General features: G+C 72.3%; 47 protein-coding genes (2 of these 47 only partly in view). 24 read left to right on the top strand and 23 right to left on the bottom strand.

Going from position 1 to position 57,481, the window contains the following annotated elements; all coding sequences use genetic code 11:
- The 4 genes from WMF31_RS16925 to WMF31_RS16910 all read left to right on the top strand — a co-directional run.
- Positions 1-561, top strand: the 3' end of a protein-coding gene (locus tag WMF31_RS16925; protein WP_436602935.1) for an NAD-dependent epimerase/dehydratase family protein. 627 nt of this gene lie to the left of the window's left edge; only the last 561 of its 1,188 coding nucleotides appear in the window; its start codon lies off the left edge, out of view; its stop codon occupies positions 559-561.
- Between the two features lie 20 nt (positions 562-581).
- Positions 582-1,844, top strand: a complete 1,263-nt coding sequence (locus WMF31_RS16920; RefSeq protein WP_436602934.1) for a lysophospholipid acyltransferase family protein — start codon at positions 582-584, stop codon at positions 1,842-1,844.
- A 113-nt stretch (positions 1,845-1,957) separates the two neighbouring features.
- On the top strand, positions 1,958-3,064 hold the full coding sequence (locus tag WMF31_RS16915) for a tRNA pseudouridine synthase B (protein ID WP_436602933.1): 1,107 nt from the start codon (positions 1,958-1,960) through the stop codon (positions 3,062-3,064).
- 226 nt (positions 3,065-3,290) lie between these two features.
- Positions 3,291-4,619, top strand: coding sequence for a hemolysin family protein (locus WMF31_RS16910; protein ID WP_436602932.1), 1,329 nt, complete (start codon positions 3,291-3,293; stop codon positions 4,617-4,619).
- 579 nt (positions 4,620-5,198) lie between these two features.
- Here WMF31_RS16910 and WMF31_RS16905 read toward each other — a convergent pair.
- Complete coding sequence (locus WMF31_RS16905; RefSeq protein ID WP_436602931.1) at positions 5,199-6,257, bottom strand: formin; 1,059 nt, start codon at positions 6,255-6,257, stop codon at positions 5,199-5,201.
- A 675-nt stretch (positions 6,258-6,932) separates the two neighbouring features.
- Here WMF31_RS16905 and WMF31_RS16900 point away from each other — a divergent pair.
- The gene (locus tag WMF31_RS16900) at positions 6,933-7,793 is read left to right on the top strand and encodes an alpha/beta fold hydrolase (RefSeq protein ID WP_436602930.1); all 861 of its coding nucleotides are present in this window, start codon (positions 6,933-6,935) and stop codon (positions 7,791-7,793) included.
- A 157-nt stretch (positions 7,794-7,950) separates the two neighbouring features.
- On the opposite strand, the gene WMF31_RS16895 is transcribed toward WMF31_RS16900, so the two are convergent.
- Positions 7,951-10,296, bottom strand: coding sequence for a Tex family protein (locus WMF31_RS16895; protein WP_436602929.1), 2,346 nt, complete (start codon positions 10,294-10,296; stop codon positions 7,951-7,953).
- A 399-nt stretch (positions 10,297-10,695) separates the two neighbouring features.
- Between WMF31_RS16895 and WMF31_RS16890 the strand changes: the two genes are divergently transcribed.
- On the top strand, positions 10,696-11,931 hold the full coding sequence (locus WMF31_RS16890) for a hypothetical protein (RefSeq protein ID WP_436602928.1): 1,236 nt from the start codon (positions 10,696-10,698) through the stop codon (positions 11,929-11,931).
- Here the strand turns inward: WMF31_RS16890 and WMF31_RS16885 are convergent.
- From WMF31_RS16885 to WMF31_RS16855, 7 genes are all read right to left on the bottom strand, one after another.
- Positions 11,879-12,211, bottom strand: coding sequence for a hypothetical protein (locus WMF31_RS16885; RefSeq protein ID WP_436602927.1), 333 nt, complete (start codon positions 12,209-12,211; stop codon positions 11,879-11,881). The genes WMF31_RS16890 and WMF31_RS16885 overlap by 53 nt on opposite strands.
- A complete protein-coding gene (locus WMF31_RS16880; protein WP_436602926.1) occupies positions 12,208-12,780 on the bottom strand; it encodes a hypothetical protein in 573 nt (190 codons plus the stop codon). The genes WMF31_RS16885 and WMF31_RS16880 overlap by 4 nt, the downstream gene beginning before the upstream one ends.
- An 81-nt stretch (positions 12,781-12,861) precedes the next feature.
- Positions 12,862-13,260 (bottom strand): hypothetical protein, encoded by a 399-nt coding sequence (locus WMF31_RS16875; protein WP_436602925.1) that lies wholly within the window; start codon positions 13,258-13,260, stop codon positions 12,862-12,864.
- Between the two features lie 84 nt (positions 13,261-13,344).
- Positions 13,345-14,628, bottom strand: a complete 1,284-nt coding sequence (gene hutI / locus WMF31_RS16870; protein ID WP_436602924.1) for an imidazolonepropionase — start codon at positions 14,626-14,628, stop codon at positions 13,345-13,347.
- Positions 14,625-15,740, bottom strand: coding sequence for a beta-N-acetylhexosaminidase (nagZ, locus tag WMF31_RS16865; protein ID WP_436602923.1), 1,116 nt, complete (start codon positions 15,738-15,740; stop codon positions 14,625-14,627). The genes hutI and nagZ overlap by 4 nt, the downstream gene beginning before the upstream one ends.
- 172 nt (positions 15,741-15,912) lie before the next feature.
- Complete coding sequence (locus tag WMF31_RS16860) at positions 15,913-16,923, bottom strand: zinc-dependent alcohol dehydrogenase family protein (RefSeq protein ID WP_436602922.1); 1,011 nt, start codon at positions 16,921-16,923, stop codon at positions 15,913-15,915.
- Positions 16,924-16,973: 50 nt separating this feature from the next.
- Entirely contained in the window at positions 16,974-17,957 is a 984-nt protein-coding gene (locus WMF31_RS16855; protein WP_436602921.1) for a DMT family transporter, read from the bottom strand.
- Positions 17,958-18,142: 185 nt separating this feature from the next.
- Here WMF31_RS16855 and WMF31_RS16850 point away from each other — a divergent pair, with 185 nt between their 5' ends.
- On the top strand, positions 18,143-19,171 hold the full coding sequence (locus tag WMF31_RS16850) for a CAP domain-containing protein (RefSeq protein ID WP_436602920.1): 1,029 nt from the start codon (positions 18,143-18,145) through the stop codon (positions 19,169-19,171).
- Positions 19,168-20,361, top strand: a complete 1,194-nt coding sequence (locus WMF31_RS16845; protein WP_436602919.1) for a GspE/PulE family protein — start codon at positions 19,168-19,170, stop codon at positions 20,359-20,361. Before WMF31_RS16850 ends, WMF31_RS16845 begins: the two co-directional genes overlap by 4 nt.
- A gap of 90 nt (positions 20,362-20,451) precedes the next feature.
- Here the strand turns inward: WMF31_RS16845 and WMF31_RS16840 are convergent, their stop codons facing one another.
- The 7 genes from WMF31_RS16840 to WMF31_RS16810 form a co-directional block, all read right to left on the bottom strand.
- Complete coding sequence (locus WMF31_RS16840; protein WP_436602918.1) at positions 20,452-21,843, bottom strand: GH1 family beta-glucosidase; 1,392 nt, start codon at positions 21,841-21,843, stop codon at positions 20,452-20,454.
- Positions 21,844-21,861: 18 nt separating this feature from the next.
- Positions 21,862-22,917: an ABC transporter ATP-binding protein gene (locus WMF31_RS16835; RefSeq protein ID WP_436602917.1), complete on the bottom strand. Its 1,056-nt coding sequence runs from the start codon at positions 22,915-22,917 to the stop codon at positions 21,862-21,864.
- A gap of 2 nt (positions 22,918-22,919) precedes the next feature.
- Positions 22,920-23,882 (bottom strand): ABC transporter ATP-binding protein, encoded by a 963-nt coding sequence (locus WMF31_RS16830; protein WP_436602916.1) that lies wholly within the window; start codon positions 23,880-23,882, stop codon positions 22,920-22,922.
- Positions 23,872-24,828, bottom strand: coding sequence for an ABC transporter permease (locus WMF31_RS16825; RefSeq protein WP_436602915.1), 957 nt, complete (start codon positions 24,826-24,828; stop codon positions 23,872-23,874). Before WMF31_RS16825 ends, WMF31_RS16830 begins: the two co-directional genes overlap by 11 nt.
- A 24-nt stretch (positions 24,829-24,852) precedes the next feature.
- Complete coding sequence (locus WMF31_RS16820; RefSeq protein WP_436602914.1) at positions 24,853-25,830, bottom strand: ABC transporter permease; 978 nt, start codon at positions 25,828-25,830, stop codon at positions 24,853-24,855.
- 48 nt (positions 25,831-25,878) lie between these two features.
- A complete protein-coding gene (locus WMF31_RS16815) occupies positions 25,879-27,588 on the bottom strand; it encodes an ABC transporter substrate-binding protein (RefSeq protein ID WP_436602913.1) in 1,710 nt (569 codons plus the stop codon).
- A 718-nt stretch (positions 27,589-28,306) separates the two neighbouring features.
- The gene (locus WMF31_RS16810) at positions 28,307-30,652 is read right to left on the bottom strand and encodes a right-handed parallel beta-helix repeat-containing protein (protein ID WP_436602912.1); all 2,346 of its coding nucleotides are present in this window, start codon (positions 30,650-30,652) and stop codon (positions 28,307-28,309) included.
- 1,003 nt (positions 30,653-31,655) lie between these two features.
- On the opposite strand from WMF31_RS16810, the gene WMF31_RS16805 reads away from it, so the two are divergent.
- Entirely contained in the window at positions 31,656-32,324 is a 669-nt protein-coding gene (locus tag WMF31_RS16805) for a hypothetical protein (RefSeq protein ID WP_436602911.1), read from the top strand.
- Positions 32,325-32,646: 322 nt separating this feature from the next.
- Positions 32,647-34,188, top strand: coding sequence for a Glu/Leu/Phe/Val family dehydrogenase (locus tag WMF31_RS16800; protein ID WP_436602910.1), 1,542 nt, complete (start codon positions 32,647-32,649; stop codon positions 34,186-34,188).
- 104 nt (positions 34,189-34,292) lie between these two features.
- On the opposite strand, the gene WMF31_RS16795 is transcribed toward WMF31_RS16800, so the two are convergent.
- Positions 34,293-36,266, bottom strand: a complete 1,974-nt coding sequence (locus tag WMF31_RS16795; RefSeq protein ID WP_436602909.1) for a sigma 54-interacting transcriptional regulator — start codon at positions 36,264-36,266, stop codon at positions 34,293-34,295.
- 205 nt (positions 36,267-36,471) lie between these two features.
- Here WMF31_RS16795 and WMF31_RS16790 point away from each other — a divergent pair, with 205 nt between their 5' ends.
- Both WMF31_RS16790 and WMF31_RS16785 read left to right on the top strand, forming a co-directional pair.
- Positions 36,472-36,786 (top strand): Mpo1-like protein, encoded by a 315-nt coding sequence (locus tag WMF31_RS16790; RefSeq protein ID WP_436602908.1) that lies wholly within the window; start codon positions 36,472-36,474, stop codon positions 36,784-36,786.
- A gap of 361 nt (positions 36,787-37,147) precedes the next feature.
- Positions 37,148-37,966, top strand: coding sequence for an SDR family NAD(P)-dependent oxidoreductase (locus WMF31_RS16785; RefSeq protein ID WP_436602907.1), 819 nt, complete (start codon positions 37,148-37,150; stop codon positions 37,964-37,966).
- A 96-nt stretch (positions 37,967-38,062) separates the two neighbouring features.
- On the opposite strand, the gene WMF31_RS16780 is transcribed toward WMF31_RS16785, so the two are convergent.
- On the bottom strand, positions 38,063-39,916 hold the full coding sequence (locus WMF31_RS16780; protein ID WP_436602906.1) for a response regulator: 1,854 nt from the start codon (positions 39,914-39,916) through the stop codon (positions 38,063-38,065).
- A gap of 137 nt (positions 39,917-40,053) precedes the next feature.
- On the bottom strand, positions 40,054-41,022 hold the full coding sequence (locus WMF31_RS16775; protein WP_436602905.1) for a ferritin-like domain-containing protein: 969 nt from the start codon (positions 41,020-41,022) through the stop codon (positions 40,054-40,056).
- A gap of 357 nt (positions 41,023-41,379) precedes the next feature.
- Here WMF31_RS16775 and WMF31_RS16770 point away from each other — a divergent pair, with 357 nt between their 5' ends.
- From WMF31_RS16770 to WMF31_RS16730, 9 genes are all read left to right on the top strand, one after another.
- Positions 41,380-42,936, top strand: coding sequence for an HAD-IG family 5'-nucleotidase (locus tag WMF31_RS16770; protein ID WP_436602904.1), 1,557 nt, complete (start codon positions 41,380-41,382; stop codon positions 42,934-42,936).
- Positions 42,937-43,041: 105 nt separating this feature from the next.
- On the top strand, positions 43,042-44,274 hold the full coding sequence (gene truD / locus WMF31_RS16765) for a tRNA pseudouridine(13) synthase TruD (RefSeq protein ID WP_436602903.1): 1,233 nt from the start codon (positions 43,042-43,044) through the stop codon (positions 44,272-44,274).
- Positions 44,275-44,335: 61 nt separating this feature from the next.
- Positions 44,336-45,097, top strand: a complete 762-nt coding sequence (locus WMF31_RS16760) for a MotA/TolQ/ExbB proton channel family protein (RefSeq protein ID WP_129348764.1) — start codon at positions 44,336-44,338, stop codon at positions 45,095-45,097.
- Positions 45,097-45,603 (top strand): ExbD/TolR family protein, encoded by a 507-nt coding sequence (locus tag WMF31_RS16755; RefSeq protein ID WP_129348766.1) that lies wholly within the window; start codon positions 45,097-45,099, stop codon positions 45,601-45,603. The genes WMF31_RS16760 and WMF31_RS16755 overlap by 1 nt, the downstream gene beginning before the upstream one ends.
- Positions 45,604-45,622: 19 nt before the next feature.
- Positions 45,623-46,651, top strand: coding sequence for an energy transducer TonB (locus WMF31_RS16750; RefSeq protein ID WP_129348768.1), 1,029 nt, complete (start codon positions 45,623-45,625; stop codon positions 46,649-46,651).
- A 101-nt stretch (positions 46,652-46,752) separates the two neighbouring features.
- The gene (locus tag WMF31_RS16745; protein ID WP_129348770.1) at positions 46,753-47,226 is read left to right on the top strand and encodes a cyclic nucleotide-binding domain-containing protein; all 474 of its coding nucleotides are present in this window, start codon (positions 46,753-46,755) and stop codon (positions 47,224-47,226) included.
- A 123-nt stretch (positions 47,227-47,349) separates the two neighbouring features.
- On the top strand, positions 47,350-48,036 hold the full coding sequence (locus WMF31_RS16740) for a hypothetical protein (protein ID WP_436602902.1): 687 nt from the start codon (positions 47,350-47,352) through the stop codon (positions 48,034-48,036).
- A gap of 251 nt (positions 48,037-48,287) precedes the next feature.
- Complete coding sequence (purF, locus tag WMF31_RS16735; protein ID WP_436602901.1) at positions 48,288-49,730, top strand: amidophosphoribosyltransferase; 1,443 nt, start codon at positions 48,288-48,290, stop codon at positions 49,728-49,730.
- 32 nt (positions 49,731-49,762) lie between these two features.
- On the top strand, positions 49,763-50,749 hold the full coding sequence (locus WMF31_RS16730; protein WP_436602900.1) for a hydroxymethylglutaryl-CoA lyase: 987 nt from the start codon (positions 49,763-49,765) through the stop codon (positions 50,747-50,749).
- A gap of 157 nt (positions 50,750-50,906) precedes the next feature.
- Here the strand turns inward: WMF31_RS16730 and WMF31_RS16725 are convergent, their stop codons facing one another.
- Together WMF31_RS16725 and WMF31_RS16720 are read right to left on the bottom strand one after the other, a co-directional pair.
- Positions 50,907-52,580, bottom strand: coding sequence for a MopE-related protein (locus WMF31_RS16725; RefSeq protein WP_436602899.1), 1,674 nt, complete (start codon positions 52,578-52,580; stop codon positions 50,907-50,909).
- Positions 52,571-53,122 carry a hypothetical protein gene (locus WMF31_RS16720; RefSeq protein WP_436602898.1) on the bottom strand — a complete coding sequence of 184 codons (552 nt, stop codon included), beginning with the start codon at positions 53,120-53,122 and terminating at the stop codon, positions 52,571-52,573. The genes WMF31_RS16725 and WMF31_RS16720 overlap by 10 nt, the downstream gene beginning before the upstream one ends.
- A gap of 146 nt (positions 53,123-53,268) precedes the next feature.
- On the opposite strand from WMF31_RS16720, the gene WMF31_RS16715 reads away from it, so the two are divergent.
- Entirely contained in the window at positions 53,269-54,273 is a 1,005-nt protein-coding gene (locus tag WMF31_RS16715; protein WP_436602897.1) for a lamin tail domain-containing protein, read from the top strand.
- A gap of 103 nt (positions 54,274-54,376) precedes the next feature.
- Here the strand turns inward: WMF31_RS16715 and WMF31_RS16710 are convergent, their stop codons facing one another.
- Positions 54,377-55,183 (bottom strand): peptidylprolyl isomerase, encoded by an 807-nt coding sequence (locus WMF31_RS16710; protein ID WP_436602896.1) that lies wholly within the window; start codon positions 55,181-55,183, stop codon positions 54,377-54,379.
- 66 nt (positions 55,184-55,249) lie between these two features.
- Here WMF31_RS16710 and WMF31_RS16705 point away from each other — a divergent pair, with 66 nt between their 5' ends.
- Entirely contained in the window at positions 55,250-55,933 is a 684-nt protein-coding gene (locus WMF31_RS16705; RefSeq protein WP_436602895.1) for a DUF192 domain-containing protein, read from the top strand.
- 112 nt (positions 55,934-56,045) lie between these two features.
- Here WMF31_RS16705 and WMF31_RS16700 read toward each other — a convergent pair whose 3' ends face one another.
- On the bottom strand, positions 56,046-56,894 hold the full coding sequence (locus WMF31_RS16700) for an MBL fold metallo-hydrolase (RefSeq protein ID WP_436602894.1): 849 nt from the start codon (positions 56,892-56,894) through the stop codon (positions 56,046-56,048).
- Between the two features lie 135 nt (positions 56,895-57,029).
- Between WMF31_RS16700 and WMF31_RS16695 the strand changes: the two genes are divergently transcribed.
- Positions 57,030-57,481 carry the 5' portion of a hypothetical protein gene (locus tag WMF31_RS16695; RefSeq protein WP_436602893.1) on the top strand. The gene runs 886 nt beyond the window's last position, so 452 of the gene's 1,338 nt are visible here — the first part of the coding sequence; the start codon lies at positions 57,030-57,032; its stop codon lies off the right edge, out of view.

The following is a 57,481-nucleotide window of genomic DNA, read 5'->3' as shown; positions in this document are numbered from 1 at the left end:
GAAGAGCGCTTCTTCGCCGACAAGATGGCCGCCGAGCGGGAGGTCAACGCCTTCGGCGCGCAGGCCAAGGGCACGATCGTCACGATCCTCCGCACCGCGCCCATCCTCGGCCCGACGGTCCAGAATTACCTGACCCGGTACCTGGCGCGGCGGCCGGTCATGACCCTGCTCGGCTTCGACCCGCTGTGGCAGTTCATCCACGAGGTCGACGCGATCGCCGCCTTCAAGCTCGCGATCGACGGCGATTTCCCGGGGACGTTCAACATCGTCGGCGACGGCGTGCTCCCGCTCTCCACGGTGGTGCGCCTCGCGGGCCGGACGCGCGTCCCGGTGCTGCACAGCGCCGCCGGCCCGCTCGTCTCGGCCCTCTGGGCCGCGCACGCGGCGCTCGCGCCCCCGAGCTTCCTCCAGTACCTGCGCTATCTCTGTGTGGCAGACGGCCAGAAGGCGGCGCGGGTCATGGGCTTCCGGCCGGTGTACACCACGCGCGAAGCGCTGCTCGATTACATCAGCGCGCAGCGGCTCCGGGACGTGCGGCTCCTTCAGGAGACACCGGCATGAGGTGGACGGGGGGTAGGGACATGGCGACGGAACAGGGTCGAGAGCGCAAGGGAGCAGCGAACGGACCGTCGGCGCCGGCGCGCGGGCGGCCTGATCTCTCGGGGGCGACGCAGCTCATGCCGAGCATCGACGTCGAGGAGGAGGAGGCCCGGTACCTGGCGCCGATCGGCCCGACGGAGCCCTCGGAGGCGCGGAAGACGCAGCCCCCCGGGCTGCACGCCCCGGCGATGCCGGTGACGGCCGAGGAGCTGGAGCGCCAGATCCGGGAGCTCGAGGCGCGGCTCAAGAGCATCCTCGCCGTGGATCGAGGGCAAGGGGCGGGCGGCGCGGCCGCCCTGGAGCCGACGGCGGCGCGGATCCCCATCGCCGGCGCCGGCGGCGCCGCCTCGGCCGCCCCGGCGAGCGAGCCCCCGCTGCCCCCCGGGAGCGGGACGGCGCGGGACGTCCTGTCGACCGACTTCTACCTGCGCCAGTGGGGGCGCGCCGGCCTGCGCAGCCGCTCGGAGGAGGTCGACGAGTTCGGCTTCGATCCCAAGTACGAGGCCCGGTACAAGGTGCTCTTCGACTTCCTGTACCGGCACTATTTCCGGGTCGATCTCGAGGGGATCGAGCACATCCCGCGCGAGGGGAGGTGCCTCGTGGTGTCCAACCACTCGGGCGGGCCGATCCCCTACGACGGGCTCATGCTGCGGACGGCGGTGCGGCGCGAGCACCCGGCGCAGCGCGAGCTCCGCTGGCTGGCGGAGGACTTCGTGTACTACCTGCCGTTCGCCGGCACGATCATGAACCGGCTCGGGGCCGTGCGGGCGTGCCAGGAGAACGCCGAGCGGCTGCTCGCGGGCGGGCGGCTCATCGCGGTGTTCCCGGAGGGGGTCAAGGGCATCGGCAAGCTGTACAAGGACCGGTACCGGCTCCAGCGGTTCGGTCGCGGCGGGTTCATCCGGCTCTGCCTGCGCACGCGCACGCCGCTCATCCCCTGCGCGATCGTGGGCGCGGAGGAGACGAACCCGCTCCTTTACCGCGTCGAGCACGTCACGCGCGCGCTCGGCATCCCCTACCTGCCGATCACCCCCACGTTCCCCGCCCTCGGGCCGCTCGGCCTGGTGCCCGCGCCCACCAAGTGGAAGATCCGCCTGGCCGAGCCGGTTCACTTCGACGCCTACGGCCCGGAGGCGGCGGACGACCAGCTCCTGGTGCGGCGCCTCGCCGAGCGCGTGCGCGCCACGATCCAGGGGCTCATCGACGAAACCCTGGCCACCCGGAAATCGATCTGGTTCGGATGAAGCGAGCTGCGCTGTCGGATCCTCCACCCAAGCCCGAGCCCCCCACGAGGCCGGGGCATCGCCCGGCGTCCGAGCGGCCGGCCGGTCCGGGCCCGCGTCGGGACGGCGTGCTGGTGATCGACAAGCCCAGCGGGCCGACGAGCCATGACGTCGTGGCCCGGCTGCGCCGCGCGCTCGGCGTGAAGCGCGTCGGGCACGCCGGGACGCTCGACCCGATGGCGTCCGGCGTCCTCGTCGTGCTCGTCGGGGAGGCCACCAAGCTCGCCCCGTACCTGACCGCGCAGGACAAGCGCTACACGGCGCGGGTCGTCCTCGGCGTGGGGACAGACACCCTCGACGCGGACGGCGAGGTCACCGCGACGCGGGCCCTGCCGCGGTGGCTCGACGAGGAGCTCGACGCGCTCGCGCGGGCCGGCGGCCCCCTCGGTGGCGACGCGGGCGAGGCGCTCGCGCGCGCGGCGCCGCGCCTCGCCGCGGCGCTCGACGCCGAGCGCGCGCGCCGGGCTCAGACGCCGCCGGCCTACTCGGCCATCAAGGTCGCGGGGCAGCGCAGCTACGCCCTGGCGCGCGCTGGCCAGGCGGTGGACCTGTCCGCCCGGGCGGTCGAGGTCCGGTCGCTCGGGCTCACCGGCGCGTCGCGCGGCGACCCCGCAGCGCTCGCCGGCGCGCCGGGCGGCGACCCCGCAGCGCTCGCCGGCGATCCTGCAGCGCTCGCCGGCGCGCCGGCCACGGGCTCCGCGACCGCCACCCTCGAGCTCGATCTCGCGGTCAGCAAGGGCTACTATGTCCGCTCGCTGGCGCGCGATCTCGGCGTGCACCTCGAGGTCCCCGCGCACCTGTCGGCGCTCCGCCGCACCGCGAGCGGCCGCTTCACCCTGGACCAGGCGGTGGCCCTCGACGCCGGCGTCGACGCGCTGCGCGCGGCGCTCCGCCCGCTCGCCGAGGCAGCGTCGTCCAGCCTGCCCGTCGCGTTCCTGACCGAGCACGGCGCCCGGCGCGCGCGCCTCGGTCAGGCTCTCACCGAATCCGACTTCACCGTCGTTCCTACGCATCCTGGCGCGTCGGTATGGCTTGCTCCGGACGGACAGGTCGTTGCGCTGGGCGCGCCCGAGCTCGGCGAGGACGTCGCCGAGAGGCCGCTTTCCCTGGCCACGGCTCGCTTTTCCGTCCTCCGTGGCTTCACCGGGGTAGCCAATGAGGGTGAAATTCCGGAGAGGTAGGAGAAAAACTGCAAAAGATGGCAAACCCCTGGACTTCGGCGGATCCAGGTCTCATGTCCCTGACGGAGCTCGATTTCCGGGTCGAGCCTTGGAGTGTGCGGCCCTGCAAGGGTCCAGGGGGCGTGAAGAGGACGCGCGGTTCCATTCTTTCGTGTGATTTCGCGCCGCGGTCCGGTTGCGCTCCCCTCGCCTGTTCCGTTACGATTCCCCCGGTAGGAGCCTCGGTTTGAGTCCCGATTTTGTCCCATTGCCAGCGCTTGGCGCTGCAGTTCTATCCGCTGTACTTGGCTCGCTGTTCGTCGGAGCGGACACGGCGCTGACGACGCTGAGCGCTTCAAGGCTCGGCGCCCTGATTGAGCAATCGACGGGCCCCACGAAGGCCGCCTACGAGCGGATTCGTCGAGAAGACGCCAAGCTGCGCTCCCGGTACCTGCTCGGCTGGGTCGTGTCGACGAGCCTGACCGCCGCATTCTTCGATCGGCTCTTCCGGACGAGCATTCCGGGCCCTGGGCTCTACCTCGGGCTGGCGACGACCATCCTCCTGAGCGGCGCCCTTTACGAGGTCAGCTCCACGCTCGGCCGCAAGCACGCCGATCGGGCAGCCTCGACGGCGGTCCGCTTCCTGCGCCCTCTCGAGATTGCGATGCTGCCGCTCGCCATACCGCTCGGCTGGATCGGCTCCAGGCTGGGGGCGAAGGACGGCGAGCAGGCCTCGGATCCGCGGGTCGCCGAGGCGGAGGTCGAGATCCTCGTCGATGAGGTCGAGCGCTCCGGTCTCTTCGGGCGAGAGCCGGCGGAGATGATCCGCAATGTGCTCGAGTTCGCCGACCTCACGGCGCGGGACGTCATGGTGCCGCGGTCCAAGGTCGAGGCCATCGAGATCTCCACGCCGCTCGAGGAGGTGCTGGAGCTCGTCACGGAGAGCGGGCACTCCAGGTATCCGGTCTACACGGACCAGATCGACAACATCGCTGGTCTTCTGTATGCGAAGGACCTGTTCAAGGTCCTCGAGGAGCGCGGGTTGAAGAGCACGACGCTCCGGGAGATCACGCGGAGCCCGGCCAATTTCGTCGCCGAGTCGCAGCCGCTGTCCTCTTTGCTCAAGGAGATGAAGAGCCGCAGGCAGCACCTCGCCATCGTGGTCGACGAGTTTGGTGGGATGTCGGGGATTGTCACCCTCGAGGACGTGCTCGAGGAGATCGTCGGCGACATCCGCGACGAGCACGACGAGACGGATGACGGGGCGGCGATCCAGGATCTCGGCGACGGGCGGCTGGTCGCCGACGCGGCCGTATCGATGAGCGATCTGTCGGCTTACCTGGGCGCGGAGCTCGATCGCGAGGGGCAGTACGAGTCGCTCGGCGGCATGCTCATGAAGCATGTGGGCAAGGTGCCCGAGGTGGGCACCGCGGTGAGCAAGTTCGGGCTGCGTTTCATCGTGCGGGACAGCGACGAGCGCCACATCGGCAAGGTCGAGATCGTGCGTCCCCGGGCGATGAGCGCCGGCGGCGCCATGGGTGCAGGCGGCGCCATGGGCGCTGGCGGCGCAGCCTGATCCTCGGGGCGGCCCGGATCGCTGAGCCGGCGTCGCGGGGGTCACGCCGGGCCGCCGGGCAGGCTGGCTCGGCGCGGGTCTGGGTGCGCATCGGCCAGGTCCATGCCTGGGCGAGCGAGAGATCTTGCCGAGCTGCCCGGCCCCCGGAGAGGGTGTTCGTGGGGCGGCGTGGGGGCCCCACCGAACTCGCCCGGGACGTTCGCTCCCCGATGCGCTCCGCGCGCCGGAGAGCGAACGTCGACTGGGGCTCGGACATCGGTCCGTCCCCCACGCCGCCTCACGAACACCCTCTCCGGGGGCCTACCGCTTCCTTGATTTCCACCTGAATGGGCCACGAACACCCCCGAGCGGGCGCTCATGGCGACCCGTTCGGGCGCTCATGGCGACCCGTTCGGGCGCTCACGGCGACCCGTTCGGGCGCTCACGGCGACCAGATCGGCGCTCATGGCGAGCAAAGCGGGCGGTCACCCGCACAGGAGACGGGCCCAGATCGGCGTTTTCGGCGCGGAAGCGCACTCCAGTGCGCTGAGCACCGAAAACGCCGAGGTGGGCCCGTATCCGAAGCGGGTGACCGTCCGCTTATCGGGCGAGGGAGATCTTGTGGAGCTCGTTCGCCAGGTTGTCGCCTTCCTTGATCAGGCCGTCCGTCTCGGTCGCGGGGTTGTCCTTGTTGCCCTCGAGCAGCTGGCGGATGTCGCGCATCGCACCGGCAAGCTTGAACACGATCTGCTCGCTGGTGAATGCGGCAACGGTCTGGGGATCGACCGGGAGCGCCTGCAGATCGCCGCCGGCGAGGTCGCCCCTCGTCCAGCGAATGACCTCCTTCTCCGCCGGCTTCATGCCCTGCTGCGTGCGCTCCAGACGGGTCACCGTGTACTTCGCCGGCCAGTCCTTCCCGAACGGGAAGGGCGCCTTGTTGGGGACGAGCTCCGCCAGCGTCTTGTCGCCGTCCCGGCGGAAGACCACCGAGAAGTTCGCCACGGGCTCCGCCTGCTCCTTCCACGACTTCTCGACGGGAGCCTGCGCCGCGACGAGCAGGTTCTTGAGGCTGTCCTTCGTCTTGTTCAGATCCTGGACCGACGTGGTGTAGGCGAGGACCTGGCGCAGCACACGCCCGGGAAGGCTGCCGACCTGCTTGCCCTCCAGGTTGGTCGCGTCGAACGGGATGTTGATGGCGCCCAGATCGGTCGTGAGCTGCGTGGGGAACTTCTTCGACGAGAGCTGCTCGGCGGCGGCGCTGAGCTTCTGGCTCAGCTCCTGCATTTTCTCGTTCGCGGCCCGCACGTCCTTCTCGAGCAGCCCGGCGCCCTGGACCGCGAGCTTGCCGCGATCGCCGCGCTCCTTCGCGCCGCCGGCCGCGAAGCCGATGGCAATGCCGACGAGCGCCGTCAGGGCCGCGTACAGCGCCGTCCGCTTCGAGGCCTTCCGGCGCTCCTGCTCGACCTCCTCGCCGATCTCGACCTTGATGGTCTGCGCGGCCGCGGTCGGCTTGGGCGGCGGCGTCTGGATGGTGCGCGGCGCCGGCGCGAACGGAGGCAGCGGGATGCCTGGCGAGATGCCCTGCGAGATGCCCGGCGGAGGAGCGATGCCCCCCACCGAGGGCATGGGCGGCCGCGCGCTCGGATGCGGCGTGGGCACCGGGACGGGGCTCCCGTCGGGCGGCGGCCCCGATCCGGGCTGCGGGCCTGGCACGGGGAGGGGGACGGCCGCTCCCGGTGCCCCGCCCATCGACGTTTTGCCAAGCCGAGCCTTCAGATCGATTTTGCTCTTCTTCTTTTCTTCAGCCATCGGCTCCTCGGGGACGGGATCGCTGCACCACCTCGCCCAGAACCTCCCGACCCGTCCGACCCACCGCGGGCCGAACCGAAGCTGCGCCTGCGCGATCGGCGACGGTGGGTAACGCGGGCCGGCGTCCAGTGAGCCGACGTGGGAGCGGGGAGACAAAGATCAGCAACACAAACGGGAGCTCGTCGGACGAGCGGACGACCCGCCCGGCACGTTAGCGGCGCGCCGCCTGGAATGTCAACGCGATGGCGCTCTTGGCGCGGGATGTGTTTCGGCCGGCGCTCGGCGAGGCGCGCCTGGAGGGGGCCGCGCGGCCGCGCCTCCGCCGGGGCGTGAGCTCGCTGCCGGCCCGGGCGCGCGCGGCCACCGGCGGCATGGCCCTCGGTGGAGGGACCGGGTAGGTAACAGAAACGCATGGTGTCTTTTAAGCTCGGTGGGGATCGGCCCTCGCCGCCCGCGTCCACGTCCGGCGGGGGTCGGACTCCGCCGCCTCCCCGACGGCCGCCGCTCCGGATGGAAACCCGACGGGTGACGAGCTTTGATGGAACCGACATCGCGTACCGCGTGACGCCGCCGCCGTTCGAGGGCGCAAAGACGGTGATCCTGGTCAACGGGCTGGGCGGGCCCTACCTCGCCTGGCGGGCGCAGGTCGAGTACCTGTCCGACCGGTACCGCTTCATCACGTGGGACTACCGCGGGATGTTCGAGTCGAAGCGCCCGTCACCGGACACTCCGGACGCCTACGCGGTCGCGTGCCATGTCCGCGACCTGGAGGCGATCCTCGCCAGGGAGGGGGTGCGGCGCGGCTCGCTCATGGGCTGGAGCATGGGCGTGCAGGTCGCGCTCGAGGCGTTCCGCAGGCTCCCGGGGTTCGCCGAGAACCTGGTCCTGCTGAACGGCACGTACCGCCGGCCGCTGGAGACGCTGGGGCCGCTGCCGGGGCTCGGGCGCCTGTTTCCGCCGCTCCTGGATCTCGCGACGCGCGCGCACGCGGTGGCGACCCAGGTCACGCGGCGCGCCATGAGCCAGCCGGAGGCGGTGATCTGGTTGAAGCGGATGGGGCTGCTCGGGAAGACGCTCGACAGCGAGGTATTTGCCGAGCTCGTGCAGCCGTTCGGGCAGCTCGACATGGAGGGGTTCTTCAGGAACCTCCGCGCGCTGGGGACGCACGACGCCGAGGACGTGCTCGACCAGATCCACGTTCCGACGCTGATCATCACGGGCGACCGCGACACGTTCACCCCGCGGGCGCTTGCGCAGTCGATGGCGCGCCGGATCGCGATGGCCGAGATCCTCGTGGTTCGCGGGGGGACTCACTACACCGCGGTCGAGTTTCCGGAGCTGGTGTCGCTCCGGATCGAGCGATTCTTCGCGGATCACGGGTTCTAGAGCGGGTGTGAGCCGGGCTGGATACGCCCGCCTCCCGGCCCTGCGCTCCGGGGTGGGGAGGAGGGGGGAGACAGGGGAAGGACTCCAGTCCGCCGGGACGGAAGACGCTTGACGGCGTCCGGGGAGCTCTCGAGACCGAAAGCCTCCCCTCGCCCTCCTACTTCCTCAGCAGATCCGCGAACGGATTGTTCCGGAAGCCGCCCTGCTGCCCCTTCCCTTGCCCCTGGTTCGGGCGGCGGCCGTCGTTCCTTCCGCGGGCGTCGCCGCCCGCGGGCGCCGAGCCCGCGGAAGGACGCGCGCCGGAGGGGGCTCCCCCCTTCTTCGCGGTGAGCGAGATGCGCTTGCGCCCGAGATCGACCTCCAGCACGCGCACCTTGATCTTCTCGCCGACCTTCACGACCTCGTTCGGGTCCTTCACGAACCGGTCCGCGAGCTGCGACACGTGCACCAGGCCGTCCTGGTGGACGCCGACGTCCACGAAGGCGCCGAACGCCGTCACGTTGGTCACCACGCCCTCCAGCTCCATCCCGGGCTTGAGGTCCTCCATCGTCCGCACGTCGTCGCGGAACTTCGGCGGCTCGAAGGTGGCGCGCGGATCGCGGCCGGGCTTCTTGAGCTCGCTCAGGATGTCGTTCAGCGTGAACGAGCCGACGTCGCCGGACTCGTACCGCTTCGGATCGATCCGCGCGATCGCCGCCGTGTCGCCGATGAGCGACCCGACCGGCACGCCGAGATCCGTCGCGATGCGCTCGACGAGGCCGTAGCGCTCGGGGTGCACCGCGCTCGCGTCGAGCGGGTGCTCCCCTCCCCTCACCCGCAAGAAGCCCGCGGCCTGCTCGAACGTCCTCGGGCCGACGCCGGGCACGTCGAGCAGCGCCTTGCGGTTCTTGAAGGCGCCGTGCAGATCGCGGTGCGCGACGATCTTCTTCGCGAGGCTCGGGCCGATGCCGGCGACGCGGGCGAGCAGCGGCGCGCTCGCGGTGTTGAGCTCCACGCCGACCAGGTTCACGCAGCTCTCGACCACCTCGTCGAGCTTCCGCGCGAGCAGGCCCTGGTAGACGTCGTGCTGGTACTGGCCGACGCCGATGCTCTTCGGATCCACCTTCACGAGCTCCGCGAGCGGGTCCTGGAGCCTCCGGGCGATGCTGATCGCGCCGCGCACCGTGAGGTCGAGGTCGGGGAACTCCTCGCGCGCGACCTCGCTCGCCGAGTAGACGCTCGCCCCCGCCTCGCTCACCGGGACGCAGAACATCTCCTTCAGGCCCTCGGACGCGAGCACGTCCTTCACGAACGCCTCGGTCTCGCGGCCGTGCGTGCCGTTGCCCACGGCGACCGCGCGCAGCGGGTACTTGCGGCAGATGCGGCGCAGGTCCTGCCGCGCGCGCTCGAGCGCGTCGCTGCTCCCGACCAGGTAGATCGTGGTGTGCTCGAGGAGCTTGCCGGTCTCGTCGACGACCGCGCACTTGCAGCCGGTGCGCTGGCCCGGGTCGATGCCGAGCACGGCCTTGGTGCCGAACGGGGCGGCGAGGAGGAGCTCGCGCAGGTTCTGGGCGAAGACCTCGACCGCGGCGCGATCGGCCTGCATCTTGAGGTCGACGCGCACGTCGCTCTGCACGGCGGGGAGCAGGAGCCGCTTCACGGCGTCGTCCGCCGCCTTCCCGAGCTCGCCGGCCCACGGCGTCCTCGGCTTGAGGCCGATCGCGGCGTGGATCGGCGCGAGGAGCGGCTCGGACGCGAGCTCGATCGAGGCGCGGAGCACGCCCTCGGCCTCGCCGCGGCGGATCGCGAGGTAGCGGTGCGAGGGGATGTTCGCGACGGGCTCCTCGAAGCTCGCGTACATGTCGAACTTCGTCTGCTTGCCCTCGTGCTCCTCGTTCTTCTGGACCTTGATGACGCCTTCCTTCGCGTACGCCTCGCGGACGAGCTTGCGCACGTCGGCGTGCTCGGCGATGCGCTCGGCGCAGATGTCGCGCGCGCCGGCGAGGGCGGCCGCCACGTCCGGGACCTCCTTCTCGGCGCTGACGAAGGCGCGCGCCTCCTCCTCGGGGCTGCCGTCCTCCGGCTGCGACCAGACGCGATCCGCCAGCGGCTCGAGGCCCCGCTCCTTCGCGATGATCGCCCGCGTGCGGCGCTTCGGCTTGAAGGGCAGATAGAGGTCCTCGAGCTCGGCCTTGGTGCGGCACGCGCGGATCTTGGCGGCGAGCGCGTCGGTGAGCTTGCCCTGCTTCTGGATCTCGGAGAGCACCGTGGCGCGGCGCTCCTCGAGCTCGAGCAGGTAGGCGCGGCGCTCCTCGATGGCGCGGATCTGCACCTCGTCGAGCCCGCCGGTCGCCTCCTTGCGGTAGCGCGCGATGAACGGCACGGTCGCGCCCTCGGCGAGCAGCTTGGCCACGGCCGAGACACCCTGGCGGGGGAGGCTCAGCTCCTCGGCGAGGAGCGGGACCGGATCGAACGAGCCGTCCGTGCGGCTCGGGACAGCGACAGGGCTCTGCGTCTCAGTCATAGGCGCGGGGGCATACGCGCAGGGTGCACGCGCGTCCAGGCTTGACTTGCGGGCGCCGCGAGGAGCGGCGCGGCCCGCGGCAAAGCGGTCGCCGCGAGGCCGCTGGCCTTCACCCGAGGGCCCGGTCGTGGTCGCGGCAAGGTCGCCGGCCTTCGCGCGAGGGCCCGCTCGCGGTCGCGGCAAGGTCGCCGACCTTCGCCCGAGGGCCCGGTCGCGGTCGCGGCCAGGTGATCGATGTCCGCGCGAGCGCGGCCACGTGGGCGCACCCGGGCCCCGTACCCCGGAGGCAGGGCCCGGACCGGGGGCAGCCACCTTGTCCCGTCCCTGCGGAGCACTTCTCGACGCCTTCGCATCCCGCCTATCCTTCAGGCAGGAGACCCGCTGAAGCGAGGAGATGCGATGTCCAGAGCCATCACGAAGAAGAGCCCCAGGAAGCCGAGCACGAAGCCGAGGACGGCCGCCGACGCGAGGGCGCCCGACGAGGCCGCCGCGCGTCGGGCCGATGCCCTCGACGTCCAGGGCTCGGCCGAGGCCGCGGCCGAGTTCCTGCCGGCGGCGCGCGAGATCCCCGCGCGCGAGATCCAGCCGCTGCGCGCCGACGCCGCGCTCATTCATCACAACGTCAGCGTGGGGCTCGAGGCCGTGATGTCGCGTGAGGCCGACCTCGCGGACCTCCCCGCGCCCTTTGATCTCGAGGCGATGAGATCGCTCCGGCGCCTCGCCCTCGGCCTGGTGTACGCCGCGGCGCAGGTCGATCGCTCGTCGCCGGGCACGACGAAGAGGCTCCTCAAGCGCGCGCACGAGCTCCGCGACGTGCTGCTCAGCGCCGCCGTGGCGCTGATGAAGGCGGGCGTGCTGCCCGCGCAGAAGGTGAAGAAGATCATGGCGGGCTCGGGCGCGCGCGATGTGGTGCAGGACTGCGTGGACCTCGCGCAGCTCTTCCGCGATCACGCCGCCGAGGTGCGGGGCAAGACCGCGGTCACCCGGGCGCACGTCGACGAGGCGGCGGCCGTGGGCAACGAGCTGCTCGCGCTGCTCAAGCCGAAGGGGGCGAAGGCGAAGGCGCCGGCGGCCGTGAGGGACGCGGTCGAGGCGCGCGATCGGCTCTGGACGCTGCTCAGCCTGCGGCACGGAGAGCAGCTGCGCCGCGCCGCAACGTCGACCGGAGCCGGGCGCGGTCACCCGCAGCGGATCGAGGCCGACACAGCGAATGCAGCGCTGCCTCTTCGCCTGCCGCCACGCGTCCGTGCTGGGGTAGCGTTCACCGAGCCGGATCGCCGTCTCGCGCGCGTGGTTCGCGTCGAACGCCTGGATCTCCAGTCCCTTCGAGCGGAGGCCGTCCAGGATGGCCCCGAAGTCGAACGTCTCGCGGTACTTCTACTTGAGATCAAACAGCTCCTCGACGTGAGCGACCGCACACACGATGAGACGCGCTGGCGGAAGGCTCCGCTGCCGAAGGCGCTCGTTGCAGCGCTCGATATCGGCACAGAGCCCGATGAGCCTGCGGTGGACGTAGAGCGCGTTGGTGTCGAAGGCCAGCGCAGCCCGCCTTGCCGGAGGCGCGCCGCGATCTCGTCCTTGGTCAAGGCTCGGATCCCTGGGGCTCGATCAGGTCGAGGAACTGATCGTCGGTGAGGACGCGGTAATGTCCGTGATCTTTCTCGCGAACGAACGCGACGCCCCCGCCCCCCAGGAGGCCGAGATCCGCTCGAACGTGATCCGGCAACCGAACGAGCCCCTCGGTGGTGACATAGGAGAGCGGCGCGCGCGCGCCAGCCGGCGGGGTCTCGACGCCCGGGCTCAAGACGAGCCGCGCCTGCTCCTTGGCGCGGCGGGAGACGCTGGGTCCCTCGGGCGTGCGCTCGATGAGATAAAAGATCGGCGCGAACTCGAACGCAGGAGAGTGACTGGTCACGAACATCTGCGATGGCCCCCCCGAGCCCCGGCGATCGCAGCGAGCGCCTCGCGGAGCTGGTGCTGCGCGGCCCAGCGCAGGTTGAGCTCGGGCTCTTCGACCGCCACGACGTCCGCGCTCGTCACGAGGAGCCGCGCGAGCAAGACCGCGATCTGCTGGATACCAGAGCCCATGAGTCGCAGCGGCACGCGCCCCTCGCTCCCCTCGAAGCTCAGCTCTGCCCGCTCGGCGCGGCGGTCATAGATCATGCGCCACTGCCCCTCGCCGAACAGGGGACGAAACCGGCCGAGGGCGCCGGCGAAGAGATCGAAGCGCTCGCGCTGAGGCCCCGTCGCGATCTCCGCGTCGTGGAGCGCGAGGCCGAGCTCACGCGGTAACGGCTCTCTCGTTTCGAGCGGCGCCGAGTCTCCCAACCTGGGCGAAGCGACCTCGGTCAGGACCGTCCTGTCGGCGCGAATCAGAGCGAAACGCGGCGCCGGACCAGCGGGGCCGCGGCGCGGACCGAGCCGGTCGAGCACGCGGGCCAGGTCGTCGTTGGCCGCCTCTCCCCCCTCGGACGAGAGGGTCACCCCGTCTGCACGCGCAGCGCGAACCAGGGTGAGCAGGAGCTCGTCCTCGCGGCGTTCGAGGTCGAGGGTGAGCTCGATCGGCTAGCCCATCCATGCGGGATCCTCATTGTCCAGGTCGCCGGATTGGAGCTCTACCTGCGCCGAGAGCCTGATCGGCCGTGCGCCGTGGAGGTCGAAGATGTCGTCCGGAGGAAAGCCGAGGGTCGCAAAGTAGTCGAAGCTCCGCGCCGCAGAGCGCCCGCTCACGGCGTCGGCAGCCCGCCTGGCTCTCCGTGCATGGCGCTCACGCAGGCCAGGGCCGCCGCGAGCATCTTCACGCAACGCACGAACGAGCAGGAAGAACAGGCCGATCGCCTCGAGCAGGTTCGACTTGCCGACGTTGTTGTCGCCGTGCAGGACGTTGATGTCGCCGAGCTCGGCGAGGCGCAGGCGCGTGCGGACGTTCTTGTAACCCTCGACCTCGAACCATCGCAGGCGCATCGCTCGATGTCCCCTCCCGGGGCATCCTACTGCCGCGCGTCGGGAATCCTGCCAGGATTCCTGTGGATGAGGCCGCGCCGCTCCTCAGCCCGCCGCGGCGATGACCTCGCCGTCGCGCAGCACGGCGAGCGCGCGCGGCGCGCCCCAGGGCTGCACGATCGCGCTCTCGTGCGGCAGGTCCCAGACCGCGAGATCGGCCCGTAACCCGGGGCGCACGGCGCCGCACACCTCGCCGAGCCCGAGCGCGCGCGCCGCCTCGCGCGTCGCGCCCAGGATCGCCTCGGCGACCGTGAGCCCGTACAGCCGCACCGCGAGCGCGAGCGCGAGCGGCAGGCTCTCGGTCGGCGCCGTGCCGGGGTTCGCGTCGCTGCCCACGAGCAGCGGGACGCCGGCGGCCCGCAGCGCGGCGACCGGCGGCGGGGCCTGCTGCAAGGTGAAGCTCGCCACGGGCAGGAGCGCCGCGGCGACGCCCGCGCGGGCGAGCGCGTCGATGCCCCCGGGCGAGACGTGCTCGAGGTGGTCGGCCGACAGGGCCCCGAGCTCGGCGGCGAGCTCGGCGCCGCCCACGTCCGCGAACTGCCCGACGTGCGCGCGCACGCCGAGCCCGAGCGCGCGCGCCCGCTCGAGCACCGGGCGCGCCTCGTCGACCGAGAACGCGCTCCGGTCGATGTACGCGTCGATGTGGCGCGCGAGGCCCGCCGCGGCGATGGCGGGCAGCCAGGAGCGCGCCACGGTGTCGGCGTAGGCCGCGCGGTCGCCGCCGGCCTCCGGGGGCAGCGCGTGCAGCGCGAGGTAGGTCGGCACGACCCGCGGCAGGCGCGCGTCCCCCCCGGCCTCGGCGATCGCCTCGAGCTGCTTGCGCTCCGAGGCCTCGTCGAGGCCGTAGCCGCTCTTCGCCTCCACGGCGGTCACGCCGAGCGCGGCCATCCGGCGGAGGCGCGCGCGGAGCACACGGGCGATCTCCCCGGTCGTCGCCGCGCGCACCGCGCGCATGCTCGCGACGATGCCGCCGCCCGCCGCGGCGATCGCCTCGTAATCGCCCCCGGCCATGCGGACCGCGTACTCCGCGTCGCGCGAGCCCATCCAGGGCGCGTGCGTGTGGCAATCGACGAGCCCCGGCGTGACGACCCCCCCGGCCTCGAGCGCGATCTCGAGGCCCGGCTCGCGGCCGAGGATCTCCTGCCTGCCGCCGACGGCCTCGACGGCGCCTCCGCGCACGACGAGCGCGGCGTCCTCGATCACGCCGAGCGGGTCCGCCGACGAGGCGCGGGACGGGTCGCACGTGACGAGCCGCCGCGCGACGATCGCGGAGCGGCGGCCAGGATCGCGCGCGGGCCCCCCGCCGGCCGCGCCCGGCGCCGAGGTCACGTCGCGGCCCCCGCGGCGAACGCGGCGCGCGCCCGCTCGATGTCCGCGAGCACCGCCCGCGACGCGGCCCCGTCGACGACCTCGGCGAGCGCCGCCGCCGAGGCACACGGCCGCGGCGGGCAGCCGCGGCGCGCCCGGAGGCCGCGCGCGGCCGCCTCGGCGCAGCGCTCGCGGAGGCGCGGGTCGCGCTCGGCCCTGCGCACGAGCGCCTCGTGCGCGCGGTCCTGCACGTCCTCGTCGTGGCAGATGAGCAGCGCGTCGCAGCCGGCCCCGATCGCCGCGGGGGCGGCCTCCTCGATCGGGTAGTTCGCCGCGATCGCGGCCATCTGGAGGCAGTCCGAGAAGAGCACCCCACGGAAGCCGAGCTCGTCGCGCAAGAGGCCGGTGCAGACGGCCCGCGAGAGCGTCGCCGGCACGCCGGGATCGAGCGCCTCGACGACGATGTGCGCCGTCATCAGCGACGCGACGCCGGCGCCGCACGCGGCGCGGAACGGCGGCAGCTCGATCCGCTCGAGGCGGCCACGGTCGTGGGCGACGCGCGGCAACGCGAGGTGGCTGTCGAGCTCGGTGTCGCCGTGCCCCGGGAAATGCTTGCCACACGCGAGCACGCCCTCTTCCTGGAGCCCTTCGAGGAAGGCGACGCCGCGCTGCGCGACGGCGCCGGGATCCCGGCCGAACGCGCGGTCGCCGATGATCGGGTTCGCGGGGTTCGAGTCCACGTCGAGCACCGGGGCGAAGTTCAGGTTGACGCCGACGGCCCGGAGCTCGGCCGCGACCGCGCGCGCCGCGCGGCGCAGCAGCGGGAGGTCCACGAGCTCGCCGAGCGAGCGCATCGGCGGCAGCGTCAAGAACGGCGCCGGCAGGCGGGTGACGCGGCCGCCCTCCTGGTCGATGCCGAGGAACGGAGGTCGCTCCGGGCCGGCCGCCTCGGCGAGCGCCCGGCAGAGCCGCGCCGTGGCGGCGACGTCGGGGGCGTTCCGCCGGAAGAGGATCGCCCCGCCCCGCCGCCCCTCGGCGAGCGCCCGCAGGTAGCGGGCGGGCGGCTCGGCGCCGTCGAAGCCGCCCACGATGAGCTGACCGCACAGGACCTCGAGCTCCAGATCGAGCCGCATCGTCCACCACCTCTCGCGCGGCCGAGGCGCGTGGCCGGCCGCTGGGTCCGTTCGTAAACGACTTCGGCCCGAGAGGCCACTTCTCGGGAGGACGCCGGAGGGCGACGGAGGCGCCGCGCGGCGCGGCCGCTCGATCCGAAGCGGAGCGCGATCCGACAGGAGCGGATCGCGATCAGAAGCGGATCGCGATCTTCCCGAAATGCCCGCCGCTCTCCATGTGCCTCAGCGCCTCGCGCACCTCGCCGAAGGGGAAGACGCGGTCGATCACCGGCCGGAGCTCGCCCGCGGCGATGGCGCGGTTCATGTCCTCGAACATCGCGCGCGAGCCGACGAAGATGCCCTGCGCCTGGACCTGCTTCATCAGGATCGGGAACAGGTTGAGCTCCGGCGCGCCGCCCGAGAGCACGCCGATGACGCTCACGCGCCCGCCGATGCGCACCGCGCGCAGCGAGCGGACGATCGTGCCGGCGCCGCCCACCTCGACGACGTGATCCACCCCGACGCCGCCGGTGAACGAGATCGCCGGCGCGTCCCACTCGGGCGTCGTGCGGTAGTTGATCGTCGCCGACGCGCCGAGCGCCCTGGCGCGCTCGAGCTTCTCGTCGCTGCTCGACGTGACGATGACGCGCGCGCCTGCCAGGCGGGCGAGCTGCAGCGCGAAGAGGGAGACGCCCCCCGTGCCCTGCACGAGCACCGTCTCGCCCGCCTTGAGGTGGCTCGCCGCGAAGAGCGCGTTCCAGGCGGTCACCGCGGCGCACGGCAGCGACGCGGCCTCCTCGTCCGTGAGGTGCGGCGGGACCGCCACGACCCCCTCCTGGTCGACGAGCACCCGCTCCGAGAGCACGCCGGGCAGCTCCCCGCCGAGCGCCCCCCGCGCCTTGGCCGCGGAGAGCTCCCCGTCGATCCAGCGCTGGTTGAAGATCGGGCTCACGCGGTCGCCGAGCTTCACCCGCGTCACCCCCTCCCCCACGGCCACGACCTCGCCGACGCCGTCGGAGAGCGGCACGAGCGGCAGCGAGAACTTCGGGTTGTAGAGGCCCTTCGCCACGAGCAGGTCGCGGAAGTTCAGCGACGCGGCCTTCATCTTGAGGACGATCTGGCCGGGCCCCGGCTCCGGATCCGGAAGCTCGGTCGGGCGGAGCGCGTCGAGGCCGAACGACCCCTGGAGAGCGAACGCTTTCATGCAGATCCTCCTTCGGTGGAGGTGCGCTATCTCATGTGCGCCGGATCCGGTCAACGCGCCCGGCGCCGCGCCTCGCGCAGCGCCTGGACGGCGAGCCAGAGCCCGGCCGCCATCACCAGCGCCGTCCCGAGCAGCTGGTGCGCCGACGGGATCTCGCCCAGCCAGGCGGCGCCGAGCACGTGCGACAGGACGACCCCCGCGTAGCCGATCGCGCCGATGCGCGCCGCGTTGTCGAGCGCGTAGGCGCGCGTCATGGCGAGCTGCGCGAGGCCGCCGGCGAGCCCCGTCGCGACGAGCAGGGCGCAGCCGAGCAGGTCGGGCGTCCGGAAGCCCGGGATCGAGAGCGCGATCATCACGGCGCTCGCCACGAGCGAGAAGTGCAGCGCGATCGCCTCGGGGCTCGCGCGGGTCTCGCCGGCGCCGATCTTGCGCAGCGAGATCATGGCGAACGCCGAGAAGAGCGCGCCCAGCGTGGCGATCAGGGCGATCTCGCCCGCGATGGCGAGCTCGGGCGCGGCGACCAGCGCGACGCCCGCGAAGGCGAGCAGGATCGAGAGCCAGAGGCCCCGGCTGCTCCGCTCGCCGAGCACCCACGGCGCGAGGAGCGCGACGAAGATCGGGCTCGTCGCGCCGAGCGTGACCGCATCGCCGAGCGCGACCTGCGACGCGCCGAGCGTGTAGAAGGTGCAGAGCATCGCCCCCGTCCCGAAGAGCGAGCGCGCCCACGTGAGGCGCCGGTCGCTCTTGCCCATCGTGAGCGGCGCCCCGCGGGCGAGCGCGACGCCGAGCGCGGTGGCCGCGCCCACCAGCGTGCGCGAGGCGGCCACCTCGGTCCACGGGGCGCGCGCCGACGAGAGCCGCGCGAGGACGTTCATCGCGGCGAAGAGGGCCTGGGCCAGGATCATCCACAGGACGCCCGCGAGAGGCCACCTCGCGCGGCCGCCGCGCTCCGCGGCGAGGACGATCGCGGAGGCCCCGGGAGGGTGCGCGGCGACCGCGCCCTGTGACGACGACGATGTGCTCACGTGGCGCATCGATACCACCTCGCCGGCGGCCACGCCGTCGCGCGCAGGGCGGCGCCTGCCCCTCTGCCCCTCCCGCGCGCGGCAGCGAGGCGCTACCGTCGCGATCGATGCGCGCGATCCATGGAAGCGGGACAACGACGAGGGACGTTCGGCGGAGGGGCTTTCGCGGCGCCACAGGGCTCTGGCTCCTCGGCGTGGGCACCTGCGCGCTCGGGTGCGGCGCGGGCGCCGGGAGGGCGTCGCCGGAGGGGCCGGCCGTGGCCTTCGCCGCGGGGGGAGCGCCGGAGGACGGCGCGCGCCCTGTGGCGGACGAGGCCGCGGGCGCGGCGAAGCACGGCGGCGGCGGCGGCGAGGCGCAGGGCGCCGCGGCGCCGCCCGCGAAGGGCCGGCGGATGACCCGCGCGGAGGCCGCGCGCTACGTGCTCGATCTGGTGAACCGCGATCGGGCCGCGCACGCGCTGCCGCCCGTCGCGTGGGACGAGACCGCGGCCCGCGCGGGCCGGCGGCACGCGGAGGACATGGTCCGGGTGGGCTTCACCGGCCACTGGGGCAGCGACGGCTCGGTCCCGGAGGAGCGCTACACGACGGCCGGCGGCGACGGGTTCGTGATGGAGAACGCGGGCTGCTTCGCCGACGGGGTCCCGCGCGAGCTCGATCCGGATCCGCGCTTCTCCGCGGAGAGCCTCGAGCGGGTGCACCGCGCCTTCATGAACGAGAAGCCCCCGGCCGACGGGCACCGGCGCAATGTGCTCACCGCGTCGCACACGTCGCTCGGGGTCGGGCTGGCCAAGGCGAAGGGGCTCGACATCGCCTGCATGGCGCAGGAGTTCGTCGACGAGTACGGGACGTACCAGCCGCTCCCGAGGCGGGCGCGGGTCGGCGAGGTGATCCGCGTCGCCGGCGAGCTCCGGCCGCCCGCGAAGATCGCGGGCGTGGGGATCTCGCGGATCGAGCACGGCGCGCCGATCAAGGCGGAGAGGCTGCTCCGGATGGGCGGATATGCCATCCCGCAGCCCCACGCGACCTTCTTCCCGAAGGGCTACAAGACGCCTATTCCTCTGGAGGTGAACGGCAACCGGTTCAGCATCCAGGTCCCGCTCGACGACAAAGGGCGGGGAGGCCGCTACGGCGTCAGCGTGTGGGCGACGTTCCCCGGGTCGAACGAGCTCAAGATGGTGTCGCTCCGCACCGTCGACGTGGGCGGCAAGGGAGGCGCGCGATGACCATCAGCCGCCCCCCCGCGTCGTCGTCGTCCGAGGAGCTCGACGCCGTCAAGGTGCTGAACCACCTGGTCCGCCGCGCGGTCTCGATGGGCGCGAGCGACATCCACGTCGAGCCGAAGCGCGACACCCTCCGCGTGCGCTACCGCGTCGACGGCGTGATGGTGCCCCAGGGGCAGATCCCGCTCGAGCTCGCGCCGTCGCTCGCCTCGCGCGTGAAGGTGCTCGCGCGGATGGACATGACCGAGCGGCGGCTGCCGCAGGACGGCCAGTTCAGCCTGGAGCTGCACGGCCACCCGCTCATCCACCTGCGCGCCTCGACGTTCCCCGCGATCCACGGCGAGACGCTCGTGCTGCGCGTGCTGCTCAGCCACCAGCTGATCCCGCTCGACAAGCTCGGGCTCGCCAAGGACGACCTGCCGCGCGTCGAGCGGCTCGCCGACCGCCCGTCGGGGCTCATCGCGGTGTGCGGGCCGACCGGGTCGGGCAAGACGTCGACGCTCTACTCGCTCATCAAGGTGATGAAGACCAGCGAGCTCAGCATCGTGACGCTGGAAGATCCGATCGAGGTCGAGTTCGCGGACATCACGCAGGGGCAGGCCAACCCGAGGCAGGGCTTCACGTTCGCGACGGGCCTGCGCGCGATCCTGCGCCAGGACCCGGACGTGATCATGGTGGGCGAGATGCGCGATCCGGAGACCGCGCAGATCGCGCTGCAGGCGAGCCTCACCGGGCACCTCGTGCTGTCGACGCTGCACACCTCGGACGCGGTCGACACGGTCGCCCGCCTCGTGGACCTCGGCGCGGAGTCGTGGATCGTGGCGAACGCCCTGCTCGCGGTGATCGCGCAGCGGCTCGTGCGGCGGCTCTGCGAGGAGTGCGCGGAGACGTACGAGCTCGAGAGCGCCGTGACGAGCGACGACGGAGACCGGATCCTCATCGAGAAGGGCACCGAGCTGAAGCGCGCCGTGGGGTGCCCGACGTGCCATCAGACGGGCTACCGGGGCCGGCTCGGGCTGTTCGAGGTGCTGGAGCTCGACGACGATCTGCGGGAGCTCATCAAGGGGCGCGCGGGGAAGCGGGCGTACCGGGAAGGCGCGCGCAAGGCGGGGCTCTTGCCGCTCCGCGAGGCCGGGCTCCTGCGGGTGAAGGAGGGGGTCACCACCCTCGATGAGGTGCTCCGGGTGACGTGAACGTGGCGTGAACGGGCCCGAGGCGCGGAGGAGAGCGCCTCGGCGCCTCGCGGATCTCCGGAGCGCCGCGCGGTCTGCGGCGCGTCGCGATCAGACGGCCTGAGCGTCGCCGTCATCCACCGCGTTGGCGGCGATGACGCGCTTGTACCAGAGCGCGCTGTCCTTCGGGATGCGCCGCTGCGTCTCGTAGTCGACCCAGACGATGCCGAACCGCTGGGAGTAGCCGCGATCCCACTCGTAGTTGTCCAGGAGCGACCACACGAAATACCCCGCGAGCGGCACCCCCGCGTCGATCGCGCGGCGCGCCGCGATGAAGTGGTCACGCAGGAACCGGAGCCGCTGCTCGTCCCGGACACGGCCGCTCGCGTCCGGCGCGGTCGAGTACGCGGCGCCGTTCTCGGTCACGTAGATCTTCCTCGGCCCGTACTCCAGGTGCAGCCGCGTGAGCAGCTGACGCAGGCCGTCCGGGTACACCTCCCAGCCCATCTCGGTCTGCTCCGCCTCGGACGCGACCTTCTCGGTCCTCGGCAGGTTCTGCTCCTCGGGCACCTTGCTGCTCCGCTGGATCATCCGGGTGTAGTAGTTGAGACCCAGGAAGTCGCACTGCGTCGCGATGATCTCGAGATCGCCCGGCTTGCACTCGGTCAATCCCTCCGGCGGGAGGTGGCCGAGCGCGATGTAGTCCGCGATCATGTCCGCCGGGTAGTGCCGGCCGTACAGCGGATCGAGGAACCAGCGGCTGAAGTAGCCGTCATAGTGGCGCGCGGCGTCATAATCCGCGGCGCTCGGCGACGCGGGCGTCGCGAGGTTCATGTTGAGCGTGATGCCCACCTCGGCGCCGGGGCTGTTCTTCCGCAGCACGGGCACCGCGAGGCCGTGCGAGAGCAGGAGGTGATGGCTCACCGCCAGCGCCTTGCGGAAGTCGCGCAGGCCGGGCGCGTGGATCCCCTTCTCGTAGCTGAGGAACGCCGTGCACCACGGCTCGTTGTGGGTGACCCACTTCTTCACGCGATCGCCGAGCTTCCGGCTCACCGCGTCGGCGAGCTCCACGAACGCGTCCGCCGTGGAGCGGTGTTGCCAGCCGCCCACCTCGTCCTGGAGCACCTGCGGCAAGTCCCAGTGGAACAGCGTCACGTACGGCTCGATGCCGGCCTCGAGCAGGCCGTCCACCAGGCGGCTGTAGAAGTCGAGCCCCTTCTGGTTCACCGCGCCGCGCCCGTTCGGGAGGATCCGCGGCCACGCGATCGAGAACCGGTAGGCCATCATGCCCAGGCTCTTCATGAGCGCGATGTCCTCGGGCCAGCGATGGTAGTGGTCGCACGCGATGTCGCCGTGGGTCCCGTCGACGATCATCCCCGGGGTCTTCGCGAATCGATCCCAGATCGACTCGCTTCGACCATCCTCGCTCGTGGCCCCTTCGATCTGATAAGCGGAAGTCGCGACCCCCCAAACGAATTTGTCAGGAAATCTCCAGGACGGCATGTCTTCTCGTCGTTCTCCTCAGACGGCCGCAGCCTCGACGGAGGCGGGCACCTTTCGCTCGTGGTGCGCGGAAGCCGCGACCGAGCCGGGCGGGAAGAGGTGGCAGCGGACCCAGTGCCCCGAGCCGAGATCGGCGGTCTCCGGCATCTGCTCCCGGCACGTGTTCATCACGCTCGGGCACCGGTCGGCGAACGGGCAGCCGGGCGGCGGGTTGATGAGCTTCGGCGCGCCCGAGCGGGCCGGGAGCTCGCTCCGGATCGAGCCCTGCGGATCCGGCACCGCCGAGAGCAGGAGCTTCGTGTAGGGGTGCGCCGGCTGCTGCATCAGCTCCTCGCTGGGCGCGCCCTCCACGATGTGACCCGCGTACATCACCATCGTCCGATCGGCGACGTAGCGCGCGCTCGCGATGTCGTGCGTGATGTAGAGGTACGAGATGCCGCGCTCCTCCTTGAGGCGCTCCATGAGGTTCAGGACGCCCATGCGGATCGAGACGTCGAGCATCGAGATCGGCTCGTCCGCCAGGATCACCGAGGGATCCACGGCCAGGGCGCGCGCGATGGCCACGCGCTGCCGCTGCCCGCCCGAGAGCTGATGCGGGAACTTGGCCGCGACCTCCGCGGCGGGGTTGAGATCGACGGTCGTGAGGAGCGAGTGCACCTTCTCCCGGAGCTCCGCGGGGCTCCTGGCCTTGCCGTGGAGCAGGAGCGGCCGCTCCAGGTGATAGCCGATCGTGTGCACCGGGTTCAGCGAGCCGAACGGGTCCTGGAAGATCATCTGCACCTGCCCGCGGTAGGCGAGCGAGGCGCGCGACGGCTCTTCCTTGAGGATATCCCTGCCCTTGAACAGGATCTTCCCGCTGCTCGGGGGCATCAGCCGCGCGAGCAGCCGCGCGATCGTGCTCTTGCCGCTGCCCGACTCACCGACCAGCGCGATGACCTCGCGCTCGCCCAGCGAGAACGAGGCGTCGTGGAGCGCCCGGAGCTGCTGCGTGCGGAGGCCGCCGCCGACCGTGAAGTACTTGCCGAGGCTCACCACATCGAGGACAGGCGAGGCGGAGGGGTGCGTCATCGTCATCGTCAGGTGTAGAGGTGGCAGGCGCCGCGGTGCTCGGGCGCGATTTCACGAAGGACCGGCAGCTCGCTCCGGCAGGGCTCGAAGACCTGGGAGCACCGGGGGTGGAACCGGCAGCCGGGCGGCGGATTGCGCATGTCCGGCGGTGAGCCGGGGATGCCCTGCAGCCTCCGGCGCGGACCGCGGACCGAGGGGAAGGACCCGAGGAGCCCCTGCGTGTAGGGGTGCTTCGGGTCGCTGAACAGGTCCTTGGCGCGGGCGGTCTCCGCGAGCTTGCCCGCGTAGAGGACGGCGATGCGCGTCGAGAACTCCGCGATGAGCGAGAGGTCGTGCGTGATGAAGAGGATCGAGAAACCCAGCCGGTCCTTGAGATCGGCGATCTGCTGGAGGATCTCCTTCTGCACCACGACGTCGAGCGCCGTCGTGGGCTCGTCCATGATGAGGAACGGCGGCCGGAGCGCCATCGCGATCGCGATCACGACGCGCTGGCGCATGCCGCCCGAGAGCTGGTGGGGGTAGCTGCTCAGGCGCGAGGTGTCGATGCCGACCAGCTTGAGCAGCGCCGCCGCGCGCTCCAGCGCCTCCGCCGGCTTTACCCCGTCGTGCGCGATGATCGGATCGGCGATCTGCTCGCCGATGGTGAGCACCGGGTTGAGCGCGTTCATCGCGCTCTGGAACACCAGCGCCACCTTCCGCCAGCGGAACGCGCGGAGCTGCTCCTCGTTCATCGACAGGACGTCCTGCCCCGCGAAGAACACGCGCCCGCCCGTGATGACCGCCGGCGGCTTGAGGAGCCGCATGATCGCCTGCGCGACCGTGGACTTGCCGCTGCCGGACTCGCCCGCGAGGCCGAGCACCTCGCCGGGCGCGATGTCGAACGAGACGTTGTCGACCGCGCAGACCGGGCCGGCCGGGGTCATGAACTCGACCCGGAGATCCTGAACTGAGAGAAGCGGACTAGCTGCCATGGGTCCTCACCACCGGCGTCGACGGGCCCACCGCGACCTTGCGGCTCTTGAGCAGGCGCAACCAGGACCCCTCCGCGCGAAGCCGCGGATTCGAGATCTCGTCGATCGCGTACATGATCATCGTGAGCGCGAACCCGACGAGCGCGACGCACAGGCCCGTGGGCACGATGGTCCACCAGGCGCCCGTGAGGAGCGCTGCGTTGTTGCTCGCCCAGTAGAGGTTCGTCCCCCACGTCACGGCGCTCAGGTCGCCGAGCCCGAGGTACTCGAGGCCGACCTGCGCGCCGATGGCGTACACCGTCGCGCTGATGAAGCCGGACATGAGGAGCGACGTCATGTTCGGCAAGATCTCGCGGAAGATGATGCGCATGCTGCCCTCGCCGCTCACGATCGCCGCGGACACGAAGTCCTTCTCGCGCAGCGAGAGCACCTGCGACCGGAGGACGCGCGCGTTCCACGCCCAGCCGGTGATCACGAGCACGAGCAGGATGGTGAGCGGCCCCGCCGGCAGGTAGGCCGCGATGACGACGGCCATCGGCAGCCCGGGGATGATCAGGAAGACGTTCGTCATGAGCGAGAGGACGGCGTCGATCTTCCCGCCGAAATAGCCCGCCGCCATGCCGATCAGCGCGCCGATCGCCATGACCACGAAGCCCGTGGCGAAGCCGACGGCCAGCGACACCCGCGCGCCGACGATCGTCTGCGCGAGCACGTCCTGCCCCTGCCCCGTGGTGCCGAAGAGGTGCTCGGCCGACGGCGGCTCGTGCGGCATGCCCACGAACGCATGCGGATCCTGCCCGGCGATCGAGGGCCCGAACAGGGCGAGCAGCACGAAGAAGAGCACGATGATCGTGCCCACCATCGCCTTGCGGTTCGAGAGGAGGAGGCGGAACCAGCCCATCGCACGGGACGGGCCGCTCCCGCTGTTCCCTTGTTGCGCAGCCATCACTTCTCCTGGACTTTCGGGCCCTCAGCGCGCCCGGGCGCGGGGGTCAAGGAACACGTACATCACGTCGACCAGGAAGTTCGCCGCCAGCACGGCCAGCGTGATCGTAAGGAAGATCCCCTGCATCAACGGATAATCTTGGTTTCGAACAGCCTGAATGAGCAGGTAGCCCTGCCCCGGGTACGAGAAGACGATCTCGGTGAGCAGCGAGCCGCCCAGCACGAACCCGAGCGCCATGCCGAAGCCGGTGACGTTGGGGAGGAGCGCGTTCCGCGCGGCGTAGCTGAACATCACCCGCCACTGCGAGAGCCCCTTGGCCTGCGCCATCGTGATGTAATCCTCGGCGAGGACGGTGACCATCGCGCTGCGCATGCCGATCATCCAGCCGCCGATGGTGGCGATGACGATCGCCATCGCGGGCAGGACCAGGTGCATCAGCACGCTTCCGAGGAACTCCGCGGTCCAGGCAGGCGTGAGCGTGTCGCTGTAGGCGTGGCGCAGCGGGAACGCCCCGAGCACGAACCCGAAGATGTAGAGGCCCACCATCGCGAGCCAGAAGTACGGGAACGCCCCCAGGAACGCGAGCAGCGGCGGCAGGGAGGAGTCGAGCCAGCCACCCCGCCGCCACGTCGCGACAACGCCGAGCAGCGACCCCACCGTGAAGCTGATGACCACGGCGGTGCCCGACAGGAGGATCGTCCAGCCGAGCCCCGTCGCGATCACATCCGTCACCTTGGCGGGGAAGTGGGCCACGGACAGGCCCAGATCACCGCGGAACGTGTGGTTCAGGTAGGTGAAATACTGCTGGATGAGCGGCTCCCCCGTGAACCCGAACGCCTTGCGTAGCGCGTCGATCGCTTCCGGTTGGAGCTGGCCTCGGAAGCGCGCGAACATCGCCGAGGCGGGATCGCCCGGCATCATCCGCGGGATAAGGAAGTTCAGGGTGAGCGATGCCCACGCCGCGATAAGATACAAGCCCAGCTGTCGCAGAAGGTAACGCACTGACGATCTCTCTTCTAACCTGGTCTCCGACTCAGGTCACGCTCAACTTCACTTCGGCTTGAGCTCAGTGAGGACGAGCAGGTACTCGGGTGGGTTGTTCGGCGAGAGCTTCGCGTACGGGTTCTCCTTGCTCGGGAACCCCGTGAAGCGCTTCGTGTTGTACTCACCCCAGGAGGGCCCGGGGAACAGCGGGATGGACGGCACCGTCTCGACGAAGAGCATCTGGAGCTGGTCGAGGATCTTCTTCTGATCCGCGGTCGCCGTCGCCGCCTCGAACGCCTCGAAGAGAGGATCCGCCTGCTTGGCGCCGAAGCGGTGCCAGTTGCGCGCGGCCGCCTCCCCGACCGGTCGCACGGTCGCGGTGCCCAGGAGGTCGCGATAGAAGTTGTAGGGCGTCGGCTCCTCGTTCGACCAGCCCATCGACAGATCGAACGTGCCCTTCTGGAGCGCCTCGAAGAATGCGCTGAAGTCGTACGTCTTCAGCGTGACATCGACGCCGACCCCTTTCAACTGCTGCGTGACGATCTGCGCCGCGCGCACCCAGTCGGACCAGCCCGTCACAACGTTGATGTCGAAGCGCAGCGGCTTCCCGTCCTTCGCCCGGGTGCCGTCCGCCCCCTTGGCATAGCCCGCCTCGTCGAGCAGCTGGTTCGCCTTGGCCACGTCGAACTTGACCCAGTCGCCCGCCTCGACCGCCTTCGGGTTGCGCCAGCGCTCGTGCGCGTCGCTGAGCGCGGTCGCGTCCGCCGGCCGCGTGTAGTTGTTCATGGCGACCTTGACGATCTGCTCGCGGTCGAGCGCCATGCTGAGCGCCTTGCGCAGTCTCACGTCGTCGAGCGGCTTCTTCGTCGTGTTCGTGTAGACGAACACGGTGCTCCCGACGAGCGGGAACCAGTAGTGGTGATTCGCCGGGTCCTTGCCGACGTAGACCTTCTCGATCTCCGGGACGAAATTGCCAGCCCAGTCGACCTCGCCGTTCAGGAGCGCCAGGTTCGCCTGATCGTTGCCCGGGTAAGCCGGGAAACGAAGGCCCTTGATCGCGGGCTTACCCTCCTGCCAGTAGTTCGGGTTCCGGCCGAGCTCGTAAATCTGGTTCTGGAACGTCTTGACCTCGGTGAACGGCCCCGTCGCGACCGGGTTCTCGTTCGTGTACGTGACCGGATCCGTCACGTCCTTCCACTTGTGCTCCGGCACGATCGGCTGGTGGCCGAGGTACGTGAGCCCGGGGACGTACGGCCGCGTCAGCGTGAACTCGACCGTCGTGTCGTCCTTGGCCTCGATCGCGCTCAGCCACTTCCAGACGCCGTGCAGATCGAGCGCGGCGTGCTTCTTCAGGAGCCCGAAGGTGAAGGCCACATCCTTTGCCGTGAACGGCTGGCCATCGGACCACTTGACGTTGGAGCGCGTCGTGAAGGTGAGCGTCTTGTTCCCGTTGCTCCACTCGTACTTCGACGCGAGCCACGGGGTGAACTCACCCTTCATGGTGTTGTAAACGAGGAGCGGCTCGTAAATGCCAGCCACGGTTGGCCAGCGAACATTGCCCGGCGCGAGCAGGGGGTTGAAGTTGCGCACCCACGAGGCTTGCTGCTCGATGGAGACGGTAAGGAAGGTATCGGTCGCGGGCTTGGCAGCCGTCAGGGGGGCCTTCTGCCCTTCAGGCGTGGGCTTGGGCTGCTTGTCGCAGCCCGTCATCGCACCGACCGAAAGAAGCAGCGCCGACAGGACAAGCGTCCGGCGCGGCAAGAACCAGTCCCTCATCAGAATGCTCCTCGCGGGCCCGTGTGGGCACGCCCGAGTACCCACCGTCCCTCTCCCACGTCATTCTTGTTCACTGGGAGCCGCCGCTCGACCAGAGCGACCTCGCCGGAGTTCGGCCCCGCGCCGCAGCGCACCATACCGGCATGCAGACGTTGGCACTGTAGCGGTCGTCGTACATCAGTGTCAACGGGATTCGAGGCGGCCTTGATGTTCTCGTGCCTCGTCCTCACGTGCGCTTTCAGAGCGAATGTCGTGGCGCGTCATGCCTCGCAGCAGCAACGCAGTCTCACGGAGCCATCACGCACCGCCCCCCACGCGTCACGTGGAACGAGAAGCAGACACTGACACTGTTATTTTCCTGAACCACAGTAAGAAAGAAGCGGGCCTTTGGCGGGTCGTTGCAGAGCCTCTCTACCAGAGGCGTGCCGCCCGTGACAAGACCAGAATTTTCCATTTTCTTGACGGCCGGCGGAGGGCAGCGCTCGCACGGTCAGCGCTGGACGCGCTCCGTCCTGGTGCAGGAGATCCTGTCAGGAACGCGCGTCGATGCGGCGGGTGGGCGCAAGGGTCCAGTGCGGGCGCGCGACTCGACGGCTGGGAGCTCGTCCCCGCATCGAGCGTCGGCGGACGTCAGATGTCCACAATGTATCCATTCGATGTCTCCGGCGTTGCGCGGCGCGGGGAGCGGGCGGGCTGAAGGGAGCAAGGTGGCCCATCGTCACAGGAGCGGTGGAGCGGAGAGCGGCACCCGGAGGCCGCCGCCGATGAGCTCGTCCGCCGCCCTGTTGTCGACGAACACGCTCCCCTTCCCGACGTCGGGCGCCTCGCCGCCCTGCACGACCAGGCCGAAGAGATTGCCCGATGCGCGCACCCGGGAGAGGCGACCCGAGCTCCGGTCGTACAGGATCCCCGCCCGCGCGCAGCCGGTCACCCGGACGTCCGTGAGGACGGCCGTGGACCCGGCGATCGCCAGGACACCGTCGGCCACGACGTCGTCGCGCCGCTCGCCCTCCGCGGCACGGCGGCCGCCCAGCACTCCGTCGACGAGCGCGCGGGAGACCTCGGCCTCGGCGCTGAACAGCGCCAGGCCGGCCGTACGGCTCGTCCGGAGGAGCGACGAGGTGAGCCGGAGCTTGTAGTTCACCGCGGCGACGCCGATGCCGCCGCGGTCGTCCCCGTCGGCGCCCGCGGTGTCCTGCACGAGATCGCCCGTGATCTCGACCTCGCCGTCCGGCCGCTCTGCGAAGAGGAGGACGCCGACGGAGCGGTTGCCGCTCACGGCGTTGCCCGCGAGCACCGCGCGGGCGCCCTGGTAGATGACGATCCCCTGCCCCACCGGCAGGCTGCGGTCCGGCGCGACGTGCCCTTCGACGAGGTTGCCTGTCACCTTGGCCTCCGACCCGAGGTATCCCACCGACAGGCCAGCCCCCTCGTTGTCGCGAATGGCGTTCGAGGCGAGCGTCGCGCGGCCATCCACCACGCTCACCCCGGCGCCGCCGCCCCACACCCCTTCGGCGAAGGTCCCCTCGATGAGGTTGCCCTCGGCGATGAGCTCCGCGGACAGATCCGCCACATGAACTCCGGACGCGCGGTTCTTCCAGACGGCGCTGTCGCGGAGGTGCAGCGTCGCCCCGCGGGCGACGGCGACCCCGACGCCGCCCAGCGGCGACGCGGGCGCGGCCGCGACGGTGCCCTGGATCAGGCTCCGCGTCACCTCCGCCGCGGTGTCCACGCCGATGGCGGCGACGCCGACCTCCGCGTTGCGCAGGACCACGCTCGTGTCGACCGCGACGCGCGACCGCAGGGCCGCGTGAACGCCGACGCCGTAGGTGAGGCCGTCCGGCCCCGGGTTCGTCCCCTCGACGAGCGCGCCGGACACGCGCGCCGAGGCGCCCGTGGTCGCGAAGATCCCCGATAGCCGGTTTCCGATGAGCGCCGTGCGCTCGATCGACGCCTCGGCGCCGTCGCGGACGACGAGCCCCTGGCCGTCGCCGAGGTGCTCCGACGGCGCCGTGCCCTCGATGAGGCTGCCCACCACGGCCGCCGTGGTCCGGGCGTGAGCCGCCGAGACGCCGGCGGCCTGGTTGCCGGTGACGGCGCTCTCCTTCACCGAGAGCGCGCCGCCGCTCTCCGCGAGGGCGCCGACCCCCGCGCCCGCGGCGCCGGGGCGCGTCCCGTCGATCCAGCTCTGCGCGACCGAGAGCCGCGCGCCGCCGCTCGCCACCACGCCGGCATGGACAGCGCTCCTGATGTGAACGCGCTCGAGCGCCACGGCGGTCGCGCCCGTCGCGACCACGCCGGCGCCTTCCCCGCCGAGCTCGATCCCGCGGAGCGTCACCTCCCCCGCGTCGAGCACGGACACGATCGCGGGAGGGTGGACGATGGTGCTCACCCCGCGGACCCGTACGCGCGCGGCGCACCGGCCGACGACCGCGAGCGACCTCGTGATGACGACCGGCTCGTCGTAGGTCCCTCCCGCGAGCGCGATCGTCCCGCCCTCGGCGACGAGCTCCAGCGCCGCCGAGAGCGTGGTCAGCGGCCTCTCTTCGGAGCCGTCGCTGTCCTCGCCGGAGTAGCTCGGGTCCACATAGAGGTTTCCGGGCCCGCGAGGGATGTTCCCCCACGGCCCGCTCCCGCAGCCGTTGGGGCCGTCGACGGTGACGCACCCCGCGTCCGGCGCGGCGAACGTGCCTGTCGGGCACTTCGCCATGGTCGGCCTGCACAGCCCGTCGTCGCCCACGAACTCCGGAGCGCACCGCGGAATGCCGACGGCGATACACCCCTCGTCGAACTTCGGGATCGTCCCCGGGGGGCACTTCGCCATCGCGGGGTGGCAGAGGCCATCGTCCTCCACGAACAGGTCGGCGCACCCCTGGATGCCCACTGGCATGCACCCGTCGGGGCCGAGCACGTGCCCGCGCGCGCAGCGCTCCGCGACGCTCTCGCCTTCGCGCGTCGCGCCGGCGCCCCGCACCGGGGGATTGCACCCCGCGGCGAGCAGCGAGAGCCCCGCCATGCAGGCGGCCAGCCGGAATGACCCCGGGCGCGTTGCGCCAGTGCGCATGCGATACCCTCCCTGGAGAGCGCGCGCCGTGCTCGCCCGCGCCTCCGCCTCTGCGGTTGATCTCTCCCCCGAGCGCCCGCAGCAGCCCGAGGGCCGCGCGTGTCCTGCCTGGACCGGCGCTCCACGCACGTCAGCGCGCTGCTGGTGAGCTCGCTGCTGGGGAGTCCGCGGCGATGACGAGGACAGCGCCAGATCGACGCTGCGCGAACTCCTTCAGCGTAATGGATCTTACAACAGGAGACGGGCTCCTGCCAGGCGCAGGAGTCGCGATCGAGCCGACTTTCCCTGCAGCGCTGCGGACAGCCGCGTCGCGCTGATCTCATCGGCGGGACGTTGCGCGCTGACAGCCGTTCCTGCTGCCTCGCGGGGCCGCCGTCCGCGACTTACGGCGGCGGCGACGCCGTCGTTCCGGACGACGGCGGGAGCAGCGCAGCAGAGCGCGCGGCGTGGGATCCGCGCGACGCGGCCGGGGTCGCCGCGGGGCGGGCGCCGCTCGGGGGCCGTATCGGACGAGGTGGGCTGAGCAGGGCGTGACCAGACGCCGCGGCCGTGCGCGCGCGCTGCCGTCGAGGAGCGGTGGTATCGAGTCGACGCGGCCCTCGATTGCAGAGATCGACCGGGTCTTCGGAAATGCGGTTTGCAGGGCCAGACAAAGCCGCAAGTCGGGCCACTCTCATCCCGTCCCGCCGCGCGCCGCGCGCCGCGCGCCCCGCGGGGCGCGGCGACATTTGCCTTTCTCCAGCGCCCTGGAGCGTCCCACATCGGCGCTCCGAGGCGGCGGCGAGACGCGCGGCGCGGCGGGGCTCCGGCGCGATGAAACGGGGCCAGAATCCCCGCGGGGCGCGGCTTCAGACAATGCATCTTCGCCGTCGCCGTCCGGCGGCCACATAACACCGATGTGGCAGCGTCTGCACACGAGCTCTCGGGCACGCAGCCTGCTCTCCACGCCGCTCAACATGCCGCCGCGGACCTGGGGTCGTCGCGGGGCATGGAAGGAGGACGGATGATTAGCTCAATCGATATGAAGATGGCGCAAGCGGCGATGCTCCTGGCTGCGTTGATGACCGGATGCGCAGTCGACGCGGTGGATCTGGAAGAAGCCGACTTGGAGCAGGCCGACGTCGACGTGGCGTCGAGCGCGCAGGCGTTGGAGGAGCAGGAGCAGGAAGAGCCGCGCGGCGGCCCGCTGCCGGGGCTGCCGGGCAAGACCGATGTCGGTCAGATCCCCGGCAAGGGTGGGCCGATCGGCCTGCCGGGCGGGGGGCCCATCGGCAAGGGCGGGCCCATCGGCATCGGCGGGCCGGGCGGGCCGATCGGGCAGGGGCCGGTCGGGCAGGGGCCGGGTGGCATGCCGCTCGGCGGGCCGTTTGGCGGCGGCATGCCGCTTGGCGGCGGGCCGTTCGGCGGCATGCCGTTCGGCGGCGGGCTGGGCGGCGGCATTGGCTATCCGGGCGGTTTCGGTCCCGGGTTCGGCCCCGGGGCCGGGCTCCCGTACGGCGGCCTGGGTGGCCCCTATGGCGGCCCTGGCCTCGGCGGCCTGGGTGGCCCCTATGGCGGCCCTGGCCTCGGCGGCCTGGGTGGCCCCTATGGCGGCCCTGGCCTCGGCGGCCTGGGGTATGGCGGCTTCGGGTCTCCTGGCCTGGGCGGCCTTGGCCTCGGCGGCCCCTTCTGACGTCGTTCCCCTGGAGAGGTGCTGACCGCGCGCTGCCCGCCGCGCCGCCGTGCGCGGCGCGGCGGGCAGCCGCTGCCGCGTCGCTCCGGGCGGGCCGCGCCGGCCTCCCTCGCGCCGGCGAACGTCCGCCGGCCGACGCGTCGCGCAGCACGCACCGCGGCGAAGCGAGCCGCCGTGCCATGCGCGGCGTCCTCCACGTCACCTTTCCCCGGATCGGCCTTGCGAGCTCCCCCCACAAATCGAAGGGTGACTCGCGTCACACCCGCGCGCGCGCCGCGCGAAAGAATGGATCCCCGCCTCGCGGTCGAGGCAGCATACGGCGATGGAAGAACCTCCCCTCCTGGAACGAGAGCCGGAGACCAACATCTTCGGCGAGTCGATGGCGGTGTTTCACGCTGCCGCGGACCTCATCGGCCTGGCTCCCCGCGTCCGGCTGGAGCTCGAGCAGCCCGACTACGAGCACATCTTCTATGTCACCGCGCAGCTGCAGGACCGCCTGGTCCCGCTCCGCGGAGAGGCGGCCGCGGCCTACGAGCGGCTCCCTCCGTCGGTGATCCCGAACCGGGCCGCGATCACCCCGCTCTTCAACGGCAAGCTCATCCTCCGGCCCGAGGCGCTCCGGAGCGGCTCGATTCACATCCAGGACGGCGTGATCCGTCTCGGCGACCAGGGGCTGTACCGGATCGAGCCTGGCGAGTTCGCCCGCTTCAAGGCGTACCGGGTCCAGCACAACCAGGCGCGGGGGCCCTACAAGGGCGGGCTGCGCTTCCACAAGGCCGTGTCCCTCGACCTGTTCAACGCGCTCGCCGCCGAGATGACGTGGAAGACCGCGATAGCGGACGTCCCGTTCGGCGGCGCCAAGGGGGGCATTCGCATGGATCCGCGCGAGCACAGCAAGGAAGAGCTCGAGTCGATCTCACTGCGTTACATGTACCGGCTGAAGCAGCTCGTCGGGCCCAACGTCGACATCCCCGCGCCCGACGTGGGCACGAACCCCCAGGTGATGGCGTGGCTCCTGCGCCAGTACAGCGACGGCGAGCGCGAACGGCACAACCACCGCGGCGTCGTGACGGGCAAGGACGTGCGCATCGGCGGCTCCGAGGGGCGCGCCAAGGCGACCGGGCAGGGGCTCGCCTACTGCGTCGAGGAGTGGTACGCGCAGCGCGGCCTCACCCCCGCGGGAGCGCGGTTCATCGTGCAGGGGTTCGGCAACGTCGGCTCCGCCGCCGCCGAGATCCTCTGCAAGATGGGCGCGCGCTGCATCGCCGTGCAGGACGCCGACGGCGCCGTCTACGACCCGAACGGCATCGACGTCGGCGCCCTGATCACCCACGTCCACGCGAACCCCCAGAACCTGCGGCGCTCGGTCGCCGGCTACGGCGGCGCCCAGCCGATCGCGCCGGGCGATTTCTGGAGCGTCGATGCGGACATCTGCATCCCGGCCGCGCTCGGCGACGCCGTCACCGGGGAGGTGGCCGAGCGGCTCAAGGTGAAGCTCGTGGCCGAGGGCGCCAACCGCCCCACCACGACAGAGGGCGACAAGGTGCTCGCGGAGCGCGGCATCAGCGTCATCCCCGACATCATCGGCAACGCGGGCGGCGTGACCGTCTCCTACTACGAGTGGATCCAGAACAAGCGCATGGAGCACTGGACCGAGGGCGAGGTGAACGCGCGGCTCGAGCGCGCCATCAAGAGCAACTACCGCCTCATCTGCGATATCGCGGAGGATCGCCCGCGCCGCTCGGCAGACCACGACTCGACCGGGTTCGTGCTGGGCAAGCGCCTGCCGATGCGGCTCGCCGCGATGGTGCTCGCGCTCAAGCGGATCGAGGCGCATTACATGCTGGAAGGGTTCTCCCAGTAACGGGCGCCATCAGCCCACGAGCGGGCGCCTCCCCACGCGGAGGCACCTCCCCGCGAGAGGACGCGCCGCCGGCCGGCGGCGCTCGCGCCCCGGCGCGGCGGCGGTCATCGGCTGACGCCGTAGCCGAGCTTCTTGATGCCGTAGACCTTGATCTTGTGCTGGAGCGTCCGCAGCGGCAGCTCGAGGCGCCGCGCCGCCTCGGTCTGGTTCCAGTCGGACGCGCGCAGCGCCTCGATCAGGAGATCGGCCTCGATCTGCTCCAGCCGGATCTTGAGCCCACCCGCCGCAGGGGCCGCCGGCGGCGCGGGGTCGGCGGCCCCGCGCGCCGGCTCGGAGGCGCGCCGGGTCACGGCCGGCGCGCTCGGCGCCCCGTCGGGCTCGGACGATCGCGAGAGCTCCGCGGCTCGAGGCGACGCGCGCGGCGGGCTCGACACGCTCACCGTGTGACGGATGCGCTCCGGGAGATCGCGCGCCAGGATGGCCTCCCCCTCCGCGATCACCACCGCCCGCTCGATGGCGTTGCGGAGCTCGCGCACGTTGCCAGGCCACGCGTAGCCCTTCAGGAGGGCCAGCGCCTCGGGCGCGATCGACCGGACCTTGCCCTGGTGCGCGCGGTTCGCCTGCTCCAGGAAGCCCGCCGCGAGCGGCGCGATGTCGTCCCGGCGAGCGCGGAGCGGCGGGATGTCCAGCGTCATCGCGTTCAGCCGGTAGAGCAGATCGAGCCGGAACGTGCCCTCATCGCACATGGCGTCGAGGTCGCGGTGCGTGGCCGCGATGACGCGGACGTCGACCTCGATCTCCCGGGTCGCGCCGACGCGCGTCACGCGCTTGGTCTCGAGCACGCGCAGGAGCGCGGCCTGCGCGGCCGCGGGGAGCTCGCCGACCTCGTCGAGCAGCACCGTGCCGCCCGCGGCCGCCTCGAAGACCCCCTTGTGCTGCTGGCTCGCGCCCGTGAAGGCGCCGCGCTCGTGGCCGAAGAGGGTGCTCTCGATGAGCAGCGCGGGGATCGCCCCGCAGTTCACGCAGATGAGCGGCCCGGCGCGGCGAGGGCTGCGGTCGTGGATGAACCTCGCGAGCACCTCCTTGCCCGTCCCGGTCTCGCCGCGCAGGAGCACGGGGATCGCGGAGCGCGCGGCCCGCAGCGCCACCTCGACCACCGAGCGCATGAGCGGGCTCTGGGTCGCCAGGACGTGCCCGTCCGCCTCCCACGCGCTCTCCGGTGACGCGCCCTGGGAGCCCTCTTGCGCTCGCGGCCGGGCGTCGCCGGCCCTGGGGGCGACGTAGAGCAGCGCCCCCTCCGGGCTCGCGACGCGCACGGGCGCCTCGGGGCTCGCGCTCCGCGACGCCTCGTGGCCCACCTCGATGAGCTTGTCGATGGAGGTCGCGGCGTCGGGGAACACCGCGACCCCCGCCACCAGCGCCGGCTCGCCCTCCCTGCGCGCGACGATCCCCCGCGCGAGCTCCTCCGCGAGCTCGGCCGTGATCTCGGGGAGCAGGATCTCGAGCGTGTCGGCGCTGTAGAAGGCGACGCGATCGACGGGCCGCAGCGCCTCGCGCACGCGGAGGGCCCAGTGCCGGAGGTGGCTCGCCTGGACGCCGAGCGAGCGGACCACGGCGAGCGCGAACTTGCGGCCGAAGAACCTTGACCGCGCGATCTCGGCCTGCAGGGCGACGCGCAGCGCGTCGGAGCCCTCCAGGCCGAAGAGCGGCAGCTCGCCGCCGGAGAGCACGTGCACCGACGCGACGACGCCGCCGAGCAGCACCTCGTCGCCCGCCTTCACGACGCCGCGCTCGACCCGCTGGCCCGCGACGCGCGTCCCGTTGCGCGAGCCCAGGTCCTCGACCACGACCTCGCCGCCCACGAGCGTGAAGCGCGCGTGCCTGCGCGACATGCTCCTGTCCCGGATCACCACGTCGGCCGGGGGCTCCCTGCCGACGACGACGCCGACCCCGGGGCTCATCGGGGACATCTCGACGCCGTCATGGTGATAGACGAGCAGGAGCACACGCCGCTTCTCCGCGCGCGCCCTCTGGACGAGCTCCGCCGTCTTGAACGACAGCGATGCAGTCGTGGCCATGGGACCGGTGCTGTGACCGCGCACGCTGCCCCCCCTACGCCTCATTCCGCCCAATGGCAACCCGGAAGCGGCGCTGCGCCGCGCGTGGCCCGCGCTGCGCGCAGCGCGATGCGCGGGCCACGCGGCGGGCGTGACGTTGCCCCCCCCGCGGCGCAGCGCGCCCCGGCGCGCCGAGCGGAGGGCGGCAGCGTGGTAGAATGGCGCGATGATCCGCCTCAACGCCGAATGGACACAGGTGCTCCACCAGTACAAGCAGGACCATCAGGACCCGCGCAACCAGGCGTGTCACCAGATCGGCATACCGCTGATCGTCGCGAGCTTCCCCGTGGGCGCGACCCTCATCGGCCTCCCGCTGGCGGCCGCGATGTTCGCGACGGGCTGGGGTTTCCAGCTCGCGGGTCACTGCTTCGAGGGAAAGAAGCCGTCGTTCGTGAACGACAAGCGGAGCCTGCTCATCGGCGTGCTCTGGTGTCTTGAAAAATACGGCCTGCACGTGGTCGAGGAGACGCCGGCCTCCTGACGCGCCGCGCCCGACGCGTTCCCGCGAATACCGTCCATGTGCACGACTGCGACGTGGACGCACTGGCAGGCTCGACAGGGGCCATGGCGATTTCCCCGCAACTCAGGGGCGCGTGCTGCAATGCGCAAAGCTTCCTTGACGTGATGCGGGCATGGTCGTACCTGTGTCCCGGCGGGGGAATGATGATTGCCTTTCCCGGGGGGTCCGGCAGGCGCGCGTCATCTCGGCTCATCCCGCGTGAGTCCGCTGCCTGCTGCTGTCGTCGACGAGCCCCTGGAGCGTCGTTGCAGGCCGCCGCCGCAGGCGACGAGGGGACGAGGACGGCGAGACGAGGAGGCGGGAGATGGGGTGTGCGCAGAGCATGACGGGGAAAGTCGCCGTGATCACCGGCGGCACATCGGGGATCGGGCTCGCGACGGCCTCCGCGCTCGCGCGGCAGGGCGCCCGCGTGATCGTGCTGTCCCGCAGGCCCGGCTCCGAGGGGGCGAGGAAGCTCTCCGCGCTGAAGGGGCCGGGCGAGGTCGACGTCATCGCGTGCGACCTCGGCCGGCTCGCGTCGGTGCGCGCGGCGGCCAGGCAGGTGGCGGATCGATGTGACGTCGTTCACCTGCTCATGAACAACGCGGGGATCTTCCTGCGCGAGCGCGCCGAGTCGGCCGACGGCCTCGAGATGACGTTTCAGGTGAACTACCTGTCCCATTTCCTGCTCTCGAACCTGCTGCTCGACCGGCTCGGCGCCGCGCGCGGCGCGCGCGTGGTCAACATGGTCGCGCCGGTGGACAGCATCCGGCTCGACTTCGACGATCTCATGTCGAAGCGCTCGTACTCGTTCCTCTCGGCCTCGGCGCGCTCGAAGCTCGCGCTCGTGCTCGCCGCGCGCCGCCTCTCCGAGACGCTGTCCGGGACCGGGGCCCAGGTGCTCTGCTATTATCCGGGGCTCGTGCGGTCAGGGCTGTTCGAGGGCACCTCGTTCGTCCTCAAGAAGCTGATCGACGTCGTCGGCGCCACGCCGACCCAGGCCGCCGCGAACCTCCTCGAGATCCTGGCCGACACGTCGCACACCGACACCCCTGCCTTCTTCGAGCGGACCAAGGTGAGGCCCCTCCGGGGCATGGCGACGGACGCGGAGGCGGCCACCCGGCTCTGGGAGATGAGCACGAGGCTCGTGGGCCTCACCTGAGCCGGCCGTCCCCGGGACGCCGCGCCGCGCGCGGGCAGCGCGGCAGGCCGCCGCGCGCCGTCCCGGAGCGGCTCGGTCCGGCTCGGGTCGGCGCTCTCACCGGAGGCCGCGCTTCTTGAGCTCCGCGGCGAGCGAGGCCTGCACGCGCTCCACCTCTCGAGCGACGGCGTGCACGGCCTCGCTCACGCTCTCGAGCGTCCCGGCCCGCGCCTCCCGGTCGAGCCGCGCGCAGAGCTCTTTCAGGGTGAGCGCCGCGAGCTGGTCGGCGCTCTCGTAGAGCCCGAAGGCGAGCCGCTCGAGCTCGCCCAGCGCGCCTCGCGCCGCGGCCTCGCGCATCGACGCCACCCGGGCCGGCGCCTCCGTCAAGAAGAGCGCGATCACCTCGGTCACCACGTCGGGCTCGACCGCGCGCGGCGCGGCGCGCCGCACCGAGGACGCGGCGGGGTGGGCGCGCTCCCTGGCCGGGGGGCACGAGGGCGTCACCAGGGTCGGCGGCGCGAGCTCGACGCCCGGCGGGTCGGGGTCCTTCTGCCCGGCCTCGAACGAGCCGGACCGCGACGGCGCGCAGAACGTCCGCAGGACGCGCTCGAGCTCGTCCTGCGAGCGCGGCGCGCTCTGCGCCTCGGGAGAGGGGGTCCCTCGCCGCGACCTCGGCGCGCGCGCCGCGCCGGCCACGCGCTCCGGCGGCAGCCCCGCGAGCAGCCGCAGGCTCGACTGCAGGGGAGCGCGCCGGATCGGCTTGATGAGCACGGCGTCGGCCTCGGCGCGGCTGGGCGCCTCCCTGCCGGGGTACGTCATGAGGACGCTGCGCACGGGCGCGATCGCGGCGTCCGCCTTGATCCGTTGCAGCAGCGAGAGGCCGTCGAGATCGGCGAGCTCGAGGTCGATCAGCACCATGTCGTAGGCGCGCCCGGCCCCGGCCGCATCGCGCAGCGCGGCGAGGGCCGCGGCGGCGCTCGGCGCGGCGCCGCACGCCAGCCCGAGCTCCTCGACCAGGCTCCGCACCGCGCGGCGCACCGAGCCGCTGTCGTCGACCACCAGCACCCGCGTTCCGGGCAGGTCGATGCGCGGGATCAGCGCCCGGTCCGAGGCGCGCCCGCGCCGCTCGAACGGGAGGACGAACGAGATCCCCGGGCCGCGCGCGCCGGCCTCCGCGGCGGCGCGGAGCTCGCCGCCCAGCGCGCCGATCAGGCGCCGCGCGACGGCGACGCCGGGCGCGGCGCGCAGGCCCCGATCCGACGCAGGCCTCGCCACGCCGCCGTCCCCTGCCTCCGGGCCGTCCATGCTGGCCAGGGGCGCTGCCCCGCCCGCGAAGCGCACGTCGAAGCGCACCGGCGCGATCGCCCCCTCGTGCGCGCCGCCCCGCGCGGACGCCGCGCCGTCGTCCTCTCCCGCGCCGACGCGGATCAGCACCTCGCCCCGGGGCGCCCCGCGGATCGCACAGGTGGCGACGTTCAGCAGCAGCTGCCTCAGCCGCGCCGCGTCGCCGCGCACCGGCCCCGGCACGTCCGGTCCGATGTCGAGCACGAGCTCCGTCCTGTCGTCGCGCGCGCGATCCACGAGGAGCTCCGCCACGTCCTCGACGGCGCGGCGCAGATCGAAGTCGACCGGCTCGACGTGCAGCCCTCGGCCGCCCGGCTGGCCGAGATCGATGAGGTCGTCGACCATCGCGAGCGCCGCGTCGCCGTGGCTCCGGATGCGCCGGGCCCATGCCCGCTGCTCCGGATCGAGCTCGGTGTCGAGCAGGAGGCCGCTCATGCCGATGATCCCGCCGAGCAGCGCCCGGATCTCGTGCCGCACCTGCGCGAGGGCGCCCGCCTCCCCGTCCGCCTCGACGGGCGACCAGGGCCGCGCCGTCAGCGCCTCCGGCGCCGTCGCGCGCTCCGCGGGCTCGCTCCTCGTCCCGGCGCTGCTCTCCGAGCCGCTCCGCCGCTGCTCCTCGCCTGCCATCGACGCTCCGACACTCCCCCCCGGTGCCCGCCCCGCGCGAGCCCATCACGCCGGAACATCGAGTGTACCGCGCCCAGCGTCCCGCAGGGCCAGTCACGACGCGGGCTGGGATGAGCGCGCGGCGCCGTGGCACGCGGTCATCGCCGCGCCGATCCCTGGCGCGCGCTGGCCCCGGCCGAGAGGTCGGCCGACGGCGCGCCGTCGAGCGCCGTCACGACGACGCGCTCGCGATCGACCGCCGCCTCCGCCGAGAGCACGCTGATGGCGGACGGATCCTCGGACGACGCGAGCGCGCGCCGGCTGTGGCCAAACAGGCGCAGGAGCAGCTCCGGCGGGGCGAAGTCGAGATCGCTCTCGTGGACGAAGAGCCGCCCGAGGTGCTCGGCGTAGGCGCCCGCGAGGACGCGGAGCGGGATCCGGTCGAAGGCGAGGGCGCGCCTGCGGCTCGCGGCCGCGGAGCCGAGCAGCGCCGCGAAGAGCGCGGTGTAGATGGCGCGCAGCTTGAGGCGCCTCGAGGGCGGGCTGCGCTTCAGCGCCTCCCGCAGGAAGTGGACGTTGAGCGGGACGTGGAAGGACTCGTCGCGCGTCAGGATCGTGAGCATCTGCCGCACGGCGGGGTGGCGGGCCTCCCGCAGGGCGAGCCGGTACGTCGTCGAGCCGATCGTCTCGAACATGAGGTTCGTGAGCACGATCGTCTCGACCCGCCTGGCGCGGCCGTACAGGCGATAGAAGGTGCCGGTGACGCGGCCCATGGGGCGCACCTCGCCGCCGATGTGCGCCAGGAACTTCGTGAGCAGCTCGCGGTGCCACCCCTCCTCGTCGCCATAGAGCCGGAGGCACTCGCCGAGCTCCGGATCCCAGCGGCTCACCTCGTCGGCCAGCGCGTGCGCCTGCGTGAGGCCGGACTCCTCGGCGCGGAACGCGGCGTTGAAGAAGGCGATCGCGGCGCTCCGCTCGGCCTCGCTCTCCCACGCGATCGGCGTGGAGAGATCGAGCTCTTCGTCGTACATCCGCGCCGCGCGGCGGCGGAGCATGCTGAGCCACCAGGACGTGGGGCGCTGAACGGGGGGCTTGGGGGAGCTCGGCTTGGGTGCTGCGAAACGCATCGGACAGGGTGCCCGTCGTTGACGGAGGGGATCCGTCTTCGTGACCGCTCGAGGCGGGAGGGGCGCGCACCATAGCGCAAATCCTCCGCGCCGCGCACTCCGGCGCGCGGCGCGGTCCCTCGGCGCACAGGGAGGGTGGCGCGGCGAGCGCGGAGCCTGGACGCGGCCGGCGTCGGCGAGCTGGCGGTGCGCGGCGCCGCGCCGAGGTGGTCGACGATGCGCCCTCGGGCGATCCGCCGGGCGATCCGCGAGCGGCGTGACGCCGAGGGCGGCGTGCGGCGGGGGGCGACGTCACGCGTTCGTCAAGGACGCGCGCTTTGTGCGCCCGGCTCCGTGGGATACGATAGCTGACCCACCGTGTTGTTCGAGCAGCTCGAGCTCCCCCTCGGAGGGCTCTACCCACAGACCGAGCCCACGCGCATCCCGCGGACCCGGCGCGTCTTCGTCAACCGCAACCTCAAGCTGGCGGGGATCGACTGGGTCGGCTTCGACATGGACTACACCCTGGCGATCTACAACCAGACCGAGATGGACAACCTCTCCATCCAGGGGACCATCACGAAGCTCGCCGCGCGCGGCTACCCCGAGGATCTGCTCCGGCGCCTCCGCTATCCGATCCACTTCCCGATCCGCGGCCTCCTGATCGACAAGCGCTTCGGCCACGTCCTCAAGATGGATCGGTTCAAGGTGGTCCAGCGCGGGTACCACGGCCTTCGGGAGCTCACGAAGGAGGAGCTGAGGTCGCTCTACCAGCACCGCAAGATCCGCCCGAACACCGCGCGCTATCACTGGATCGACACGCTGTACGCGCTGAGCGAGGCCACGCTCTACGCGGGCATCGTCGACGCGCTCGAGGAGCGCGGCGTGCCGCTCGACTACGCGCGGCTGTTCACCGACATCCGCGAGTGCATCGACGAGGCGCACCGGGACGGCACCATCCTCGACGTCGTGCTCTCGGACCTGCCGCGCTTCGTCCAGCGCGACCCGCACCTCGCGCAGACGCTCCACAAGTTCCGGTCCGCGGGCAAGAAGCTCTTCCTGCTGACGAACTCTCGCTGGCCGTTCACCGAGAAGATGATGACGTACCTGCTCGGCGACGCGATGCCCGAGTACCCGAGCTTCCGGCACTACTTCGACGTGATCGTGGTCGCCGCGCAGAAGCCGGCGTTCTTCCAGGAGCGCCGCCCGCTCCTCATGCGGGACGGCGCCGACGTCCGCCCCGCCGCGGCGCCGCTCGAGCGCGGCGCCATCTACGAGGGGGGCAACCTCCACGACTTCGAGAAGTTCCTGAACATCTCCGGCGATCGGGTCCTCTACGTGGGCGACCACATCTACGGCGACATCCTCCGCTCCAAGAAGGAGAGCGCGTGGCGCACGGCGATGATCATCCAGGAGATGGAGGCGGAGGTCGCGGCGCACGAGTCGTGCCGCCGCGAGCACATGGAGAGCGCCATGCTCGAGGGGCGCCGCGAGGAGCTCGAGGATCAGCTCCGCTTCTACCAGCAGCGCTACAAGGACCTCACGCGCAAGATCGAGGACGAGCAGCAGAGGAAGAACGGCGCCGCCAACGGCGCCGCGCCGCTGCTCGCGGCGGGGAACGGCGCGCCCGCCCAGGTCGACTACGCGACGTCGTTCTACGAGGCGGAGCGCGGCCGCACGAAGCGCGCGGTCGAGCGCATCCGCGGCCAGCTACGCGCCCTCGACGCCGAGGTCGCCAAGCTGGAGCGCGAGATCGCCCGGCGCTTCCACCCCTACTGGGGCTCGCTGCTCAAGGAGGCGAACGAGACGTCGAGCTTCGGCGATCAGGTCGAGGAGTACGCCTGCATCTACACGTCGCGGGTCTCGAACCTGCTCGCCTACTCCCCGCTGCAGTACTTCCGGAGCCCGCGCGACCTGATGCCGCACGAGCTCTGACCGCGGGCGCCCCCACGCCGGGGCGAGGGCGCCCGCGCCAGGCGATCGACGCGCCGCGCGTTCGCCCCTGGACGCCGAGACGATTTCGGTCACGCTGGCGCTCCGATGGGAACCACCGCCCCGTCCGTCGAGGCCTCCATGGCCGCGGGCTCGCCTCTCGACCTCCCCGCGGCCGTCATCCGGAGCTCGCCCGCGGACTTCGTCGTCGAGGAGATCCCCGCGTACACGCCGAGCGGCCGCGGGGAGCACGTGTTCGTGACCTTCCGCAAGACGGGGCGCAACACGCCCGACGCGGTGCGCGCGCTCGCGCTCGCGCTCGGGTCCGACCCGGGCGGCGCCGGCTTCGCCGGCATGAAGGACCGGCACGCGATCACCACGCAGACCGCGTCGATCCAGCTCCCGCTCGGGCGGGATCCGGAGCCGCTGCTCGCGAAGGCCGAGCTGCCCGGGATCGAGATCCTCTCGGTCGCCCGCCACGACAACAAGCTCAAGCCGGGGCACCTCCTCGGCAACCGGTTCCGGATCACGCTCCGGGGCGTCGACCCGGCCGCGCTCCCGCTCGCCGAGCGCCGCCTCGCCGAGATCCGCCGCGCCGGCGTGCCGAACGCGTTCGGGCCGCAGCGGTTCGGCAGGAACGGCGGCAACCCCGAGCGCGCGCTCGCGTGGATCGCGGGCCGCGAGCGCGGGCCCCGCGACAAGCGCGAGCAGCGGCTGCTCTTCTCGGCGCTGCAGTCGCGCTGGTTCAACGAGGTGCTCGCGCGCCGCGAGGCGGACGGCACCTGGAGCACCGTGCTCCCCGGCGACCTCGCCAAGAAGCGCGACAGCGGCGGGCTCTTCCTCGTGCCGCTCGAGGGCCCGGAGCTCACCGACGCCGAGGCGCGCGCCGCCGCGCTCGCCATCTCGGCGACGGGCCCGATGTTCGGCCGGAAGATGCGCTGGCCCGAGGGCGCCCCGGGCGCGCTGGAGCGCGAGGTGCTCACGGCGGCGATCGGCGACCCCCGCAGGCTCGACGCGTTCGCCCACGCCGGGGAGGGCACGCGGCGCCCGCTCCGGCTGGAGGTCGACAGCCTGGAGGTGTCCGCCGCAGCCGAGGGCACGCCGGGCGCCGAGGGCGCGCCGGGCGCCGAGAGCACGGGCCTGCCCTGCGCAGGGCAGGGAATCGTCGTCTCGTTTGTGCTACCGAAGGGCGGCTACGCGACGACCGTCCTTGGGCGAGCCTTTCGGCTCGTCGACGCCTCGGCCCCGCAGCCCTCCACGAGGGAGGGGGCGCCGGGCGCCCCCGCACCGGAGGTGGAGGAGGACGCAGTCGAAGAAGGGCAGCCCGGCGGCGGACCCTAGCTCGTCTCGAAGCGCGGCTCCCACCCACCACCCCCCCATCGGGAAAGGCACCAAGGAAAAGATGAACCTCGTCGAGTGGCTTCAGCGCATCATGGTCGGATTCGGGGCCGAATGGGTCATGTGGCTCATGATCGGCCTCAGCGTCATCTCCGTCGCCATCATCCTGGAGCGCGCCTGGTTCTTCTGGTCGCTCCGCGACGATCTCACCGTGCTCGCGCGGGATCTCCGGACCTCCCTCGAGGACTCGATCGAGGCGGCGAGGAGGCGGATGGACGCCTCGCCCTCGGCCGAGGCCGCGGTCGTCACGGCCGGCCTCGCGGTGGCGCACCACGGGCCGGAGGCGGCCGACGAGGCCATGGCCGGCGCCGCGGCGCTCCAGCGCATGAAGCTGGAGCGGCGCCTCGCCTACCTGGGCACGCTCGGGAACAACGCGCCGTTCATCGGGCTCTTCGGCACGGTCATCGGCGTCGTCGGCGCCTTCGACGCGCTCGGCCAGGCGGCGCAGACGCCGGTCGCGCAGGCCGCGTCGCAGGCGATGGCGCCGCAGGCGGTCATGTCGAGCATCGCCGAGGCGCTCGTCGCGACCGCGGTCGGCCTCGCCGTCGCCATCCCGGCGGTCGCGGCGAACAACTTCTTCCAGCGCAAGATCAAGTCGACGCTGGCCAACACCGAGGCGCTCACGCGGGTCCTGCTCGCGCACCTCAAGATCGATCCCGCGTTCGCCGCGCCGGCCGCCGTCGCCGCCGAGCCGCGCGGCAAGGCCGCCCGGTCGCCGCGGCAGGACGACGCCAAGAAGGGCAGCGCGGACCGGGAGGAGAGCTGATGGCCGCAACGAGCCGCAACGACGATGACGAGTTGATCAGCGGCATCAACGTCACGCCGCTCGTCGACATCACGCTCGTGCTCCTCATCATCTTCATGGTGACGGCGAAGATCATCGTCTCGCAGTCGCTCCCCCTCGACCTGCCGAAGGCGGCGCAGGGGCAGGAGGTGCAGCTCGTCTTCGGGCTCGAGCTGCACGCCAACGGCGACACCTTCGCCGACGGCAAGAAGCTCGCGGGCGAGGACGCGATCTTGCCGGTCGCGCGCGAGGCCCAGGCGAAGAACCCGGAGCTCCGGGCCGTGATCCGCGCCGACACGACGGTCCCGCACGGGCGGGTGATCCGCGCGCTCGACCTGCTCAAGCAGGCGGGCGTGTCCAAGATCGCGTTCGGCGTGACCCCGATCGCGCCCGAGCCCGGCGCGGTGACCGGCCGGGCCCCGGGCGCCTCTCCGGCGGCCCCTCCCCCGGCGGCCGCCCCGCCGGCAACCCCGAGCCCCGCGCCGTGAGGGAGCCGATCGAGAGCCTATGAGCCAGGTCACGAGCGATCGCACCGCGGGGGCGCTCCACGACAGCCGCCGTCGCGACCAGCGCGGCGGCGCCGACCCGGAAGGAGCCCGCGGGCCCGGGGCCGCGCGCGCCGCGGCGGCGGGGGGCCACGCCGGCAATGGACGGCGCGCCGCCGATCCGCTCGCCGCGGTGATCGCGCTCGGCGATCGCGCCGCGCGCGCGGGCGCCGTCTTCGGGCTCGCGCTGGCGCTCACGAGCCACGGCGCGGCCTCGGCCCTGGCCATCGTCTCGGGGTCGCTGCGCGACATGCGGCAGGCCGTCGAGGAGATGCGCCGCGGCATCCAGGACCACCTCTGGGCGAGCTACGAGGTCGACCTCACGCCGCCGAAGGCCGAGGAGCCGCCGGAGCCCGAGCCCGAACCGGAGCCCGAGCCCGAACCGGAGCCCGAGCCCGTCGCCAAGCCGGAGCCGCCTCCCCCCGCCGCGAACGCCCCGCCGCCGAAGGAGGAGGACCCCTACGAGCCGCCCCCCGCCGCCGCCGAGGCGGCGAAGGTCCTCACGCGCGAGGCGGATCCCGAGGAGGTCCTCGACATGACCGATCAGGGGATCGCGAGCGGCGAGGGCCAGGGCGTCGGCTACGGCCGGGTTGCGGGCGCGGGCACGGCGAAGGCCCCGACGTTCAACCCGAACGCCAAGGTCGGCGGCACGCAGGGCGGCAAGGGCACGGGCGACCCAAGACCGCCGCCGGCCCCCGCGGCGCCGGATCGCTCGGCCCCGCCCGGCCTGCTCGGCGGAAGCAACTGGAACTGCCCGTTCCCGCCGGAGGCCGACGTCGATCAGATCGACCAGGCCAGCGTGGTCCTCATGGTCACCGTGCGGCCTGACGGCAGCCCGCTGTCGGTCAAGGTCGTCCGTGACCCCGGCCACGGGTTCGGCCGCGCCGCGCGCATGTGTGCGCTCAGGAAACGTTACACGCCCGGACGGGATCGTGTCGGCTCCCCGATCACCGGCACGACGCCGCCCATCACGGTGCGCTTCACGCGGTAGGTCCTCGCCAGGTCACGCGGCCGGTCCTGCGCGAGGTCGTCGCCGCGCTTCCTTTGAACTCGCTCCGGGACCGCTCCCTCGGCTATGCTCCGCGGCGGCCAGTGATCGTCCCCGAACGGATCGAGCAGCTCTCGAAGGTTCCCCTCTTCCAGGGCCTCACGCCGGCCGCGCTCGAGCTCATCTCGCGCGTCGCGAGCGAGGAGACCCACGCGCTGGGCACCAAGATCTTCCAGCACGGGGATCCGGGCGACAAGCTCTACATCCTCCTCGAGGGCAAGGTCCGGATCAGCCGCGAGATCGCCGGGATTGGCGAGGAGGCGCTCGCGGTGCTCGGCCCCGGCGCGGTGTTCGGCGAGATGGCGCTGCTCGACGAGGCTCCCCGCTCCGCCGACGCCCGCGTCCACGAGCGCTGCCGGCTGCTCACCGTGTCCAAGGACGCGTTCGAGGATCTGCTGTTTTTGCACAAGGAGCTCGCCTACGAGGTCCTCTGGAACGTGGTCCGGATGCTGGTCCAGCGGCTCCGGGAGACCAACAACAAGCTCACGTTCCTCTCCGTCTCAGGCAAATTCGAGTAGAGTGCGGGCCCGATCGCCCGGCCGACGGTGGCGGAAGCGCGCCCCACGCGGCGCGGCCTCCTGCGCGGGGAGCGGCGATCTGCTCAGGCATTGACGATCCCTTGGAGGACTATGGCAGCCAGGATGAAGCACGCAGCGCTCGCCCTCGCGCTCTGGACGGGCGCATTCGCAGGGGCATGTGGCTCCGCCACGCCGCCGCCCGAGACGGCGGCCGATCAGACGGATTTCGATGGCGAGTCGAGCCCGGGCGCGGAGGAGACCGCCGCGGCGAAGGGCGCGAAGCCTGCGGGTGAGAGCGCGTCGTCCGAGGGCGCGGGAGCAGAGGGGCACGGGCACGACGGGCCCGCCAAGTCGACGCCGATCCAGGCGACCAAGCTGGCGGCCGATCTGAAGAAGATCGGGATCAACCTCAAGAAGATCCCCCCGCTCGAGAAGCTCCCGCTGGCGCAGAAGAAGAAGGTGATGCCGCTGCTCCAGAGGTCGCTCGGCCTCGACAACTGCCAGGGCTGCCATGCCGAAGGGGACATGAAGAAGGAGACGCGCGACATGAAGATCGCGCGCGAGATGTGGCGCCACTTCGTGGTGCCGCTCCGGAGCGAGGACGGCGGCCCGCTGTTCTGTGACAGCTGTCACGCCGGGGACGAGCACGTCCTGAACCGCAAGGACAAAGAGGCGCTCCAGGAGTTCATGGACGCCGAGTACGTCGGCAAGATCGCCCTCGCGAACAACGAGGACATGGAGTGCGGCACGTGCCACGGCGACGCCATGGAAACCAAGATCATCGAGAAGCTCTGGAAAATCCCGAAGTAGCGAGCGTTCCTCGGGTCGCGTGACCCGTGGAATGACTCCGGCAGCAAGCCCGCATGGAAATACCGCGGTGCACCCGCCGGACAACTGTAATTAAACACACACGTCAGGCAGGATTCCATCCCGGGATCTGCCCGCGCGCCGCCCTCGAAGAAGCGCCCACCTTCGACCTGCGCCCGCGCCCGTCCGCCTCATGTTCGCGACCGGTCGCCATGACGGTGGGTCATGCCCCGATTTCGTACTAGATAGGCTGCATGTGCGGTGTGTTCGGAATCTTTGGCCACCCCGAGGCGGCCAACATGACCTATCTCGGGTTGCACGCGCTCCAGCATCGAGGGCAGGAGTCCGCCGGTATCGTCAGCAGCGACGGGGAGCGCCTCTACGGCCACCGCTCGATGGGGCGGGTACAGTCCGGCTTCTCGCCGGCCGACCTCGCGACGCTGCTCGGCGATCGCGCCATCGGCCACGTCCGCTACTCCACCGCGGGCGGCTCGCACCTCAGGAACGCGCAGCCGCTCGGCGTCGACTACGCGCGCGGCTCGCTGGCGGTCGCGCACAACGGCAACCTCACGAACCATGAGATCCTGCGCGAGCGCCTCGAGGCGCGCGGCTCGATCTTCCAGACCGCGAGCGACACCGAGTCGATCGTCCACCTCATCGCGATGAGCAAGAAGGAGCAGCTGCGCGACCGCATCGCCGAGGCGCTCCAGCAGGTCGAGGGCGCCTACTCGCTGCTCTTCCTGACCGAGCGCGAGCTCATCGCGGTGCGCGATCCGCGCGCCATCCGGCCGCTCTGCCTCGGCGAGGTGCCGAGCGCGAGCGGCACGGCCCGCGTGGTCGCGAGCGAGCCGACGGCGTTCGACCTCATCGGCGCGCGCAAGGTGCGCGACATCGCCCCAGGCGAGATGCTGATCATCAGCGCGGACGGGATCCGCTCCGAGTTCCCCTTCGCGCCGGAGTCGCGCAAGCTCTGCATCTTCGAGCACGTCTACTTCGCGCGCCCCGACTCGACCATCCAGGGGGTGAGCGTCTACGAGGTGCGCAAGGCGTTCGGCCGGCGGCTCGCCGCGGAGCAGCCCGTCGAGCCGGGGGACGGCGACCTCGTCGTGATCCCCGTGCCCGACTCCGGCGTGCCGGCGGCGATCGGCTTCGCCGATCGCGCGCGCGCGCCGTTCGAGATGGGGCTCATCCGCAGCCACTACGTGGGCCGCACGTTCATCGAGCCGCAGCAGTCCATCCGGCACTTCGGCGTCCGGCTCAAGCTCAACCCGAACCGGGCGGCGATCGAGGGCAAGCGCGTCGTCGTCGTCGACGACTCGATCGTCCGCGGCACGACGAGCCGCAAGATCGTCAAGATGATCCGCGACGCCGGCGCCCGCGAGGTGCACGTCCGCATCTCGAGCCCGCCCACGCGCTGGCCCTGCTACTACGGCATCGACACGCCGACGCGCTCGGAGCTCATCGCCTCGACGCACTCGGTCGACGAGATCCGGAGCTACCTGACGGCCGACAGCCTCGGCTACCTGTCGCTGGAGGGGCTGGTCGAGAGCGTGCGCGCGATCGAGGTGCGGGAGGGAGACGCCGCCTCGGCGCGGCCGTCGGCGGACAGCTACTGCCACGCGTGCTTCTCGGGGAGCTATCCGATCCCGTTCACGCCGACCGCGCCGGCCCGGCAGCTCCGCATGGTGAGCGGTTGACCGTGCCCGGCTCCGGCGTGGAGGGTCAGCCGATGACCGAGGTCACCGCCGGGCGCCCCGCCGCGGATCGCGCCCCCGCCCACCCGCCCCTCTTCGCGCGGGTCGCCGACGCGGTCTCGATCTACGAGGTGAGCCCTCGCGACGGGCTGCAGAACGAGGCGGCGATGATCCCGCTCGAGGGCAAGCGGCGGCTCATCGCGGCGCTCGTCCGCGCCGGCCTCCGGCGGATCGAGATCACGAGCTTCGTCTCGCCGAAATGGGTCCCCCAGCTCGCCGACGCCGAGGAGCTCGCGCGGACGCTCGCGCCCGAGGAGGGCGTGACCTTCAGCGCCCTGTGCCCGAACGCGCGCGGCCTCGAGCGGGCGCTCGCGGCGGGCCTGCGCGAGATCGCCGTCTTCCTGAGCGCGAGCGAGGCGCACAACCGCGCCAACGTCAACAAGTCGATCGACGACACGCTCTCCGTGTTCTCGGAGATCGTCCCGCCGGCGCGCGAGGCGGGCCTCGCCGTCCGCGCCTACATCTCGACGGTGTGGGGCTGCCCGTACGAGGGCGACGTCGATCCGGCCCGGGTCGTGCGCATCGCGGAGCGGCTCCTCGCGCTCGGGTGCTACCAGGTCTCGCTCGGCGACACGATCGGCGTCGGCACGCCGAGGCAGACGCACGACATCGTCCGCCGCTTCCTCGACGCGATGCCGCCCGAGCGGTTCGCGCTCCACCTGCACGATACGCGGGGCACGGCGCTCGCCAACATCCTGATCGGGCTGGAGCTCGGGGTCCGCGATTTCGACGCGTCGGTCGCGGGCGTGGGCGGCTGCCCCTACGCGCCGGGCGCGGCCGGCAACATGGCCACCGAGGACCTCGTGTTCATGCTCCACGGGATGGGCATCCAGACCGGCGTCGACCTCGACCGGCTGATCGAGGCGGGCAACATCGCCGAGCAGGTCATCGGCCGCCCGCTCCCCGGCAAGGTCCACCGCGCCGGCCCCTTCCGCCTGCGCCGCCAGCCGACCCGCGGCTGAGCCCTGGCCGGGCGCGGCGCGAGCTCGAGGCGCTGGCCCGACGGCGCGCCGCGCTCGACCCGCGCCGCGGAGCGCCCGCGGCCGGAGCGCCCGCGGCCGGGCGCGGCGGCCGGAGCGCCCGCGGCCGGGCGCCCCCCGCGCCGCCGCGGTGAGCCCGTCAGTCGCCCGCCGTGCAGGCGAGCCGGGTGAAGAAGACGTGGTGCTCGCCGCCCTCGCGATCGTCGCGGAAGAGGATGCCGACGTCGCCGTCCGGTCCGAACGCGGCGACCGGGTAGATGCTGTCGCGAGCGGCGAAGGTGAGCCGCTGCTCGGCGCTGATCCGGGCGAGCTCCGCGTTCAGCATGACCGCGTAGAGCTCGTAGCCGTCGTTCTGGTCGCGATCGTCCGAGTAGATCGCGAGCAGCCGGTCGCCGAGCGGGCGCAGGTACGGGTACCTCGAGCGGAACGGGCCCGGGTCGGAGATGGGCGTGGGCGGCGTGAGCACCTCGCCGTCCTCCGAGATCGCCGCCCCGTAGATGCCCTTGGGGCTCGCGGACTTGTCGAACCACGCGACGACGTAGCGATCCCCGTTCCAGACCACCGTCGGGTAGACCGCGTCGGTGTCGCCGGTCGTCAGCGTGATGACCGGCGACCGCGGATCGAGCTCGGCGGTGAACGTCTGGAACTTGATGAAGTGCGTGGCCGCGTCGCCCGTGGCCCACGCGACGCCGATGCCGCTCCGCCCCGCCGCGGCGGCGGGCGCCTCGTTGCCGAAGCCGTTCGACGAGTCGGTGAGCTGCACGTTGTCGCCGATCAGGTTGCCGTCGACGTCGATGCGCTGGGCGTACAGGTCGAAGAGGCCGTTGCGCTCGTCCTGCCAGACGGGGATGAACTCCGTGCCGTTCCACGTGAGCGCCACGTTGACCGAGAAGCCGGGCGCGCTCGAGATGCGCCGATCGCCGCCCTCGACCTTCTGGCCGTCCTCATCGAGCAGAGAGAAGTAGACCTCGTAGTCGCCGTCGCGCCGGTCCTGCCAGGCGACGCCGTACCGATCGCCGACCCACACGATGGGCCCGCCGGCGGCGTCGCCGTTCCGCGGCGTGATGACCTGCTCGCCGGGCGGGAGCGGCTGCCCGCCCTCGCCGAGCAGCGAGCGATACACGCTGAAGCCCTGCGTGGTCCCGGAGTAGATCGCCGCGTAGGAGGCGCCGCTCCAGGCGAGGCCGCCGGCGCCGGCCGGCGCGATGTCGCCCGAGATGCGCGTCGCGTCCGCGTCGCGCGGCGCGAAGCGCGCGCCGTTGTCGATCGTGCCGTCGCAGTCGTTGTCGACGCCGTCGCAGATCTCGACCGCGCCAGGGAAAGCCGCGGCGCTCGAGTCGTCGCAGTCGTCGCCGCACGAGAGCGGCTCGCCGGGGCGCGCGCCGGGCAGCGCCGCGCGGTGGCCGTCCCCGTCGAGGTCGAGCGTCGACGGCCCGTAGCTGCACGTCCCCGTCGCGCTCTCGCACGTGTCGCGGGTGCACGGGTCGCCGTCGTCGCAGTCGACGGGCTCCAGGCTGACGCACGTGCCGCCGCGCCGCGCGCCCCCGCCGGCCGCGGCGCTCCCGTCGGGCGCCGCGCCGCCCTCGGCCCGGTCCGGCTCGAAGAGCTGGCAGATCACCGGCTTGCAGAGGTCGTCGGCGCCGGGGCAGTCGGCGTCCACCTCGCACTCCGGCGCGGGCGGCGGGATGGTCAGCCCGGTCCGCGCCCCGCACCCGCCCGAGAGCGCCCCGCCGAGCCCGGCGATGCCGAGCACAAGGAGCGCCAGCGCTGCCGTTCGATGCGCACGCCGCGCCATGGTCCGGGTCACAGGCATCCGCCGATCCCCTGGACGTCGATCGGCTCGCACACGAACCCCGGATCGCAGCTGTCGTCGCCGTCGAGCGGGCAGAGCTCGACGCACTGCGTGCCCGCGCCGGTCACCACGCAGGTGAACCCGGCGCCGCACCCCTCGCCGCCGCCGCACGGATCGCCCTGCCCGCCGGAGCCGGCCCGCGCGCAGTAGGCGCCGTAGATCTCCTGCCCGCACGGCTCACGCGGATACTGCACGTAGATGAAGCACCCCTCTCCGGGGCCGCAGGAGCCGCTCGCCTGATCGTAGGGATCGCACTGGAAATCGGTGATCGGCGGCCCCGCGTCGGGACAGCCGGGATCGATGTACTCGTCAAGCGGGTCCTCGCCGACGTCCGCGCCGCCTCCGCCCCAGCCGTCCGGCCCGCGGGGCGAGCCGGCCTCGCCGCCGGTGCCGCCGACGGACGGATCGTCCACGATGACTGTCTGGCCACACCCCACGGCGAGGCCCAGCCCGGGGAGCGGCACGCAGAGGAGCGTCAGGAGGAGCGAGGAGCGCCGAAGCATGGCGCCCATGCTATCGATTCCTCGCGCACCTGCCACGCATTTGGCGACGCCAGCACCCTCTGGACGCAACCGCAAGAGGTGGATTCTTGCCCCTGGACTGCAATCCCACTTGCCTGTTGGCCGGCACTCTGGTGTATCTCTCAATAATGCAAACACGCAACCTCCTCAGCATCGCGCTCCTCGCGGCTTTCCCCTTCGCGCTCGCCCAGCTCGTAGCTTGCGGTGGTGACGACTCGACCGGAGAAGGCGGAGCAGACACCACCACCACGACCACCACCGGGAGCGGGGGCAGCGGCGGCGGCGAGGGCGGCGGCGGCGGCGAGGGCGGCAGCGGCGGCGGCGGCGAGGGCGGCGGTGGCGAGGGCGGCGGCGGCGGCGGCGAGGGGGGCAGCGGAGGCGGCGAGGTCGCCGGGGAGCCCGCCGGCCACCTGCTGATCTCCGAGATCGTCGTCGCGCCCGGCGCGGCCGAGTTCATCGAGATCTGGAACCCGACCGAGACCGACGTCGACCTCAGCAATTACTACCTTTCGGACAACTCCGTATATTATGCCCTCACTGAGGGCAGCACCTGGATGCCGGCCGGCACCGCGGGTACGGACTTCCTGGTCCAGTTCCCCGCCGGAACGACCATTGCGGCGGGGGCGTACCTCGTGCTCGCGAGCGACGAGGACTTCGAGCTCGAGTACGGTCGGTGCGCCGACTTCGCCCTTGACGAGTCGCCCATCCCCTGCGGGGGTGAGGATGTGACGCCCATGGTCGCGCCCGAGAACGGCTCGCTCGGCGCGCAGGCCGGCGCGCTGTTCACCAACGACGCGGAGATGGTGGTGCTCTTCGAGTGGGATGGCACCGTGGGCAGCTCGCTCAAGGACGTCGATTATGTCACCTGGGGCGAGGCCGCGGGGGCGTCGGCGCGCGCGGACAAGACAGGGAAGGCGGACTATGTCGCGGATACCGCGCGCCAGAGCCAGCGGCCGGCCCACACCGCCGGCGACCGGGAGAGCATCGCGCGCTGCAGCGATGTCGAGTTCGGCGAGCTCCTGACCGAGGGCAACGGCCTCAGCGGCCATGACGAGACGAGCGAGTGGCTCGACGTCAGCTTCGTCTTGGCGAGCCCGACGCCCGGCGAGGAGAACGATTGCCCTCAGCCGTGATCGTCCACCCCACCGAGGCTCGGGCCCGCCCGGCGCCGGGGCGCTCACCGCGCCGCAGGCGCCGGCGCCGCGGCGGGCGCCCGCGGCCCGCGCGGCGCCGCGCTCACTTCCGTGTGATCGTCACCTTCTTGATGACGGGCGGGTTGACGGGGCGCTCGCCCTTGACCTCGACGCTCGCCAGCTTGTGGACGAGCTCCTCGGGCCCGCACTCGCCGAAGATCGTGTAGCCGCCGTCGAGGTGGAACGCGGGCGCGTCGGTGATGAAGAACTGCGCCGAGTTGGTGTTCTTGCCGCGGTTCGCCATGCACAGGAGGCCCGCGCGGTCGTGGCTGCCGTCCTCCCAGACCTCGTCGGGGATCACGTAGCCGGCCTCTCCGGTGCCGTTCTTCTTGGCGTCGCCGCCCTGGATCATGAACCCCTTGATGATCCGGTGGAAGATCGTCCCGTCGTAGGCGGGCTTCTTCTCCCATTTCCCTTCCGGCGTCTTCCAGGGCCTGATCCCTCGCGCCAGGCCGACGAAGTTGGCCACCGTGATCGGCGCCTTGTCGTGGAACAGCGTGCAGGACAGCGCGCCGAGATCGGTCTCGATGGACGCGGTCAGCGTCTCGCCCGGCGGCAGCCCCTTCGTGGCGTCCTCGAGCGTCCACTTGCCCTTGAGCGGGTCGTCCTCGCTGGGCTTGACCTCGGCGACCGGCTTCGCGGCGACCTTGCGCCGCTGCGGCTGAGCGCGCGCCTTGTCCTTCTCCCCCTTGCCGTCGGCCTGCGACGCGCGCGCCTGCGTCGACGCGGGCGTCGTCTTCGCCTTCGGCGACTCTTCGGCCGTCGGCTCCGGGGTCTTCGAGCATCCGGCGAGGAGCGCCAGCGCGGCGAGGGCGGGGATGGACTGAGTGGCGAGGGCTCTGGCAATCATCGGGCAACGATTTGCGCGTCGCGGTCCGGCGGTCAAGGAGGAGCCTCGCCGTGGTAGGGAAGCGGCATGAGCTCGCGCTGCGCCCTCGCGATCCGCCCGTTCTCCCCTGCCCTGCCCGCCCCGCTCGCGCCGGCCCTGGCCGTGTTGATGTTCGGGATCGCCGCGGGCGCGTGCGAGCGCAGGGTCGATGAGCCGGCGCCGCTCGCGCCCCGCGCCGATCGGGTCGACGGGCCCGCCCGCGACCCCGCGCCCCCCGCCTCGACGGGGACGGGCGCTGGCCGCTGCATTCACGCGACGCCGACGACGCCCGAACGACCGCCGCCGACGCACGCCGGCCCGGATCCGGCGTGCCCCGACGACCCGACCGGCCCCTTCCAGCTCGCGACCGGCAAGGTGATCTTCCTCGATGCCAGGGCGCCCGACGTGCTGGTCGAGGTCGCGAGGAAGGAGGAAGAGCGCGCCCGCGGGCTCATGTACCGCAAGAGCATGCCGGAGGACCGCGGGATGATCTTCGTCTTCGAGCAGCGGCGCAACCACGCGTTCTGGATGCACAACACCTGCATCTCGCTCGACATGCTGTTCATCGACCGCGACGGCACGATCGTCGGTATCCAGGAGAACACGCCGACGCTCAACGACTCGACCTTTCAGGTCGGATGCCCTTCCACGTACGTGCTCGAGCTGAACGCCGGCTGGGCGCGGCGCCACGGCGTCGTCGCGGGCCAGAAGGTCCGGCTCGAGGGGATCTGACGCTCGCGCGGGCGCGTGAGCCGCGCGCCGCCGCCGCCGCCGCGGCGCGCCGGCGTCGCCGCGGCGCGTGAGCCGCGCGCCGCCGCCGCGGCGCGCCGGCGTCGCCGCGGCGCTACATGCCGCGGAAGAGGTCGAGCTGGCGCGCGGGGGCCAGCGCGCCGACCGAGGCGCGCGCCAGGCCGGGCGGCGGCCCCGCCGGCGGCGCGGCGTCGAGGACGAGCGGCCCGCGCGGCGGCGCGGCGAGCAGGCGCGTCCGCCGGCCCGAGAGGGCGTCGCGGGCGGCCTCGAGCGCGAGCTCCGGGCGATTGTTGATCTCCGAGAGGTGCATCAGCGCGACCGTGTGCGTGCCGCCGGGCAGCGCCGCGAGCAGCGCGCACGCCTGCGCGTTCGACAGGTGGCCTCGCGACGAGGAGATCCTGCGCTTGAGGTGCTGCGGGTACGGGCCGCCCGCGAGCATGTCCGCGTCGTGGTTCGACTCGAGCAGCAGCACGTCGCAGCCGGCGACGTGCTCCAGGAGCCCCGGCGGGACCTCCCCGAGATCCGTCACGAGCGCGGCCCGCCGCGCGCCGTCCCCCACGACGAGCGCGACCTGCGCCGCGTCGTGCGGCAGCGGCCGCGGCGAGACGGTGAGCGCGCCGATCTCGAACGGCTCGCGCGGCGAGAAGACCCGGACGCGCGCCGGGTCGCCGAGCGCCGCGGCGCGCGCGGTCGCCTCCGAGGCGTAGATCGGGATCTTGAGCTTCTTGTTGTACCGGGCCGCCGCGCCGACATGATCCGCGTGCGCGTGCGTGATGACGATCGCGTCGGGCGCCCAGCCGGGCTCGCCGCCCGCGGCCGCGGCCGTGAGGCACTGCTCCAGCACCCGGGGCCCGACGCCCGCGTCCACGAGGATCCTCGTGCCGCGGGAGGCGAACAGCGTGGCGTTGCCCCCGCTCCCGCTCGCGATGATGGTGATCTTCATGTCCGGCTCCGCGGAACGGGTCGCCCCTGACCCGTAGCGCGGGCGGGGGGAAGGGCGCAAGTGCGCCGGTGGTGGAGCGCCGCGCGGCGCGAAGCGCTCGCGAAGGCGCCCGAACGACGCTACAGGATTTCAATCGTGGTACCCTCCTCCCGTCCACCCCCTGCTCCCGGCGCGGAGGCGCCGCCCGGCGAGCCCCAGGGCGGCGGCGCGCGCCGCGGCAAGCGGCACCGTCGCGCGGTGATCGCGGCGCTCTTGGTCGCCGTGGTCGGCGTCGCCGCCGCCGCGGTGCTCGTGCTGGCGCCGCCCGCGATCCGGCGGGAGATCATCGCCGAGGCCCGCGCGCGCGGCATCGCGCTCGATCCGGGCGAGGTCGAGCTCGGCCTGCGCGCGATCCGCCTGCGCGGCGCGCGCTTCTCGCTGCTCGGGGTGCGCGGGCTCTCGGGTACGCTCGCGCGCGCGACGATCGAGCTGCGCGGGCTCTCGCCTGCGCGGATCGCGGCGGAGCGCGTCGAGCTCGCCCTGGTCGGGACCGACGCCCTGGAGGGCCTGCCGGCGTGGGCGGCGCGGTACGGCGCGCGCGCGGCCGC

Source organism: Sorangium sp. So ce1036 (assembly GCF_051369805.1).
GTDB classification, from domain to species: domain Bacteria; phylum Myxococcota_A; class Polyangia; order Polyangiales; family Polyangiaceae; genus Sorangium; species Sorangium cellulosum_F.
The sequence above is the reverse complement of the archived record's forward strand: the minus strand, read 5'-3'. Positions and strand labels throughout refer to the sequence as shown.

Excerpts from the sequence above, each read along its gene's own strand:
- WMF31_RS16920 (WP_436602934.1), top strand. The coding sequence starts at position 582 with ATGGCGACGGAACAGGGTCGAGAGCGCAAGGGAGCAGCGAACGGACCG.
- WMF31_RS16895 (WP_436602929.1), bottom strand. The coding sequence starts at position 10,296 with ATGACTGAGACGCAGAGCCCTGTCGCTGTCCCGAGCCGCACGGACGGC.
- WMF31_RS16890 (WP_436602928.1), top strand. The coding sequence starts at position 10,696 with ATGTCCAGAGCCATCACGAAGAAGAGCCCCAGGAAGCCGAGCACGAAG.
- WMF31_RS16875 (WP_436602925.1), bottom strand. The coding sequence starts at position 13,260 with ATGCGCCTGCGATGGTTCGAGGTCGAGGGTTACAAGAACGTCCGCACG.
- nagZ (WP_436602923.1), bottom strand. The coding sequence starts at position 15,740 with ATGCGGCTCGATCTGGAGCTCGAGGTCCTGTGCGGTCAGCTCATCGTG.
- WMF31_RS16860 (WP_436602922.1), bottom strand. The coding sequence starts at position 16,923 with ATGAAAGCGTTCGCTCTCCAGGGGTCGTTCGGCCTCGACGCGCTCCGC.
- WMF31_RS16855 (WP_436602921.1), bottom strand. The coding sequence starts at position 17,957 with ATGCGCCACGTGAGCACATCGTCGTCGTCACAGGGCGCGGTCGCCGCG.
- WMF31_RS16845 (WP_436602919.1), top strand. The coding sequence starts at position 19,168 with ATGACCATCAGCCGCCCCCCCGCGTCGTCGTCGTCCGAGGAGCTCGAC.
- WMF31_RS16840 (WP_436602918.1), bottom strand. The coding sequence starts at position 21,843 with ATGCCGTCCTGGAGATTTCCTGACAAATTCGTTTGGGGGGTCGCGACT.
- WMF31_RS16835 (WP_436602917.1), bottom strand. The coding sequence starts at position 22,917 with ATGACGATGACGCACCCCTCCGCCTCGCCTGTCCTCGATGTGGTGAGC.
- WMF31_RS16830 (WP_436602916.1), bottom strand. The coding sequence starts at position 23,882 with ATGGCAGCTAGTCCGCTTCTCTCAGTTCAGGATCTCCGGGTCGAGTTC.
- WMF31_RS16825 (WP_436602915.1), bottom strand. The coding sequence starts at position 24,828 with ATGGCTGCGCAACAAGGGAACAGCGGGAGCGGCCCGTCCCGTGCGATG.
- WMF31_RS16815 (WP_436602913.1), bottom strand. The coding sequence starts at position 27,588 with ATGAGGGACTGGTTCTTGCCGCGCCGGACGCTTGTCCTGTCGGCGCTG.
- WMF31_RS16810 (WP_436602912.1), bottom strand. The coding sequence starts at position 30,652 with ATGCGCACTGGCGCAACGCGCCCGGGGTCATTCCGGCTGGCCGCCTGC.
- WMF31_RS16805 (WP_436602911.1), top strand. The coding sequence starts at position 31,656 with ATGATTAGCTCAATCGATATGAAGATGGCGCAAGCGGCGATGCTCCTG.
- WMF31_RS16800 (WP_436602910.1), top strand. The coding sequence starts at position 32,647 with ATGGAAGAACCTCCCCTCCTGGAACGAGAGCCGGAGACCAACATCTTC.
- WMF31_RS16795 (WP_436602909.1), bottom strand. The coding sequence starts at position 36,266 with ATGGCCACGACTGCATCGCTGTCGTTCAAGACGGCGGAGCTCGTCCAG.
- WMF31_RS16790 (WP_436602908.1), top strand. The coding sequence starts at position 36,472 with ATGATCCGCCTCAACGCCGAATGGACACAGGTGCTCCACCAGTACAAG.
- WMF31_RS16785 (WP_436602907.1), top strand. The coding sequence starts at position 37,148 with ATGACGGGGAAAGTCGCCGTGATCACCGGCGGCACATCGGGGATCGGG.
- WMF31_RS16780 (WP_436602906.1), bottom strand. The coding sequence starts at position 39,916 with ATGGCAGGCGAGGAGCAGCGGCGGAGCGGCTCGGAGAGCAGCGCCGGG.
- WMF31_RS16775 (WP_436602905.1), bottom strand. The coding sequence starts at position 41,022 with ATGCGTTTCGCAGCACCCAAGCCGAGCTCCCCCAAGCCCCCCGTTCAG.
- truD (WP_436602903.1), top strand. The coding sequence starts at position 43,042 with ATGGGAACCACCGCCCCGTCCGTCGAGGCCTCCATGGCCGCGGGCTCG.
- WMF31_RS16760 (WP_129348764.1), top strand. The coding sequence starts at position 44,336 with ATGAACCTCGTCGAGTGGCTTCAGCGCATCATGGTCGGATTCGGGGCC.
- WMF31_RS16755 (WP_129348766.1), top strand. The coding sequence starts at position 45,097 with ATGGCCGCAACGAGCCGCAACGACGATGACGAGTTGATCAGCGGCATC.
- WMF31_RS16750 (WP_129348768.1), top strand. The coding sequence starts at position 45,623 with ATGAGCCAGGTCACGAGCGATCGCACCGCGGGGGCGCTCCACGACAGC.
- WMF31_RS16740 (WP_436602902.1), top strand. The coding sequence starts at position 47,350 with ATGAAGCACGCAGCGCTCGCCCTCGCGCTCTGGACGGGCGCATTCGCA.
- purF (WP_436602901.1), top strand. The coding sequence starts at position 48,288 with ATGTGCGGTGTGTTCGGAATCTTTGGCCACCCCGAGGCGGCCAACATG.
- WMF31_RS16730 (WP_436602900.1), top strand. The coding sequence starts at position 49,763 with ATGACCGAGGTCACCGCCGGGCGCCCCGCCGCGGATCGCGCCCCCGCC.
- WMF31_RS16725 (WP_436602899.1), bottom strand. The coding sequence starts at position 52,580 with ATGCCTGTGACCCGGACCATGGCGCGGCGTGCGCATCGAACGGCAGCG.
- WMF31_RS16720 (WP_436602898.1), bottom strand. The coding sequence starts at position 53,122 with ATGCTTCGGCGCTCCTCGCTCCTCCTGACGCTCCTCTGCGTGCCGCTC.
- WMF31_RS16715 (WP_436602897.1), top strand. The coding sequence starts at position 53,269 with ATGCAAACACGCAACCTCCTCAGCATCGCGCTCCTCGCGGCTTTCCCC.
- WMF31_RS16710 (WP_436602896.1), bottom strand. The coding sequence starts at position 55,183 with ATGATTGCCAGAGCCCTCGCCACTCAGTCCATCCCCGCCCTCGCCGCG.
- WMF31_RS16705 (WP_436602895.1), top strand. The coding sequence starts at position 55,250 with ATGAGCTCGCGCTGCGCCCTCGCGATCCGCCCGTTCTCCCCTGCCCTG.
- WMF31_RS16700 (WP_436602894.1), bottom strand. The coding sequence starts at position 56,894 with ATGAAGATCACCATCATCGCGAGCGGGAGCGGGGGCAACGCCACGCTG.